The organism is Alteromonas sp. 1_MG-2023, assembly GCF_030547075.1.
In the GTDB taxonomy this organism is placed as follows: Bacteria; Pseudomonadota; Gammaproteobacteria; order Enterobacterales; family Alteromonadaceae; genus Alteromonas.
Window position 1 is genome coordinate 115,344 of record NZ_JAUOQH010000007.1, and the last position, 57,671, is coordinate 173,014.

At 43.0% G+C, this 57,671-nt stretch carries 41 protein-coding genes (2 of these 41 cut by a window edge); 18 read left to right on the forward strand and 23 right to left on the reverse strand.

Annotation, left to right across the window (positions count from 1 at the left end):
* The 10 genes from Q4561_RS09600 to Q4561_RS09645 all read right to left on the reverse strand — a co-directional run.
* On the reverse strand, window positions 1-444 hold the 5' portion of the coding sequence (locus Q4561_RS09600; protein WP_303459624.1) for an HAD family phosphatase. Its footprint begins 258 nt before the window's first position; only the first 444 of its 702 coding nucleotides appear in the window; the start codon lies at window positions 442-444; the stop codon falls past the left edge of the window.
* An 80-nt stretch (window positions 445-524) separates the two neighbouring features.
* Window positions 525-1,556 carry an ABC transporter ATP-binding protein gene (locus Q4561_RS09605; RefSeq protein WP_303459626.1) on the reverse strand — a complete coding sequence of 344 codons (1,032 nt, stop codon included), beginning with the start codon at window positions 1,554-1,556 and terminating at the stop codon, window positions 525-527.
* 11 nt (window positions 1,557-1,567) lie between these two features.
* Window positions 1,568-2,392, reverse strand: a complete 825-nt coding sequence (locus Q4561_RS09610) for a carbohydrate ABC transporter permease (RefSeq protein ID WP_303459629.1) — start codon at window positions 2,390-2,392, stop codon at window positions 1,568-1,570.
* A 3-nt stretch (window positions 2,393-2,395) separates the two neighbouring features.
* Entirely contained in the window at window positions 2,396-3,268 is an 873-nt protein-coding gene (locus Q4561_RS09615) for a carbohydrate ABC transporter permease (RefSeq protein ID WP_303459631.1), read from the reverse strand.
* Window positions 3,269-3,337: 69 nt separating this feature from the next.
* Window positions 3,338-4,645, reverse strand: coding sequence for a sugar ABC transporter substrate-binding protein (locus Q4561_RS09620; protein WP_303459633.1), 1,308 nt, complete (start codon window positions 4,643-4,645; stop codon window positions 3,338-3,340).
* Window positions 4,646-4,806: 161 nt separating this feature from the next.
* Entirely contained in the window at window positions 4,807-6,111 is a 1,305-nt protein-coding gene (locus Q4561_RS09625; RefSeq protein ID WP_303459795.1) for a hypothetical protein, read from the reverse strand.
* 689 nt (window positions 6,112-6,800) lie between these two features.
* Entirely contained in the window at window positions 6,801-8,924 is a 2,124-nt protein-coding gene (locus tag Q4561_RS09630) for a diguanylate cyclase (protein WP_303459634.1), read from the reverse strand.
* 224 nt (window positions 8,925-9,148) lie between these two features.
* Complete coding sequence (gene pedF, locus Q4561_RS09635) at window positions 9,149-9,649, reverse strand: cytochrome c-550 PedF (RefSeq protein WP_303459636.1); 501 nt, start codon at window positions 9,647-9,649, stop codon at window positions 9,149-9,151.
* Window positions 9,650-9,815: 166 nt separating this feature from the next.
* Window positions 9,816-11,603, reverse strand: a complete 1,788-nt coding sequence (locus Q4561_RS09640; protein ID WP_303459639.1) for a PQQ-dependent methanol/ethanol family dehydrogenase — start codon at window positions 11,601-11,603, stop codon at window positions 9,816-9,818.
* A gap of 213 nt (window positions 11,604-11,816) precedes the next feature.
* Window positions 11,817-12,716 carry an ABC transporter substrate-binding protein gene (locus Q4561_RS09645; RefSeq protein WP_303459641.1) on the reverse strand — a complete coding sequence of 300 codons (900 nt, stop codon included), beginning with the start codon at window positions 12,714-12,716 and terminating at the stop codon, window positions 11,817-11,819.
* A gap of 176 nt (window positions 12,717-12,892) precedes the next feature.
* Between Q4561_RS09645 and Q4561_RS09650 the strand changes: the two genes are divergently transcribed.
* The 15 genes from Q4561_RS09650 to Q4561_RS09720 all read left to right on the forward strand — a co-directional run bounded on the left by Q4561_RS09650 (window position 12,893) and on the right by Q4561_RS09720 (window position 29,647).
* Window positions 12,893-14,266, forward strand: coding sequence for a hypothetical protein (locus Q4561_RS09650; protein ID WP_303459642.1), 1,374 nt, complete (start codon window positions 12,893-12,895; stop codon window positions 14,264-14,266).
* 47 nt (window positions 14,267-14,313) lie between these two features.
* A complete protein-coding gene (locus tag Q4561_RS09655) occupies window positions 14,314-15,258 on the forward strand; it encodes a PQQ-dependent catabolism-associated beta-propeller protein (protein ID WP_303459797.1) in 945 nt (314 codons plus the stop codon).
* The gene (locus tag Q4561_RS09660; protein WP_303459645.1) at window positions 15,249-15,968 is read left to right on the forward strand and encodes an ATP-binding cassette domain-containing protein; all 720 of its coding nucleotides are present in this window, start codon (window positions 15,249-15,251) and stop codon (window positions 15,966-15,968) included. The genes Q4561_RS09655 and Q4561_RS09660 overlap by 10 nt, the downstream gene beginning before the upstream one ends.
* Before the next feature lie 60 nt (window positions 15,969-16,028).
* Window positions 16,029-16,838, forward strand: a complete 810-nt coding sequence (locus tag Q4561_RS09665) for an ABC transporter permease (RefSeq protein ID WP_303459800.1) — start codon at window positions 16,029-16,031, stop codon at window positions 16,836-16,838.
* A 26-nt stretch (window positions 16,839-16,864) separates the two neighbouring features.
* Window positions 16,865-18,607, forward strand: a complete 1,743-nt coding sequence (locus tag Q4561_RS09670; protein ID WP_303459648.1) for a leucyl aminopeptidase — start codon at window positions 16,865-16,867, stop codon at window positions 18,605-18,607.
* A gap of 94 nt (window positions 18,608-18,701) precedes the next feature.
* Window positions 18,702-18,773 carry a pyrroloquinoline quinone precursor peptide PqqA gene (pqqA, locus tag Q4561_RS09675; protein ID WP_073324441.1) on the forward strand — a complete coding sequence of 24 codons (72 nt, stop codon included), beginning with the start codon at window positions 18,702-18,704 and terminating at the stop codon, window positions 18,771-18,773.
* Between the two features lie 70 nt (window positions 18,774-18,843).
* Entirely contained in the window at window positions 18,844-19,764 is a 921-nt protein-coding gene (pqqB, locus tag Q4561_RS09680) for a pyrroloquinoline quinone biosynthesis protein PqqB (protein ID WP_303459650.1), read from the forward strand.
* Window position 19,765: 1 nt separating this feature from the next.
* Window positions 19,766-20,521: a pyrroloquinoline-quinone synthase PqqC gene (gene pqqC, locus Q4561_RS09685; protein ID WP_303459651.1), complete on the forward strand. Its 756-nt coding sequence runs from the start codon at window positions 19,766-19,768 to the stop codon at window positions 20,519-20,521.
* Complete coding sequence (gene pqqD, locus Q4561_RS09690) at window positions 20,521-20,796, forward strand: pyrroloquinoline quinone biosynthesis peptide chaperone PqqD (RefSeq protein WP_303459653.1); 276 nt, start codon at window positions 20,521-20,523, stop codon at window positions 20,794-20,796. The genes pqqC and pqqD overlap by 1 nt, the downstream gene beginning before the upstream one ends.
* Window positions 20,789-21,952, forward strand: coding sequence for a pyrroloquinoline quinone biosynthesis protein PqqE (gene pqqE, locus Q4561_RS09695; protein WP_303459655.1), 1,164 nt, complete (start codon window positions 20,789-20,791; stop codon window positions 21,950-21,952). The genes pqqD and pqqE overlap by 8 nt, the downstream gene beginning before the upstream one ends.
* A gap of 42 nt (window positions 21,953-21,994) precedes the next feature.
* Window positions 21,995-23,707, forward strand: coding sequence for an insulinase family protein (locus tag Q4561_RS09700; protein WP_303459657.1), 1,713 nt, complete (start codon window positions 21,995-21,997; stop codon window positions 23,705-23,707).
* 129 nt (window positions 23,708-23,836) lie between these two features.
* Entirely contained in the window at window positions 23,837-26,272 is a 2,436-nt protein-coding gene (locus tag Q4561_RS09705; protein ID WP_303459658.1) for a TonB-dependent receptor, read from the forward strand.
* Window positions 26,273-26,501: 229 nt separating this feature from the next.
* On the forward strand, window positions 26,502-27,731 hold the full coding sequence (locus Q4561_RS09710) for a porin (RefSeq protein WP_303459660.1): 1,230 nt from the start codon (window positions 26,502-26,504) through the stop codon (window positions 27,729-27,731).
* Between the two features lie 125 nt (window positions 27,732-27,856).
* The gene (locus tag Q4561_RS09715) at window positions 27,857-28,834 is read left to right on the forward strand and encodes an SHOCT domain-containing protein (RefSeq protein ID WP_303459662.1); all 978 of its coding nucleotides are present in this window, start codon (window positions 27,857-27,859) and stop codon (window positions 28,832-28,834) included.
* Window positions 28,835-28,987: 153 nt separating this feature from the next.
* Window positions 28,988-29,647, forward strand: coding sequence for a response regulator transcription factor (locus tag Q4561_RS09720; protein WP_303459664.1), 660 nt, complete (start codon window positions 28,988-28,990; stop codon window positions 29,645-29,647).
* Window positions 29,648-29,705: 58 nt separating this feature from the next.
* Here Q4561_RS09720 and Q4561_RS09725 read toward each other — a convergent pair whose 3' ends face one another.
* From Q4561_RS09725 to Q4561_RS09755, 7 genes are all read right to left on the reverse strand, one after another.
* A complete protein-coding gene (locus Q4561_RS09725; RefSeq protein WP_303459665.1) occupies window positions 29,706-32,264 on the reverse strand; it encodes a hybrid sensor histidine kinase/response regulator in 2,559 nt (852 codons plus the stop codon).
* Complete coding sequence (gene nosP / locus Q4561_RS09730; RefSeq protein ID WP_303459668.1) at window positions 32,251-33,426, reverse strand: nitric oxide-sensing protein NosP; 1,176 nt, start codon at window positions 33,424-33,426, stop codon at window positions 32,251-32,253. The genes Q4561_RS09725 and nosP overlap by 14 nt, the downstream gene beginning before the upstream one ends.
* Window positions 33,392-35,494: a 4Fe-4S binding protein gene (locus Q4561_RS09735; RefSeq protein ID WP_303459802.1), complete on the reverse strand. Its 2,103-nt coding sequence runs from the start codon at window positions 35,492-35,494 to the stop codon at window positions 33,392-33,394. Before Q4561_RS09735 ends, nosP begins: the two co-directional genes overlap by 35 nt.
* A 41-nt stretch (window positions 35,495-35,535) precedes the next feature.
* Window positions 35,536-37,053, reverse strand: coding sequence for an aldehyde dehydrogenase family protein (locus tag Q4561_RS09740; protein ID WP_303459671.1), 1,518 nt, complete (start codon window positions 37,051-37,053; stop codon window positions 35,536-35,538).
* A 144-nt stretch (window positions 37,054-37,197) separates the two neighbouring features.
* Window positions 37,198-37,827, reverse strand: a complete 630-nt coding sequence (locus Q4561_RS09745) for a response regulator transcription factor (RefSeq protein WP_303459674.1) — start codon at window positions 37,825-37,827, stop codon at window positions 37,198-37,200.
* Window positions 37,824-39,065, reverse strand: coding sequence for a sensor histidine kinase (locus Q4561_RS09750; protein ID WP_303459678.1), 1,242 nt, complete (start codon window positions 39,063-39,065; stop codon window positions 37,824-37,826). The genes Q4561_RS09745 and Q4561_RS09750 overlap by 4 nt, the downstream gene beginning before the upstream one ends.
* Window positions 39,066-39,307: 242 nt before the next feature.
* On the reverse strand, window positions 39,308-40,138 hold the full coding sequence (locus Q4561_RS09755) for an alpha/beta fold hydrolase (protein ID WP_303459681.1): 831 nt from the start codon (window positions 40,136-40,138) through the stop codon (window positions 39,308-39,310).
* 787 nt (window positions 40,139-40,925) lie between these two features.
* Here Q4561_RS09755 and Q4561_RS09760 point away from each other — a divergent pair.
* Together Q4561_RS09760 and Q4561_RS09765 are read left to right on the forward strand one after the other, a co-directional pair.
* On the forward strand, window positions 40,926-41,657 hold the full coding sequence (locus tag Q4561_RS09760) for a FadR/GntR family transcriptional regulator (RefSeq protein WP_303459683.1): 732 nt from the start codon (window positions 40,926-40,928) through the stop codon (window positions 41,655-41,657).
* A gap of 443 nt (window positions 41,658-42,100) precedes the next feature.
* Window positions 42,101-43,561 carry a polysaccharide lyase family 7 protein gene (locus Q4561_RS09765; RefSeq protein ID WP_303459804.1) on the forward strand — a complete coding sequence of 487 codons (1,461 nt, stop codon included), beginning with the start codon at window positions 42,101-42,103 and terminating at the stop codon, window positions 43,559-43,561.
* 264 nt (window positions 43,562-43,825) lie between these two features.
* Here Q4561_RS09765 and Q4561_RS09770 read toward each other — a convergent pair whose 3' ends face one another.
* The 6 genes from Q4561_RS09770 to Q4561_RS09795 form a co-directional block, all read right to left on the reverse strand.
* A complete protein-coding gene (locus Q4561_RS09770) occupies window positions 43,826-46,858 on the reverse strand; it encodes a TonB-dependent receptor (protein ID WP_303459684.1) in 3,033 nt (1,010 codons plus the stop codon).
* A 51-nt stretch (window positions 46,859-46,909) separates the two neighbouring features.
* Window positions 46,910-49,627 (reverse strand): chondroitinase-B domain-containing protein, encoded by a 2,718-nt coding sequence (locus Q4561_RS09775; RefSeq protein ID WP_303459686.1) that lies wholly within the window; start codon window positions 49,625-49,627, stop codon window positions 46,910-46,912.
* Between the two features lie 547 nt (window positions 49,628-50,174).
* Entirely contained in the window at window positions 50,175-51,194 is a 1,020-nt protein-coding gene (locus tag Q4561_RS09780; protein ID WP_303459687.1) for a polysaccharide lyase family 7 protein, read from the reverse strand.
* Between the two features lie 48 nt (window positions 51,195-51,242).
* Entirely contained in the window at window positions 51,243-52,538 is a 1,296-nt protein-coding gene (locus Q4561_RS09785) for an MFS transporter (RefSeq protein WP_303459688.1), read from the reverse strand.
* A 75-nt stretch (window positions 52,539-52,613) separates the two neighbouring features.
* Window positions 52,614-54,935 carry a chondroitinase-B domain-containing protein gene (locus tag Q4561_RS09790; protein ID WP_303459692.1) on the reverse strand — a complete coding sequence of 774 codons (2,322 nt, stop codon included), beginning with the start codon at window positions 54,933-54,935 and terminating at the stop codon, window positions 52,614-52,616.
* A gap of 410 nt (window positions 54,936-55,345) precedes the next feature.
* Window positions 55,346-56,104: an SDR family NAD(P)-dependent oxidoreductase gene (locus tag Q4561_RS09795; RefSeq protein WP_303459693.1), complete on the reverse strand. Its 759-nt coding sequence runs from the start codon at window positions 56,102-56,104 to the stop codon at window positions 55,346-55,348.
* A gap of 792 nt (window positions 56,105-56,896) precedes the next feature.
* On the opposite strand from Q4561_RS09795, the gene Q4561_RS09800 reads away from it, so the two are divergent.
* A protein-coding gene (locus Q4561_RS09800; protein WP_303459694.1) for an NAD(P)-dependent oxidoreductase crosses the window boundary here: on the forward strand, window positions 56,897-57,671 show its 5' portion. It continues 104 nt past the right edge of the window; only the first 775 of its 879 coding nucleotides appear in the window; its start codon is at window positions 56,897-56,899; the stop codon falls past the right edge of the window.

Consider the following 57,671-nt stretch of genomic DNA (forward strand, 5'->3'; position numbering starts at 1 on the left):
GTATAGCACTTCTTTGCTTGTGGTAATTCGCCCATCAAAAAACGGCAGTAGGCCTGTTGTCTCTAGCGCAAAAGCAACACGCTCTGGGCTGCTGCTAGTCGCTATGCAGTTTTTAACGTTCAGTTGCGCCAATATAGTATTTAACTGGGGAGTAATTTGTAACTCATCAGCAAACACTCTTAATAGCGCTGTTAAGTAATTATCTCGAAACTCAGCCGGTAGCATTATATTGAAATCAGCTAAAATCTGCTTTTGTGCAGACTCGTAACTTTGGCCTAAAAAATACGTATCGAAGTAGTTGCTTGTAACCTCTATACCTAAATCGGCCAGCATGGCGATGATTACCCGTTTACACAACACTTCGCTATCTATCAACACCCCATCACAGTCAAAAATTACGAGCTGAATGTCTGTATTTTCAAGGGAGTTTTTACTGCTACCCATTTGATATTCCTTGTATCTTTTGCCCTTATAACGTGCAGGTTATTCTTGAATGCAACAACCTGCACATCAATTAAAGACCGTTAGGCTACACGCTCTTCGCCCCAAGAAAGTGAGGGAATGGTTACGCCATCTTTATCAAAATGCATAATTTTGCTTTCTGCGGCAGTCAGGTTAATAGTGTCGCCATAGCTAACAGGACAATCACCATCTGCTTTAACCGTAAGTGTGCCAGCGCCTTCTACATGCACGTGCAAAAAGGTTTCAGAGCCTAGGTGCTCTACTACGCCCACTTTACCACTCCATAACCCTCGCTCTTGGGTAATTTTAAGGTGCTCTGGGCGCACCCCAATAGAGTGAGTGTCGTCGCCTGCTTTCGCTGGCACTTCAATGAAGTTCATTTTTGGCGAACCAATAAAGCCAGCTACAAAGCGGTTAACTGGCTTTTGGTAAAGCTCTAGCGGCGTGCCCACTTGTTCTATAATACCGCCATTAAATACCGCAATACGATCTGCCATGGTCATGGCTTCCACCTGATCGTGGGTTACGTAAATCATGGTGGTATCTAAACTTTTATGAAGTTCAGATATTTCTAGGCGCATGTTAACCCGAAGCGATGCATCTAGGTTAGATAATGGTTCGTCGAACAAAAATGCCGAAGGTTGGCGAACAATGGCACGGCCAATCGCCACACGCTGACGCTGCCCGCCAGATAACTGACCAGGCTTGCGGTCAAGATAATCGGTAAGGTTCAGCATTTTAGCCGCTTTTTCTATTTTTTCATCAATCACCGCAGGCGCAACTTTTGCGCGCTTAAGCGGAAACGCAATATTGCTGCGTACAGACATATGCGGGTATAACGCGTAAGACTGAAATACCATGGCCAAACCACGTTTAGCTGGCGGCATATTAGTGGCATCTTCACCGTCAATATCGATGTTGCCGCTAGTAGTATCTTCAAGCCCTGCAATCATACGAAGCAAGGTAGATTTACCGCAACCCGATGGCCCAACGAATACAATGAATTCACCGTCGCGGATATGTAAATCTAGCGGCTTAATAACATTTACATCGCCAAAGCTTTTAGTCACTTGTTTTAAAGTAATGCTTCCCATTTGAAATACTCCTACTTAACCGCGCCGAAACTTAATCCGCGCACTAATTGTTTTTGACTGAACCAACCAAGAATAAGGATTGGCACCACAGCCATCACAGAGGCGGCTGATAATTTCGCGTAAAATAAGCCTTCTGGGCTTGAATAACTGGCAATAAAGGCAGTTAACGGTGCTGCGTTCGCGGCAGTAAGAATGAGTGTCCAAAAGGCTTCATTCCACGCCAAAATAACGTTTAACAGCAAGGTCGATGCAATGCCGGGTAAGGCGATTGGTAGCAACACATGAAAGATTTCTTCTTTAATACCCGCGCCATCCATACGCGCCGCTTCAAGAATTTCATGAGGGATTTCCCTGAAATAGGTATAAAGCATCCACACCATGATAGGTAAGTTAATTAGTGTCATTACAATCACCAAACCTAAGCGGGTATCTAGCAAACCGAAATCGCGGAATAATAGATAAATAGGAATAAGCACCCCTACTGGTGGAAGCATTTTGGTTGATAGCATCCACATCAATAGGTTTTTAGTACGCTTGGTTTGCACAAATGCCATCGACCATGCAGCCGGAATAGCAATAAGTAGCCCAAGCAAACTTGCTCCTAATGAGATGATCACAGAGTTCATAAAGTGATCGAAATAAGGTGAGCGTGCTAACACATCTTTGTAGTTCTCTAGCGTCCACTCAAACATGAATAAACTTGGAGTGGCCGAGATAGCTTCCGATTCTGTTTTAAAGCTGGTGATCATGGTCCAAAGAATAGGAAAGAAAATCATCCCACTGATAGTCCACGCTAAAATGGTGTAAACGACTTTTGATTTATTGCTACTGTTCATTATCTAGCCCTCCAAATTCTTGCCAATAAGGCGCATTAAGAAGATGGCAACAATATTGGCAATTATCACAGCCACAATTCCACCTGCTGAACCGCCGCCCACATCAAACTGAAGTAGCGATTGGGTATAAATTAAGTACGTAATATTGGTAGAGGAATAACCTGGGCCACCACTCGTGGTAACCAGAATTTCAGCAAAAATAGACAGCAAGAAAATGGTTTCAATAAGTATTACTGCAGTCACTGCACGTGATAAATGCGGCAATACAATATAAATAAACTTACTGAACGGGCCCGCACCATCTAAGTCAGCTGCTTCTAATTGCTCTCTATCTAGCGATTGAATAGCCGTAAGTAAAATTAGCGCAGCAAAAGGTAGCCACTGCCACGACACAATAATGATGATGGACAGCAACGGAATTTCTGCAAAGAAATCGATTGGGGTTGCACCAAAGAACTCGGCAAGGTGAGCAAATAGCCCATTTACTGGGTTCATGAACATGTTTTTCCACACTAATGCGGAAACTGTCGGCATAACAAAAAATGGTGCCAATACCATTATGCGGACATAGTTTCTGCCCCATATAGCTTGGTCGAGCAATATGGCTAAACCAATACCGCCGCAGATGGTGATAAATAGCACACCGCCTACTAGCAATAAGGTATTAAAAAATGACTCTATAAACGCAGGGTCGGTGAGAAAAAACTCGTAGTTCAAAAAGCCTATAAATTCATTATCGCCAGGCATGAGCAAGTTATAATCTAAAAACGAGAAATATAACGTCATGCAAAGTGGAACAATCATCCAAGCTAACAGCAAGGTGACCGAAGGAAACAGCATCATTTTGGCTAACGTACGAGATTGGGTTGTCGCCATTGCTAAGCCCCTTACAAGTAAAAAATAGTGGGTAAGTGCGCCTTGCACCTACCCGTAGTTAAGGTTTTATTATTTTGGGTAACGTGCTTTACGCATGGCTCTTTCAACTAATCGCTGTGAGCTTTGAAGTGCTTGGTCTACCGTCATGCGGCCCGTTAGTGCTGCACTAAACTGCTGACCTACTGCCGTACCTATTCCTTGGAACTCAGGAATAGCCACAAACTGGACACCCACATAAGGCACAGGCTCTACCGTTGGATTTTTAGGATCTGCTGAGTTGATAGAATCAAGGGTAATTTGCGCAAATGGCGCCGCGTTCATGTACTCAGGGTTTTCGTAAAGTGAGGCACGGGTACCTGGAGGTACATTTGCCCAACCTTTCTTTTCAGCGACTAACGCAGAGTATTCTTTTGAGGTAGCCCAGCTAATGAACTTCATCGCCGCATCACTCTTTTTGCTGCTTGAAGGAATAGCCAATGTCCAAGCCCACAACCAGTTACCGCGCTTACCAAGGCCGTTATCTGGCGCTAGTGCGAAGCCTACTTTGTCGGCAACCTCAGAATCTTTCTCGTTAGTTACAAAACCGCCTGCAACCGTTGCATCAATCCAAATACCGCATTTACCGGTTTGGAACAGCGCTAGGTTTTCATTAAAGCCGTTTGCTGATGAACCTGGAGGGCCATACTTGTCCATTACATCAACATAGTATTCTAGGGTGTCTTTCCATGCTTTTGAGTCGAACTGAGGTTTCCAGTTTTCATCAAACCAGCGTGCGCCAAACGAGTTAGACATAGACGTTAGCAACGCAATGTTTTCACCCCATCCCGCTTTACCACGAAGGCAAATGCCGTAAACGCCTGCATCTTTGTCTGTCATTGCTTCGGCAGCTTCGCGGATAAACTTCCACGTAGGGGCTTTAGGCATTTCAAGGCCGGCTTTCGCCATTAAGTCAGTGCGGTACATTACCATCGAGCTTTCGCCGTAAAACGGAGCTGCATAGAGTTTGTTATCTACCGACAGACCGCTACGAATAGCAGGCAGCAAGTCTTCTACATCGTAATCAGCGCCAAGACCATCAAGTTCTTCTAGCCAACCTTGGTTTCCCCAAATTGGCACCTCATAGGTACCAATGGTCATCACATCGTACTGGCCGCCACCGGTGGCTACGTCGGTAGTAACACGTTGGCGAAGAATGTTTTCTTCTAGCGTTACCCACTTAAGGTCGATACCTGGGTTCTTCTTTTCAAAATCGCTACTAAGCTCTTTCATGGCAATCATGTCGCCATTGTTCACCGTGGCGATAGTAATCGTTTCAGCTTGCGCTGCCGTGGTTATTGCCAATGCGCTGGCAATCACTAAAGATAATTTTTTCAACATTGGGTAGTTCCCCTATAGGTTTTGAAGGGCATGACTTTCCCCTCCCCTCTTTTAGTGGGATTAAAAAGTTATGCGGTTTTCATTACTTAATGTTTAGGTTGGTTTGAAAGTGTTAATGGCTCAGAACAAGCCACTAACACTGTTGAACGTTATTTAATTTTTTAGAACTTCACTGATATTTCAGAGGTGATGCCGTCGAAACCTTGTCCAATTTGGCCACCAGAGTTGGCGCCCTCTTCTTGGTTAACGTATTCCACTTTCCACAAGGTTCTGTCGTTTATCCAGTAACCTGCAGATACTTGCAAGCGTGTTACGTCGTTATCCGATTGTTCAATTAAATCAGATGTATTTTCAGCCTCGGCATAGCGCGCTGCTACGTAAAGCTTCTCTGGAAGAATATATTGCTGGGCTTCTAACACCCAGTACTGCACCGATGAATCACCTTCAATCACTTGGTTTGAATCAAAGGTGGTACCTGTAGGGTCTAGCACACCATCGGTACCGAAGTACGTGATACCCGCTACTGCGTTACCATCGCTATCTGCAAAGGTATAATCGTCAGACGCTTTACCCAACATTACGATAACGCTGGTTTGATCAGACGGCTGGTAAGCTAAGTTCAATTGCATGATTGACTGGTTAAGGCCAGGTAACGCACCAACGTGAGTATCACGCTCGCTAGAGGCTGAAGCAGAGAAGTTATAGTTTTCACCATCACCGAAACGATAGTTGGTAGTGGTTACGCCATCAAGGCTTGCCACACCGTCGGCAAAGACTAACTGGTCACCTTGATTAGCTTTGAAAAGGTTTAAGCCAGCTTTGAAACCGCCTTTAAATTCAAGAGTACCTTGCAAGCGGTAGTTATAACCTCGGTCTTCTTGAAACGCTTCGCCGAAGCTAGACGTAGTCATGTGACCCGCCACGTTATATGAACGCAGAATGCCGCTATCGAAGGTTTCGGTATAGCTCAATTGAATACCATTTTCTGCGGTTGCATAGTCGGTAATACCGTTTCCGATTAACGCGTTACCTTGGTTGTCAGCACCATCTTGGAATCCTTTGAACTGGAAAGGAGATGCGCCAATGTTACCTACACGCAAGATAAGATTTGAATTCTCTTTTTCATAACCAGTAAGACCAAACATATCAAACTCGATGCCAGCGAAATCTTGGTGGAACGAGAAGTCTCTGTCGCCATTGTTACCAAAATCGTTTGGCTCTTCAGCAATATCAATGTCGGCTGTGATGTTGTCAGTAATTTTGAACTTGAACATCAAGTTTACGCGTAAACGGCCAAACCCGTCCGATTGCGTTTCATCTTCAGGGCGAAACGCGCCATCTTTTGCTTGAATAGCCTGATAGTTCTGCATGGCTAGAAAATTAACTTGAACACGACCATCTAAAAACTCGTTAGGTTCACTTGGCGGAACATACATAGGTTTTGCTTCGCTTAGCTCCTGAGCCATCACAAATGATGGCGCCGTAGCCGCCATAACTGCTGATGCCAGTATGCTTAACGCGGCAATTTTAGAATTAGGTCGAGAAGTCGCTTGATGAAGCTGGTTATTTTCTAACATGGTGAACCCTCAAGTTTCTATGTTTGGTTTTATAAAATAATTGGAATTTTCAACAGACTCGTGTCTGTAACTATTCTCTGTTCACTATGAGCATAACCCTCTAGGGCAAACCAATTCGGTCACATGCTCAACATGAGGGCATATGACCATTTTTATTTTTTAACGTCAACAACTTTTTTAACAATTAATTTTCATTTTTTCTTTAATTTATTACAAATTCTTTTATTTCATAAACTTAAATATCAGTTAAGTTTTCTTAAATCGACACTCAATGTAAACAGAATAGATTTAACTGGGGAGGAAATTAGGGTTACTGAAACCTAAAATTAACAATTACAAATCTAAAATTAAGAGCAAAAGTTAACATCAATAGCAATAAATCAGATCAATGCGCTGCAAAATTTTGGATACGGGCAATGGGTAAACTTGTTGATACTGAGTTGTGAACAATTGCCACGAGGGTTATTAAGGAGCCTTGTTAATGAGCGCTGATATAGGGATTATCCATACGAAGCATTAATCACGCACAACGCCGTTACATAAAGTCTGAGCTTATACATAGCGCTTTACGTCCCGCTTTACTTTCCAGATTCGCGCCGTATTGTCACTCTTTTTTGTTGGGTAAGTTGTTCAAGCAAGTCTTTGTTAAAATCACCTCTTAACGCGGTTTCATCATGCACAGACTCTAAACCTACCCAGGTGTTTTTACCTGCGCTTTTAGCCATATATAAACAGGCGTCAGCCATTTCCACTAATTTCTCCCAATGGCATGTTGCCACTTTAGCCGTTACACAGGGGTAACAAACATACCCAACAGAACAAGTTATCGATAATGACGACCCATCATGAATATCGAACTTCGATATATTTATGGCTTTCACTAAACGCCCGGCTAAATTTATTGCACTTTTACGATCAACGAATCGTGCCACAGCAACAAATTCTTCACCGCCCCAGCGAACAATATAATCAGATTGTCGAAATACCTCTTCTAAGCGTTTTGCAAACTCTACAAGCACTTCATCGCCAATTTGATGGCCGTACTTATCATTAATTATTTTAAAGTCATCAATATCTACAATGAAAATGAGTAGGTCTGAACCTATGGGTTTACGACTTTTCCCTTGCCGCCAATCAGAGAACTCTCTGTCACTTAAGGTTATATCTGTTTCAATAAATTTTTGCAGGTAGCGACGGTTTTTGAGGCCTGTAAGGCTGTCGGTTATGCTTTCTGACTCTACTAATTTAAGCGAGTGAATAAGTTGCTGATTTTTCTCACTTAGCTCTCGAGTTTGAATGCGCACTTGCTCTTCTAAGCGCTTATTAACTCTTCGCAATGTGTAACGTCGATAGATAAAAAACAGAAGTGAAAATACGATGAGAATAAAGCCGATGAACACGTTTTTTAATAGTAACTGCTCGTTAAGCTTAGCTTCTTCCAGCGCTTGCTCTTTTGTTTTCAGGTCTAATTCTAGTTTTTTGCGCACGGTTTCCGTTTGTGCCTGTGCTTTCGTTATTGCTTCAACCTTGTTTTCATCGTTAAGTTTTTCTTTCACTCGCATGAGTTCTTTAAGTGACGGGAAAGCACTTTCATACCGGCTCATCGCCTCGAACGAATTAACTTTCACTTCGAAAAAATCGGCTTCAAGTGGCAACCTTTCCGCCTGTTGTGCTTTCTCTATTCCCTGATTGGCATAGCTGATTGCAACATCATAATTTTCAGTCAGTAAGGCGTGTTTTGCAGCAACCACCAGGGCATTTAGTTCAAGTGCAGGGTACCGACCACCTGCGCCCTTCAAAACACTCTGAATAACGTCATTAGCAAGGTTATATTTGCCTGTCGCAATATAAATTTTAGCTAACGTTAGCTTATACATATCGGCATATTCAGCCAACTCTACTTCATTAAACAAGCGAATAGCTTCATTGGCATGTATAGCGGCCTTGTCGTATTCCGACAGGGCTAACAAAGACTCTGCAATTAACGCATTATTAAATGCTATGTTTTGTTTGATACCTAGTTTGGTGTCTATTTCTAATGAACTGTAGAAATATTCTAGCGCGCTTTGGTGATCGCCTAGCTTTGCGTTCAAACCGCCTAGGCTATACAACACCTGAGATGTCTCCGCATCACTTCCTGTAGAAGTCGCATTTTTTAATGCTGTTTGATATGCCGCAATAGCGCCTTCGTAGTCACCGGTAGCCCCTAATGCTAGACCAATGTAACTCCCTACAATGCTTAAATTTTTCTTATCATTTAAGGCATTAAAAATACGATCTGCACGATCGTAGTAATCCAAGGCTAATGGGTAGTCAGATAAATTGTAATAGGAGTAACCGAGCTGTGTGTAAACAAAGGCGATAGCAAAGTCGTTAGACGACCGGGAGTAGGTTAGTTCTGCTGACTTTAATAATTCAATGGCTTCTTGGTAACGATTTCGACTTATCTGATTTTCTGCTGAAATTGTCATTACATCAGCACTAAGCTCGGCGTCGGCTTTCTCTTCAGCAATATATTGCAGTTTACTCGTTAACTGTTCAGCCTCTTTGATATTGCCAGATTCTCTTTCAGAACGAATAGACGACTTTAACGTATCTATATCGTTGATGCTCTGGGCAATAACCTGAGTACTTACAACATAAGTACTTACATAAGCGCTTACAATCAACAAAAAATAAAATATGGATCGCAGGATAAGCATTGAAGTCCTGATACTTTGGGTTTCATCCGATGAACTACTAAAAGAATAGTCACAAATGCTTGGTACTGCACATATTTATTTTGAAATAAGCTAATATCACTTTATGCTGCTTATAAACGCTTTTAAGCAGGTAAACTTCGTGTTGGAGCCGTTTTAAAAATAAAAAAAGCCGAGCGATTTCTCGACTCGGCTGACAAAACGGGGTAACTTTTTTAATCGTATTTTTAGTCGACCTCAATTTCGCCTTCTTCAATGGCCACTATTCTACGATCCTCTACATAGGTTTTTATGGCCCATAGTGTCTCTTGATCTAAAATGGGTTCAGACTGCCCCTCTGGAATACCGCCTAATGCAGGCATACCTTTCGACGATCCAAAGCGAAGGCGTTCTACATACCATTCGTCGTCTTCCATACTTTCTGGGTCAAGCAGACGTAAATCGGGGTTTATACCACCAGATTGCGCGTGAAGGCCATGACAAACGGCGCAGTTATTTGAGTAGGCTGACTCGCCAAATTCATACACTTTCTTGTGGGTTTCCTCATCTAAATCACGATAAGGGTTTTGAAACACCCACCCATCTTCAGACTCATCACCATCGGTAATTTTCTGCATTTCAGAGCTATCTGCACCTTGGGGTGTTACATTGCCATGTGCAGCTATTTTGTGCGCCGTTAAGGCCAGAAAAAGCGTTGTAATTAATAGAGATACTTTTACTTTCATCATTCGTACATCCTCAAAAAGCTGATGAAAAAATTATACTGAATATGATGTTTGGGGTAACTCTACTTTGGTTTTGAAAGGCTCCTCCTTTGGGAGGATAAAGGTTATTTCAGATATAAAAAAAGCCGATACCTACTAAGGTATCGGCTTCTATCGAACTTAAAACTAGTTAGTTCTTAGCAACTTGCTCGTAGCGTTTAGGTAGCTTAAAGGTCCACACCGTGCCACCTTGGTTAAGGTGCTTAACTCGCTTAGCGACTTCACCACCCCACAAAGGTACTGCGCCACCCCAGCCGGATAAGACAGACACATATTGCTCGCCTTCCATCTCCCAAGTTACTGGCGACCCTACAATGCCTGAGCCAGTTTGGAACTTATAAACCATCTCGCCGGTTTTATCGTCAAAGGCCATTAAGTAACCTTCTGGGTTGCCTGTCCATACCAGACCGCCGCCTGTAGTCATTACCCCGCCCCATAGTGGCGCATAGTTGTTATAGCGCCATACTTCTTTACCGGTTTTAGGGTCAATTGCGCGAAGTACACCAATAAAGTCTTCATTGACAGATTTAATGGTAAAGCCAGCACCTAAGTAAGCAGCACCTTTTTTATAAGAGGTGGTTTCGTTCCAAATATCCATTTCCCATTCGTTGGAAGGCACATAAAACAAACCCGTATCTGGAGAATATGCCATTGGCATCCAGTTTTTACCGCCTAAGAAAGCAGGGCGAGCAACAACCTGTGCCCCTTTTTTACCATCGTCGGAAAGTGACGGATTACCAGGGCGAGTTTCGTCGATGTAAAGGGGACGACCATTCTCATCTAAGCCTTTGGCCCAAGTTAGCTTATCTACAAACGGGAAGCCTCGAATGAAATCACCATCTTCACGGTTCAACACATAAAAGAAGCCATTTCTATCGGCGGTTGCAGCGGCTTTCACCGTTTTACCTGCTTCTTCATAATCAAACGAAATGAGCTCGTTTACACCATCAAAATCCCAGCCATCGTGAGGCGTAGTTTGAAAATGCCACACAATTTTTCCTGTTTTAGGGTTAATTGCTAAACGCGATGAAGAGAAATAATTATCACCAGGGCGAAGGTGAGAGTTCCAAGGTGATGGGTTACCTGTACCAAAAAATAGCAGCCCGGTATCAGCATCATAGGTACCACCTAACCAGGTAGCAGCGCCGCCAGTTTTCCAAAGATCAGCAGGCCAGGTTTTACCCGCTCCGCCGCCAGAAATACCATTCTCGGTTTTTTTGCCGTCTTTCCACATATATCCCATGTGGCCTTCAACGGTAGGTCGAACCCAAATTTGTTTGCCGGTTTTAGCGTCAAAGGCGTATACCTTTCCTACCACACCAAATTCACCACCCGAGTTCCCCGTAATCACCATTCCATCAATAATAATAGGCGCAGCAGTGATAGAGTAACCAGCTTTATAGTCTTCTACTTTTTTCTTCCAAACTGTTTTGCCCGTGTCTTTATCAAGCGCAACTAGTTTGGCATCTAGCGTGCCGAATATAACTAAGTTGTCGTACAAAGCTACGCCACGATTAATAACATCACAACAAGGCATAATGCCATCCGGTAAGCGGGCTTCGTACTGCCATAACTCTTCGCCCGTCATAGCATCAATGGCCCATACACGAGAGTAAGAACCCGTGACATACATAACGCCATCTTTCACCATAGGTTGAGACTCTTGGCCCCGCTGCTTTTCACCGCCTAGTGAAAACGCCCAAACCGGGCGAATTTCTTCAATGGTGTCCTTGTTAATCGCAGACAATGGGCTGTATCGCTGTGCTCGCAATCCCATCCCATAGGATACAATATCATCGGTTGTAGCTTGGTCATTTTGTATGTCGTTATCGGTCACGTTAGCTTGGGCAGGTAAAACGGCACCGGCACAAACCAATAAAGCTAAGGCAATTCTTTTTAGTGGTAGTTGTTTATTCATAACGTTTCCTAATGCGTATTGGCCATGAATGTGTCTGATTTGCAGACTATTCGATGAATTTAGAATAGCGGTACACGATGGGCGTGCCTATGGAACGCCTGAGTGATTTGTCCCCTCCTTTAGTAGGAGGAATTAACAGGAAGAGTGCCTAGCAAGAGCGGGATTTGAGTTCAGCAGCAGTACTTAAAAACTAAACCGCATTATTTAACGACATTACTCAACTGCATAATAATCGGGCACTTCATAGGTGGCATGATACTGACTAAATATATCTGCCATCTTGCCGGTTTGAACCATATCGGTGATCACATCACCGACCTCGTAAGCTAGCGTTCGGTAGTCGTTTTTCGCGGCTATACCTAGGTCCCACTTCTGCTTTCCTATAAGAGGAAACGCGTTGCTAGCGAGTTTGAATTTTGTGTTATCAAGAAACTGAGACAAATAGCTAATTTGCGTTCGAAGGCCCATTACTGCATCAACTTCCCCTTTTTTCATGGCATCAATGGCGAGCTCATTGCTGGCATATTGCGTTGTCTTCTCTCTTAACCTCCCGCCGAAGGCCGACGTGAGGTAAAAATGAGGAATACTGTCAATTTCAGCGCCGATAGTATGGTATTGAAACATCGCCATGGTCTCTACCTCTGGCAATTGCTCAGTATTGTGAATTATCTGCCAGCTTTCTTGATGGTAGGGCGCAAACATATGAACTAACTCATTGGCCAACAAGCCTATGTCGTCTCGCTTTTGGGAAAATGAGCGGTCGTAGGGGGCACGCATCATCAAGTCGGCTTTAACTTTGTGAATGATGTGCCCTTTCCACAAAAAATTACGAAAATCATCTTCCGTCGTTTCCCCCGGTGTCATCCAAGTTAACACGAGTTCAACATTGAATTTAGCAGCAATTTCTTTGGCTATATCAACATCAATTCCTTTCGCTGAACCCGCTTCCATGTACGAGTAAGGTGGGTAGTCGTTATAAACCGCGATATTAATCTTTTTACTTTCGATAATGTCATCAAAAGACCGAGCCAAAACATTTGTGCTTAATACACTCAAGCTCAAAAAACTTAAAAGTATGAAAGGAATAAAATAAAAGGTTCGCAAACAAGTCACTACGAGAAACTCTCTTGAAGCTAAGTACGTTCAATACTAATGCGTGACTTGGGTTTCCCGAATGCTACTTTAGCGCCATAGCATTCCTCCTTTAGGAGGATGTTATTCGGGAATAATGCCATATACCCTTTTTGTATCGCGATTTATAAAAAGGCCTTCTTGTGAAAAGCAGTGTGATGAGAAGTGAAATAAACGGCAGTGCAAAAGCGCTCCCTAAAGCTTCGGTTAAGTGCTCAACTGGCTCAAAGCGCCAAACTTGGGCTGGACTGTGCGCTCTAACACTCAGCTTTGTTATCTACTTTTCTTCGCTGAATGCGCACGCATTTACCCAGCCCGACGCCACAACTGAAAAAACAAACGCTAACGCAAAAAGCATGCAAGATAACGAGACTCAGATTGTCTACATCGATGCACAACGGTCGACGCCAGCAGGCACCCCCTTATATTTAGCACGCCCTGAGGATGAGGGTATTTCAGGCGCTAATTTGGGTATCGAAGATGCCAATATCACGGGAAGGTTTTTAGGGTATTCCTTGTCGCTTACTTACCTGCCTGTATTTTCAACAAGCTCTTCAACAGCTTCAGCAACAATTTTTAATAATGCTTTGTTTAATGCCCCATCTACAGACGCCATAACACGCTCAGATGTAGTGCTGTTAGACAGCACTGATGCTAAATACCAAGTGCTGATTAATGCCATATTAAGCATTAACCCTAATGCATTGATTATAAATGTAGCCAGTGGCAATGATGCATTTCGACATCAACAGTGTGACGCTCACGTTTTACATACCTTCCCTAGCCATCAAATGAAAACCGATGCGCTTGGGCAATGGCTTCGAACTAAACGCGTAAATGCTGTGCTTACGTTACAAGGTACACATGACAGTGATCAAGCTTACTTAGCCGCATTCCTACGCACAGCGAAGAAATTTAAAATTGATATTGTTGAGTCTAAAACCTGGCAAGCTAGCTTCGATTTACGGCGCTCGGCATTTTCGGAAATTCCTCTTTTTACGCGCACAACGAAACCATATAAAGCCATCTTCGCAGCCGATACCCAAAGCCAATTTGCTTACAGCTTACCGTTTAATACCCATCATATTGTGCCAATTATGGGATCGGCAGGCTTAAAACCTTTAGGTTGGCATTTCACTCATGAGCAATGGGGCGCAAGACAGCTTCAAAATCGCTTTAAGGCCCAATATTCCCGCACCATGAACGAGGTCGATTATGCAGCCTATGCCGCCATTATCGCCGTTTCCACCGCCATACAGCAAAGTAAACAAAATGGCACTGGCAGCAGTGCTAACGATAGTTTAACCGGCACGCAATTATTCAACGCTTTGGTACAGGAGCAGCTTAGTATTGCAGCATATAAAGGTAGGCAATTAACTTTCAGAAAAGGCACACGCCAACTTCGACAACCCATTGCGCTAGCACATGAAGAAGCCCTCGTTATTCATGCCCCACTGCCCGGCTTTTTGCATCAATCTGACGAGTTAGACACCCTGGGTGAAACGAATAAAACCTGTAAGGACCCACTATGATTTCTCGCTTCACGAAAAAACGCTTTATGGCAAACAGCTTTTTGATAATGAGCTTTTGGGCAAGTAGTTATAGTGCCAGTGCCTTGCCTCAAGCGTATGTAACCAATGAAAAAGACAATACCCTATCAGTCATTGATATGAATACGTTTGAAGTGACCGATACATTAGACATTGGTGAGCGGCCAAGGGGCTTTATATTAAGTGCTGATCAATCTCGTGCTTATATCTGCGCATCAGACTCAGATCGCATTCAAATTATCGATTTGAATACTCATACTATTGTGGGCGACTTACCGTCAGGTGAAGATCCTGAAACCATTGCCCTTCATCCCAACGGCACTACCATTTACACCGCCAATGAAGACGATGCCCTGCTCACCGTTATTGATATTCCCACCAGCCAAGTAATTGCACAAATAGATGTAGGGGTTGAGCCGGAAGGGTTAGCGGTAAGCCATGACGGCCGTATGATGGTGGTTACCTCAGAAACAACCAACATGGTGCACTGGATAAACACCAACACCCACGAGAACATTGCCAATAGCTTAGTAGATGCTCGCCCACGTGACGCCCACTTCACCGCCGACGATAAGTATCTTTGGGTAAGTTCTGAAATTGGCGGCACAGTCACCATTTTTGATACTCAGACCAAACAAAAAGCACATACCTTGTCTTTTGCAGTTAAAGGCGTATACCGCGACAAAATACAACCCGTAGGGATATTGTTGATGCGAGACTCCCCCTACGCGTTTGTTGCCCTTGGCCCTGCAAACCGTGTTGCCGTGGTAAACACCAATACCTTTGAAATAGAAAAATACATCGTGGTAGGTAGACGCGTGTGGCAATTAGCCTTTAACCAAGACCAATCATTATTGCTCACCACAAACGGAGTAAGCGGCGACGTATCGGTTATTGATACTGAAACATTCGATGTTGAAAAGACGATTAAGGTGGGACGTTACCCATGGGGAATTGCCGTTAAATGGAAATAGATATCCAAGGGGTTAGCCACACTTACGGTAAAGTGACAGCCCTTGATGACATTTCACTTACCTTAAAACCCGGTTTTAATATTTTACTTGGTCCTAATGGCGCAGGTAAGAGCAGCCTGTTTGCGTTACTCACAGGGTTACAACGAATTGGCCATGGCAATATCTTATTTAATGGCAGCACAATAACGCAAAACCGCGCTTCAATTATGAAGAGCCTCGGCGTGGTATTTCAGCAAAGCACCTTAGATATCGACCTTACCGTAAAGCAGAACCTAGCCTATTTTGCATCCCTCCATGGGCTGGCTCCAGAGAAGTCAATTTCACGCATCAGTGACTTATTAAACGAACTTGATCTTAGCGACCGTCTGAATACTAAAATTCGCAATTTAAATGGTGGGCACCGCCGTCGTGTTGAGCTGGCAAGATGTCTTATTCACCAACCCAGCACCTTGTTACTCGATGAACCCACTGTGGGGTTAGATATTGCCTCTCGGCAGTTAATCCATTCGGTGGTTCATGACTTAGCAGTGAAACAAGGCGTGACTGTGTTGTGGGCTACTCATCTATTTGAAGAGGTATCGCCAACTGACCCCCTCGCCATATTGTTAAATGGGCGATTGGTAGAAAGAGATGTATGCTCGGCATTGCTTACTAAACATCAGGTCTCGGATATTCATCAGCTTTGGGATGTATTAACTCATGCAAACTAATATCAATACCCTGTATAAGTGCCAACAAGCTGCACAGGCTAAAGCACAGGATTTACCATGATGTATTGGCGCTGTTTTGTGGGTGTTTTAAATCGAGAAATGCTGAAGTTTTGGCAGCAACGGTCTAGGCTACTAAGTGCCTTAGTTCGCCCCTTGTTATGGCTATTTGTATTTGCGGCGGGGTTTCGTTCGGCACTAGGGCTTTCGATGATCCCGCCCTACGAGACTTACATTCTATATGAGGAATACATTGTGCCGGGCTTAGCGGCCATGATTATCCTTTTCAATAGTATGCAAAGTTCGTTATCTATGGTTTACGATAGAGAAATGGGCAGCATGAAAGTACTACTAATGAGCCCAGTCCCCCGCTCATTTTTGTTATGCAGTAAGTTAGTAGCCAATACACTGGTTTCAGCAATTCAGGTTTATTTATTCTTTTGCTTTGCGTTACTTGTTGACGTGCAATTGCCCTTAATGGGTTATGTCTACGCGCTACCTATCATTGCTTTACTGTCGATTTTTCTTGGCGCGCTAGGTTTATTACTGGCCAACTCGATTAAGCAATTAGAGAACTTTGCTGGGGTGATGAACTTCGTCATCTTTCCTATGTTTTTCCTTTCGAGCGCACTTTACCCTTTGTGGAAAATGCAAGAAGCAAGTGAGTGGTTATATCAAGTATGCGTCTTTAACCCGTTTACCAGTGGCATAGAGCTATTGCGCTTTGGGTTGTATGAAAAGCTTGCAGCAAAGGAACTCGTGATTGTGCTCTTGGTCACCCTAATTACCTTTACTTTCGCAGTAAGAAGCTTTAGGCCAAAACCCGCTGCCGCTGGCTTTGGAAACAAGAGTCTCGGAAAAAACAGCGCATAAAAAAGTCCTGACCAACAAGGCCGCCCATGAAAAACGTGATACCCATGACAAATGTGATGTTAGTACCCGAGAGCAACTTACACGAAGTAGACGCCGACTGCGTAATATGGCTTTGCTCGCCGGCAGATATAAACCCCGTAATTAAAAGCTTGCCCAATAGCACTCAAGTCTTTGTTAAACAGGTATTCGATGATGAAGAGTTTTTAGGCTCACAAGGCCAAAAGGTGTTACTTCACCGCCCTGTCGACATGTTGGTAAAGCGCTGGCTTATTTGGGGAGTGGGTAATTTAGCAGAAAGCCTTAATCTTAGTTTTGACCATCCCTCGGCTTCTCATGGCATTCGTAAGCTATTTGTTGATATGTTTAAGTACGCCCTTTCGTTAAAAGCGGCAACGATCACTTTGGTGCTACCTTGCCATGCTGTTTCCCGCAGTATGCAAAACGCCAGTACACAGAGTAAGCAAGAAACAACACTTATTAGCCAGTTATTGCGCGCATTTCATTTTTGTTGTTACCAATTTGAAGGGTATAAATCGGCTCCCAGCTTAGCGGTGACGAGAGCGCCAAGCCTAGCGGTAAAAAGAGCGCCAAGCTTGAGCATTCAAGTATCATCAACAGCCGAGATAAATAATCTAGCGTTTGATAAGGTGTTGAATGAGGTATTAGATACAGCATCAGGCGAACAATCATATGAAGAGGCAGAGCTAGCCTCGGACAATACCTCAAATGCATTGCTAGCTTGCGTAAACTATGAGGCAGCCCTAGCAAAAGGTATGTGCTTAGCGCGAGATTTATCTCACATGCCAGCGAATTTATGTACCCCTGTGTATTTAGCAGAACAAGCGACAATACTCGCGAATACGTATTCTAAAATTACCACAGAGATTATCGACCAAGATACATTAGAAGCACTGGGTATGAATGCGTATCTAGCGGTTAATCGCGCATCGGCATTCTCTGCCTCTATGCCGGTAATTCATTATTCAGGTAATGACTCTGCAAATGCCGATAGTGTTAACGACAACGGTGAAAGTAAAAATACCAAGCCTGTAGTGTTAATAGGTAAAGGAGTGACATTTGATTCAGGGGGCATCACCTTAAAACGCGGTGGTGACATGCATCACATGATTTACGACATGGCAGGTGCCGCTTGCGTACTGGGTGTAATAAAAGCAGCTGCCGAGCTAGGCTTGAATGTTAATATTATCGGCATATTGGCTACCGCTGAAAACAGTATTGGCGGCAATGCATACCGACCCGGCGATATTATTACTACCCATTCCAAACAAACTGTTGAAGTTATAAGCACTGACGCCGAAGGGCGCATGCTAATGTGTGATGCACTAAGTTACAGCGAACGGTTTTCGCCTCACTCTGTCATAGATATAGCCACCCTAACCGGTGCTGCCATCACCGCATTAGGGCACACGTGCAGCAGTGTAATGAGCAATTCTCGTTCGCTAGAACAAGCACTTATTGAAGCCGGAGAGCAAAGCCACGACCCAGCATGGCCCTTTCCGCTGTGGCCTGAATATCAAGACGCCATCACCTCTTCCCATGCTGATATGACTAATGCAGGGAAAAACTCACCAGGTATGATTACGGCGGGCTGCTTCTTATCTCGCTTTGCTCAAGGTTTTCCATGGGCTCATATGGACGTGGCAGGTACCGCGTTTAAACACGGTACTGCCAATTCTGCTACCGGCAGGCCAATCCCTTTGTTATTGGACTACTTGCAAGGCCTTGTCGTCACAGGAAAATCATCATGATTCATGGTAATTCTCCTCCTTTAGAAGGATATCTGTTAACAGGTAATCAACATATACTCATATTGAACTCATCCAAAAGACAGAGGAAATGACAATGTGGACTAAACCTCAATACACTGAAATGCGCCTAGGTTTTGAAGTAACGCTATATATCAGCAACCGCTAAACCTAAGCCATTGTGATAAGTAATCAAAAGGCTGCTATTGCAGCCTTTTTCAAATACCCAAGGAGTAGTTATGCAGGTATTGATTCTTGGCGCAGGCGCAGGTGGCGGTTTTCCTCAGTGGAATTGTCATTGCGAGAATTGCAAAGGCGCACGTCAGCACACCATTAAGACAACCCCTCGCACCCAATCAAGTATTGCAGTGAGTGTAGATGGTAAAAAATGGGTACTCATTAATGCCTCGCCCGATTTACGGGAACAAATTAATAGCCACCCACAACTTTGGCCTGAAGAGCACGTTGCCCGGGGCACACGTATTTCATCTATAGTGCTAACCGACAGCCAAATAGACCATACCACCGGCTTGCTTACCTTAAGAGAAGGCCTGCCACTCCCTGTTTATTGCACCGATGTGGTAAACGAAGACTTAACCACCAGCTTTCCTTTATTTACTGTGCTGAAACATTGGCACGGCGGCCTTCAGCAACGCTCAATTAGTACTGACTTTAACCATACATTTGTACCCGAAGGCGCAGACGGGCTTTTATTCCAACCTGTAGTGCTAGAGTCGAACGCGCCGCCCTATTCTACTTACCGCGATAACATTGTTCCGGGCAATAACATTGGCCTTAAAATTACCGATACCCAAACAGGACATGTGTTGTTTTACGCACCAGGATGCATGCAAGCCAATGACACAGTGAAACAGGTTATGGCCGACGCTGAGTGCGTGCTTTTCGATGGCACCTTATGGGTGAATGAAGAAATGATTGAACACGGCTTTAGCCAAAAACTCGGTACCCAAATGGGGCACATGCCAGTAAATGGTGAAAATGGTGCCATTGCGCTGCTTAACAGCTTCAACGTTAAGCGCAAGGTGCTGATTCATATTAACAACACTAATCCCGTGCTGAATGAAGATTCATCAGCCTTCCATGCCTTACAAGAGCAGAATATAGAGTTGGCCTACGATGGTATGCAAATAGAGGTGTAACATGTTGAAACCTGCATGGTCTAAAGAAGAATTCGAACAACAATTACGCGCTAAAGGCGCTTATTACCATATTCATCACCCCTTTCATAAACGTATGAATGCAGGGCATTGCAGTAAAGACGAAATTCAAGGCTGGGTGGCAAACAGGCTGTATTATCAAATGGCCATTCCGGTTAAAGACGCCGCCATATTAGCAAACTGTGAAGACCAAGAAGTAAGGCGCACGTGGATCCAACGGCTTATCGACCATGATGGCCGAGAAGGTGATACTAGTTTAGGCGGCATTGAAGCTTGGCTTCGCTTAGGAGAGGCCGTAGGGCTTAACCGCGATGAATTACTTGATGAATCTCACATATTGCCCGGTGTTAAATTTGCAGTAAATGCCTATGTGAATTTCGCACGCCGCGCATCGTGGCAAGAAGCCGCTTGTTCGTCTCTTACCGAAATGTTTGCCCCTGAAATACACCAAAGCCGACTTGATACCTGGCCTACCCATTACTCGTGGATAAACCAAGAAGGGTTTACCTATTTTCAAATGCGTTTAGGGCAAGCTAGGCGCGATGTAGAACACGGACTTCAAATAACCATCGACCACTTTGTTACCCGCGAGCAGCAAGAGCGTGCTTTGAATATTCTTCAATTTAAAATAGATATTCTGTGGAGCATTGCTGATGCCATCTGTTTTGCCTACGAATATGGCAGAAAACCTTTCGATGGCATAGCAGACCAACAAGTTTGCCATACAGGGAGATTCTAATGATAAGCACACCGAAAACCCCATTAATGAACCCATTGTTTCGCTTACAATACGAAAAAGTGCAAGATGGTTATGTGCTTCTCTTTCCTGAGGGCATGATTAAATTAAATCCATCGGCGTCGGAAATTTTAACCCTTGTTGATGGTGTGCGCACCACAGATGATATTGCCGTAGCGCTTAGAAAAGCATTCCCCGATGCCCCTGAAGATTTAGAAGATGACGTAACCACTTTTCTGCAACACGCAGAAGAAAAAAAGTGGGTGGTTTATGACTAACCAGGCATCGCAAGCTACCGAGGCTTCACAACCTACCAAAGCGACTACACCACCTTTATGGCTACTCGCTGAGTTAACTTACCAATGTCCGCTACATTGCCCCTATTGTTCTAATCCCGTAAACATGGAAGAAACCTTTAACGAACTCAGCACTTCTCAATGGAAAAAAGTGTTTAGGGAAGCTAGGGAAATGGGTGCGGTTCAGTTAGGTTTTTCTGGCGGTGAACCCTTGCTACGAAAAGATTTGGAAGAGTTGGTAGCATACGCACGCGAACTCGGGTTTTATACTAACCTGATCACCTCAGGCATAGGCATGACAGAAAAGCGCATCGCCAAATTAAAAGACGCGGGACTTGACCATATTCAGCTTAGCTTTCAGTCAGCGAATGCCGACGTTAATGACCTTATTGGCAATAAACGCCATTCGTTTAAACAAAAACTGAATATTGCCAAGTTAGTTAAAGCCTACAACTACCCTATGGTGCTTAACTTCTGTATTACCGCGCAAAACATTCGTGAAATTGAAGAAGTGATGACGCTTAGCACTGAACTTAAGGCCGACTTTGTAGAGCTTGCCACCGTGCAATATTATGGTTGGGCGTACGAAAACCGTGAGCACTTACTACCTACACAAAGCCAGCTAGTAGAAGCTGAGCAGGCCATCAACCGTTATAGAGACCAGCAAAGTGGTGGCCCTAAGTTTATGTTTGTTACCCCCGACTATTACGAGAACCGCCCCAAGGCGTGTATGAATGGATGGGGAACTACTTTTTTAACGGTAACGCCAGATGGCAGTGCGCTTCCTTGTCACAGCGCCAAAATTCTTCCTCTTACCTTTCCTAACGTGAAAGACTCCTCGGTGCAGAATATTTGGGAACACGATTTTAGCTTTAACCATTTTAGAGGCGATGACTGGATGCCTTCGCCGTGTAAAACCTGTGATGAAAAAGACAAGGATTTTGGCGGGTGCCGTTGCCAAGCCTTCTTACTGACTGGCGATATGCACAAAACTGACCCCGTGTGCGATAAGTCACCAGACCACCATTTAATGAAAACAATTACAGATAAAGCGGGGCAGCAAGCCAGTTCTACTCTGAAATTTCGCACAGTGAAAAACAATATTCCTGTGAAGATGATACAAGACCTTACCGTTTAAATGCTTAAACGCTTAAACGCTTAAACGCTTAAACGCTCAGTGATGATTAATATTCGGTATGTACCACACAATGCTCAAAGTCCTGAAGGCAGCGCTTCATCATTCACGGGGGTATTCGTTGTTAATACCCCAGCACATGATCATTCTGGCGTATCTCACCTGGCAGAACACATGTGCTTTCGTGGGTCGCCGTATTACCCTGCCGACCATGAGCTTTTTGCAGCAAATGCCCTGCTCCCCTTGTCGATAAACGCGACGACCTACGCAGGCTGCACATATTTTTATGTGCAATCTTATAATAAAGCGCTTTTCACTAGTGCTATCCAATTCATGTATAGCGGCCTTGTGAATACCCACTACTCCCAGTGCGCTTTTGAAGCAGAACGAAACGGTGTACTTGTTAATGAACTCACGATGCTTGAAGGCAATATCGATTATGCCAATAACATTGCAATACGGCGAAATGATACCAGCCCCATGGCCTATCAACATGCCGGCGGTTTTTCAGATTCGGTATTAGAGATTAGTTTTGACGACTTAATTGATTATAAGAAAACATGGTATGACAGTGATCACATCACCCTTTTAGTCAGTAGCGCAGATGCTGACGGTAATGAAATAATTTCGTTATGTAGCCAGGCTATCGCAGAGGTTGAGGCTAGAGGTTCTAATGCTAAGTCATGCGGTGCTATGCCTCGTAGTAAGGCTGCTGAAGCGTCCGAAAGCACTTTGACGCCAACAGAAAATTATGTGTCTACGTGGTGGGTGCCACAGGAATTTACTCACGACTTGCTTGAGGTCGAAAGCCTGATTCAAAAAAATGTTAAAAGTAGCTCGGTCAATTTAGGCCATTTTTTTATCGATGATGAAGTAAACCATGCAGACATGATTGCTCTTCGGTTTGTGCATAATACAAAGGCCAATGCTCAAGCTCGTAAAGATGCACGCAAAAATGTGGTGTCCCTATTAACGGACCTCAACATTGAAGCCAAACCTCGTTTATTTTCCGACGCTAAATTGCCCGAAGCAGTGCAACGACTTATTAGAGATTTTCAACAACAAACGCATTCTCGGCATAGTGAACCACACTCGCCGTTAAAATTATCACCGTTTGCCGACTATCTTTGTAGTGTGCATGTTTGCCAAGCAGGTATGCATGAAGTTGACGTTAAAAACAAGAACGCAGACACGCCGATAAGCGATAATTGGGTTCCTACAGTTGAGGTTGAAATTGACTATGGGGATGGGGATGGGGATGAAGACGAGGACGAGGGCAAGGTAAAAGCCAATAAAACCGCGCTACTCGCTACCAACTTTGCCTTGTTATTGTCATTAGATAACCTGCCTGTATTGCCTAGATTACTGCATAAGCTGGCCGCGCTTTCTGTACAAACTACACAGACTATACAATCCGCAAAATCGACACAAACTGCACAATCCGCAAAATCGATAAAATCGCTACTGTCGACACAAAGGATACAAAACCCGGAGAACAGGTTCCAATGTATTGGCAATCACTGGGTGTATCGGGTAGATACCCAATTCCATCACTATTTGATAGATATAGTGACTGACGCCTCGTTTTGGCAACCTCGTACAAACGGGGAGTGTTACGCACTAGGGGTAGCACAGTTTAATGGTGAGATTTTCATTTATGGAGCGCAAGATAGACAAGCATCGACCCGTGATCTGTGGTGTGAAAACACGTTCGCCCAAATTGACAGCAATGCTGGTGTAAGTCATTACCCTGCATAATAAAAAGCGGCCACTTAGGACTTTCATATACTACCAATTTACGACGCTTCCTCCCCCTTTAGGAGGATATTTTTCGGGACCCACCTCCACGATACTGATTGCATACTCGTTCATTGAAGAATCAGAATCATGATAATAAAAAACACAGCGCCTTTATCTTACGCCCTCATTGCTTCAAGCGTGTCTTTGGCACTTTGTAGTCAAGCCTATGCCAACACTAAAACAAACAGCCAACAGCCAAACAGTGATGTAGAAGTAATAGAAGTTCATGGCGCAACGTCATTGCAAACCGGCAGTGATGCAGCGCCAATTTTTGGTAGCGTACAGTCTTTATCTCAAGAGGAAATTGAGGCCAGTGTAAGTCGCTCTTTGCCAGAACTCTTGAAATCCCAACTTGCCAGCGTGAATTTAAATGATGCGCAAAACAATCCGTTTCAACCCGATTTACAATACCGAGGTTTCACCGCATCGCCGCTACTAGGCTTACCTCAAGGTATTTCGGTATACATGAATGGTAGCAGAATTAACGAGGCGTTTGGCGATACCGTAAATTGGGATCTCATGCCTCTTGATGCTATCGATACGGTGTCGCTGTATTCAGGCTCTAATCCCCTGTTCGGGCAAAATACATTGGGTGGCGCACTAGCACTAAATACGAAAACTGGCTTTTCCTTAGATGCCAACGAAGTAGATGCCACTGTAGGGCAATATGGTCAGTCAGCGCTGTCGATAGAATCAGGTGGAAATAATGGTAATTGGGGCTATTACATTAATGCCAATCATTATGAAGAAGATGGGTGGCGGGATTACTCACCTTCAGAGGTAAACCAAGTATTCAGCGCCGTATCTTATCAAGACAGTAAGCGACGAATCGATTTTAACTACTTATATGCCGACAGCGAACTACTGGGCAATGGTGCTTCACCCATTGAACTGCTAGAAATAGAAGGCCGCGAAGCGGTGTATACTCATCCCGATCAAACGAACAATGAGCTGCATCACTTTAGTCTATCTGGCGATATACAGTTAAGCGACAACCACCTACTCTCGTTCAACGCCTTTTACCGCGACAATGAAACTACCAGTATAAATGGTGATGACAGCGACTTTGGCGCATGCCAATTTACCGATGGCCGTATCACCTTGTGTGAATTGGAAGATGACGATGATTACGATGATGATGACGCTAACGATAACGACGATAATGACGAACTAGCCACGGTTGGCGATGATGTAGAAGCCGTTGCTTTCATTGGCTACGATGAAGATACTGCCCTATCAGATATTTCAGATGTATCACCCGACGAGATAGACGGCACCTACAATACGGGGTTATCAAGCTCAGAAGCTTTCGGAGTTTCATCTCAGCTTGCCAGCAATTATGAATTATTAGGCAAACCATCTGTGCTAGTAATTGGCGCTACTTATAACAAAGGTGATATCAATTATTCTGCCGATACGACCTTTGGGATATTAGAAAATGATACCGCAAGCGACTCCCGCACGGTTATTCCACTTCAAGGGCTCCAATCTGCTGAAGACAGAGTAAGGCTTGATGTAGACACCACTGCCTGGTCGCTGCTTTTTGTTAATACTACCCAACTTACAGATAAAGTATCGCTAAACATTGGTGGCCGCTTCAATCGTGACCATGTACTAATGGAAGACTTGAGCGAAGACGGTGATGACTCTCTTGATGGCGATCATAGATTTACCCAGTTCAACCCTGCCATAGGACTAGATATTGCGCTGAGTGATACGTCGCAGCTAAATCTTGCTTTTAGCCAGTCATCTAGAACACCAAGCCCTGCAGAATTAAGCTGTGCAGACGAAGATGATCCGTGCCGATTACCCAATGGTTTTGTGGCCGATCCTCCGTTAGATCAGGTAGTCACACAAACTATTGAAGCTAACTATGCCGCCACCTTTAATAACATCGACATGATGCTAAATGTTTATCGTAGTGAGAGTGAAGATGACATCATATTTCAGCAAGCAGGCTCGGTCGCATCGAGAGGCTACTTTATTAATATCGACGCTACCCGCAGACAGGGCGTTGAATTCAGCATCAGCTCATTTTGGAAAAAGCTTAATTATCGATTTAATTATAATTATCTGGACGCGACGTTCGAGTCTTCCTTTACTTCTTTCAGCCCTTTCAATCCGTTAGGGGCAAATAGACAAGTTGAGGCAGGCGACACCATTCCAGGACAACCAAAGCACAATATCAAATTTTACCTAGACTACGCGTTTAGCCAAGAAACCACATTGGGTGCAGAAGTTATTTCAGCCTCTAGCCAATACTTCCGTGGTGATGAAGCCAACGAAAATGACACCTTAGATAGCTATGTGGTGACTAACCTCTACTTGAACCATCAGTTTAATCACACCTTTAGTGCCCAATTACGAGTGAACAATGTATTTGATAAAGAGTATGAAACCTTCGGCACTTATGGCGAAGCTGATGAAGTATTAGAAGATATTTACCCTGATGTAGAAAGCCCCTTATTTGTAGGCCCAGCCCAACCTCGCATGGTGAGTCTAAATGTAAAAGCTAAATTTTAATTTGGCGATATTTTAAATTAAAATTATAAGTAAAAAATATAAATTAGGCGCTATGCGCCTAATTTTTCTTAGTCCTAAAGAACGAGGCGAACAAGCCTTACGTCCAATGGTTCAAAAGCTATATAAATCTATTATCAATTTTACTGACACCCGAAATTTACATTAGGGCATATGAGAAAAGAATAAATTCTCATTATTAAAAAAACACCACTCACACTGGGACAGTAAAATGAAAAATAAATTACTTGTTAAATCATATTTATCTATTGCCATTTTAAGTACGTTAAGTTTGAACAGTTATGCAGAAGAAGAAAAATACTCTTGGAATATCTCTGGCTGGATTAATGAAGGATTAACTTATTACGATGACGGCATTGACAGTGATGTTGCTCAGCTTTCAGATAACGGCACCACTCTTGGTAGTCGTATTACCCTTTCTGGTGATTACAAATTAGAAGAGCATGGTTTAGACGTGGGTTTCGAAGTCATTATTGAACCGCTTTCAGGTACACCTAACTATTCAGGCGGTGGCCACCAAACCCCCCTATTGTTCGCAAACCAAGATAATTTAGATACCTTCAACGGCGGCGATATTGGGCTTCTAGGCAGTAGCCTTCACATCGGTGGTGATTGGGGCAAGGTAACTATAGGCTTACAAAGCATGCCTACCGATAACATTGCCGTTCTTGCCGATCCGTCAGGCACTATTTGGTCTGGCATTTCACCATTATTTAGAGCCAACGGTTTCTTTATTCGCGGTATTGATGAAGGCACAACCAATGTGGCTTGGGGGCAATTTGCACAGTGCTTAGCCACTCCAGGACTGGGCATAGGCCTTGATTGTAACGGCATTTACCGTAACGGCGTGCGTTACGACTTACCTCAAATGGGTAATTTTAGTGTGGCGGTAGGCTATGCAAACGATGAAATATACGACATCGCCGTAAAATACTCTGCTGAGCATGGCGGGTTTAAAACAAACCTACATGGTGGTTACTCGGTGAATAAAGATGGCGGCACCAATGTAGGGGGCGACGGCTCATCAACCTTACAATTTCAAACCGGCGTAATGCACCTTGAATCCGGTATTTTCGGTGTGGCCACCTATCAAATGGAAGAGACTGATGATGCGATCATCGGTTCAGGAGACGACACCGACGCCTATTACTTTAAAGCCGGTATTCGCAAGCAATACAACGCCTATGGCGATTCCGCTTTTTACGCAGAATACGCCAGCTATAACGACCAATACGGTATGGCGCACTTAGATGGCGTAGTGGGCTCTGAACTGAATCAATGGGGACTTGCGGCGGAGCAATACTTCGGCTCTCGTTTTCTAATTTACGCTAAATATGAAAATTTAAGCCTTAGCGTAAGTGGCTCTGAAGCAGCACAATCACTTTATAATAGTGCAGAAGATCTCACGCTTATTCAGTTAGGTGGAACTATCTTCTTTTAAGGCGCTGTTTATATCTGCAAGTTCTTATAAATTTGTTGCTATGTACTAACTGATAAAAATGAGCTGATATTTAAGAAAAAGGGAGCGTGATGCTCCCCTATCTTTTAGTTATAAAGGAGTAATTCATGCTGAAGTATTTACGCAAATACAGATTAAAAATAGAAATACTCATCGTTTTTTTATTTTTCTCTGTCTCTTCTTTTTCATCGGATTTAATTTTATGGAGTGAAGATAAAAACACTGAAATAAAATTTAGCTCAGCTATAAACCCAACTACTGAGGATAAAAGTAATAACAACCATCCTGCCACATTAAATGAAAATTATATTTTAAATGTATTGTCCAATATACAAAGAATAAAAAACAAAACGAGCTCCGAACAACTATTTACCCATGAGCAACAAAAAACACTCGCAAAATACGTAGCCATTGGGCTGAATCAAGCAGGTCCAAATCAAGACATTTTATTTTCGCTAGATAAAAAAGAAAGATCCCTCGGTGGGTTCAGAAACGAGCGTTATTTTGTCACTGGCAGAGTTTTTTATGACAATGACTTGTTGAATATCATCATCGGTGAACACGACCGATTGGCGAACAACGCCTATGAAATGGCTTACGACCCAACCAATCAAGGGCTTGTTGAATACGATTTTAATTATGGCGCTAGAAATACGCCCAAATTTCCTTTTGACGACCAACTCACATTTACATCACAAGGTATTAAACTTAAATCGGACTCAAGAACTGATTGGATAACGGCAGATTTAGCTTCGGTTCACTTAGCGAGCGGTAACTTGGTTAATAGCAACTTAGTGAGTGGTAATTTAACTGGTGACTACCAAGCTTCACAACCCAATTTTCAAGCAAGTACGCAACCAAGTTTGCAACCCAATTTGCAGCAGACCTCACAAGCATCGCCTCACACTACGCAAAATCAGACCACTGGAAACAGCGGGCACCAAGATACTACTCATAACGCGGTCACATTTGGGGCCACCTCACTAATGCAACGATTCAAAACCCTTGAAGCCCTTAGAAAGGAATCACTGATTACAGAAGAGGAATATCAACAAAAACGCGAAGCACTTTTAAGAAGTCTATAGTCAAAAAATAATGGGCTTTAATATTAGACTTAAGTCGCATTTCACTTGCCCAACTTGTAACTAATTTGTTAAAATAAATTTAACGAGCGTAGCTATAGATTACGTATTTGGTAAGTACATTTGGGTACTTACTTAGCTGAGGGTAGTAATAGTATGCAACGAATTCTAATCATTGATGACCATCCTATTTTTCGTCACGCCATGGTGACTATATTGGGTAAGAAATTTCCCGATTCTCAAACCCTAGAAGCTAATTCATTGTCGGAAGCCCTCGAGCTACTCGAGAAAGATGCGGCTTTTGATCTTGTCATGCTTGACCTAAACATGCCTGAAACCTGTGGTCTTAATGGGCTACTTGAAATTAGAAATCAATACCCCAACCTTCCTGTGGTGATCATTTCAGCTGAAACCGAGAAGCAAAACATCCTACAAACCATTTCCTATGGTGCGGTAGGTTTTATTTCAAAAAGCAGCAAAATAGAAGAAATAGCCACATCGGTTGAGTCTATTTTTGAAGGCAATGTATGCCTGCCCTCTGAAATTTTGCGCACATCATCGACGAGAAACCGAGTAAAAAGAGAAGATGCAATTTCTCTAGATCAGATTCGTTCATTAACGCGAAAAGAATTAACAGTTTTGAAATATTTAACCCAAGGCTTAGCCAACAAAGTCATTGCTTATGAGCTAAATATTTCAGAAACCACAGTAAAGTCCCACGTGTCTTCTATTTTGAAAAAACTAGGGGCCAGCAACCGGGTCAAAGTGGTAGCTAGTGCCGCCAATATCGACTTTAACCAATACGTATTTAACTAAATATTTCAAAATTTTTGTCATTTGCATACGAACATTTGAGACGAATTTGTTTAAAGCACTAAGAGAAAGCTATTTTAAGAGCCTGCTTTAATCGTATTGAGTTAATTGGCTTGTGCAACAACTGTATATTGGTGCCCTCTAACTCATGTTCTAGCACTTTAGAATGGTTAGCTGTACACAGCATTATCGGCATATTAGGCAAGGTTTGCTTAATATGCTTCGCAATTTCCAACCCATTTTCTCCGTCATCTAGATGATAATCGACAATCAGTAAATCGCACTCGTCAAAGCAGTTGTCCATTACCGCCATACACTGTGCAAACCCAGAGAAGGTGATCACTTCCACGCCCCAATTTTCGAATATTGTTTGCATGGCAATACGCATATTAGTGTCGTTATCAATATGCCAAATTTGCTTATCTAATAGGTTTTCAGGCAATACATCTTGCAATAGAGTATCGAAAGTAGGCTGATGTTCAATTTCTTGTATTGATGCAAGGGGCACTGATAAAGTAAAACAAGAGCCCTGCCCTTGCTGTGATGAAACACTCACTTTATGCTCTAAGAGTCGACTCATCTTATCAACAATATAAAGCCCTAACCCCAAGCTATAGGAATAATTAAAGCTATTTTCTAATCGACTAAACTCTTTAAATATCACTTTTTGATCGTCGTTGCTTATCCCCACACCTTGGTCAAAAACACTGATGCGAAAGTCGCTACCCACTGTCCTAGCCGTAAAGAGTACTTTCCCGTTCGCGCCGTATTTCATAGCGTTACTCAGTAAATTACGAAGAATTCGCGACAGTAAACTTAAATCGGTATGCACAATAGCGTCTTGAAATTTATAACGGAAGTTCACTTCATAGTCATGGCTTATATGACTGAATTCCTCAGCTAATTGAGTTAACAAGGGCATTGCATTTTCACGCTGCTTATCAGGTTGCACCACGCCCGCGTCTAGTTTCGATGTTTCAATCAGGGTACGTATTAAGCTGTTTAAGTCGGATAGTGAGTTTTCTAAAGCGCTCACTATTGGTTCAGCAGATGCTTGTACTTGGTCCCTTAAAGATTCATTAAACAAAATAGCCGCGCTTAAGGGCTGCATTAAATCATGGCTAATGGCCGCTAAAAATTTGCTCTTTGAATCCATGGCTTCTTGCAATGCAATATTGGCATGATTGAGCTCTCGAGTACGCTTTTCTACATTTGACTCAAGCTGGTCTTTCGCAGCTTGCAGTTGTTGTTTACTTCTTACCTGGTGCGACACATCAGTGGCGAGAACAAAATGCCCTTCTATTTCGTTCTTATCGTTGAAATGAGGTAAATAGACTTTTTGTAAGAATCCGGTTTCTCCTTGTGCGTTAGTTTCTTCACTTTGAAAACTAACCACTTCTCCCTTATTCACCCGGTCAACATAATGAATAAGGCGAGGATAAACATGCTTAAGATGGCTTTGCTCCATCGCTACACCATACAAGGGCTCTTCCCCTAGCCCGTACCAGTCTCGATAGCCTTTGTTAGTGTACAAAAAGTTTTTATCGGTACCTATATACGCAATAAGTGCAGGCACATTATCGGTAATCATCCTTATCCAACTTTCATTCTGCTTTAAGGTTTCAGCATATTGATGTTGGGATGTCACATTGGTGAAAGTACACAGGGTGTTTCCGTCAGATAACAAGGTAATACGTCTATCAACCACCAAATTTTCATTAATAATTTGGGTAGTATCGCCACCTTTCTTAAGGTTTAGACCACTCCAATCGGCATGCATTTGCAAAGAATAGATGTTCTTACAATCGAACATAGTCTGCTTCGATAAATTTGATTGGGTTAAAAACGTATTGTTCCAAAAGGCGACACCGCCCTCTTGGTTAATAAGCAAAATACCCACATCTACGTTGTCGATAAGGCTCTGCAACAGTTTATTTTTCTCTTTAATAACCTGCTCGTACCGATTCGACTCGTTTAACTTCACCTCAGTTATGTCGTTAAACAAGATAACTTTACCGCCTTCTTGAGTACGGCGAATAGTCAGTTGATACCACCGGCTATTAGACAGCTGATAGATAACTCGTCCTTCAGAATCAGGGGGAAGTACTCGGCGAATAACCCCTAAATGCTTAGCGAGTTGGGTAATATCATAATAATGGTCGCCAATTTTAGGCGTAACTGAATGGTTGTCCCATACGGTGACAAAATGCCGATTAAAATAGACTACCGCCCCTTTGCTGTCGAGCAATACCATCGCTTGGTTAATACTCTCGATAGCGTCATTTAGGCGCTGTTTGAGTTGGTTGGTTTCTTGATGTGCTCGCGCTATTTCAGTATTCGATTTTTCTAGCTTTTGCAGCACCACTTGCAGCGCTTCGGTTTTTTCATTTACCTTTTCTGATAACTGTACTGCATGCTCAAAAGCACGGTAGCTATGGTGATTAAACCCACCTTCTTCGATACGATACATGAGCGCAGCGTTAATTTTTTCAAGCTTTTCATTTTCATCGATTTGGCGTGTGAGTTCGCGACGTAGCTTCTCTAGTTCAGTTTCCTCGTGTTCCTTGTTCTCTTCATTACTTTGAGAGTCAATGATTAGGTGCTGCTCAGGTTTTAGCAAAGTACACCCCCGTGAAGGTCTGGTTTAAATGCACCGAATGAATATGTTCACCATAAGCGTTGAATCCACCTACATGATATTTTTGCTGCAATCGCTGAATTTCAGATTCTTTTTTGTTTTGTTCAATTTCTAAACGCCGCAAAAAGCAATCACAGGTATACACAAATTCGGCCTCTCCTAACTCCTGAGTTAGCGTTTCTAACTTGTTCTCTAGAACATCGATACAATCACCAAGTTGCACAAAGGTAAGAATAATGCCGATATCAACCGCACAGTAAAATGTAATGGCATTTGTGGCCAAATCGACTTTTTGTATCGAGCGGATAAAGTACCTATCCCCTACCAATACCGCCAATGGAAATACTGAAAACACATCAGGGGTTAAATCAGAAGCCTTTAGCCCAAGCAAACTCGCATAATATTGCGCAGCCGGTTCGCCGTTAATCTCGTAGACCGTACGAGATTCAGGATCGGCTTTGGTTACTACCAGCTTAGACACTGGCGAGTCGATATGATCGACAGAAAAAACAGAGAAAGGTTTACCGGTTCCCACCAACATTAACACCGCGGCGTTTTGATGAAATTTGCCTTGGTAAAAAACATAGGTCGCTTCCAGTTTCAAATCGTCTCCGGCACTTCCTCCTAAATGGGGAATATTACCAAACGCGGTAGCAAAGGTTTCAAGGAAGTGCTCCTCATGTCGGGTTAGCCCGTCTAATAGGGAAATGACAAAATGTTGATTGGTATCGTATCGCTTATCTCTTGCCTGCAAGGTATGGCGCAACCCACTTGCGATATCGTGGGCCTCATCAAAATTAATTTCATCTAAGCTTGAAACTAACGCGGTAGCTATAGAAAATTCACTCTTTAAGAAGGCGACAACAACTAGGCTCTCGGTACAATACCCGTTTTTATTAAACTCTCCCGCGCTAGTGCAACCTACCGTGGGCACATGGGCAAACAGCGACGTCATATTCTGCGCAACTTCATCTAAATCAAAGGATGTTGAAGTATGAAAAAGTACCAGTTCTATTTCATCTAAAGTCGTTTTAGATAGTATTTCACTGGCGACATCGTGACACGCATCTGTCGCTGCATATATAGCAGACGCTGACTGACTGGCAGGTTTACTCAGCGCTGACAGGATAGAAGTTTTTGACACGTGTTGGCACCTTATTTTTCTTATATTTATCAATTTTGCATAGGTTAGGATTATCTAACGTTACTACACATTCAAAGCACTGAACGCACTCTGCGTAATCAATACTGCCGTCTTTCTCGATGGCATCTACACCGCACTTCTTCTGCTTACACAGCTGGCAAGGACTACCACATTCTTTGCGACGCTCTAAAATCTTCACTAAAGGAAAGCGCCCTAAAATCGCCAAACCAGCCCCTAACGGGCAAAGGTAGCGACAATATACCTTGTGAATTTTTAAGCTTAATCCTAAGAGTAAAAGCGCATAAAGTACAAACGGCCAGTACCGCACGAAATGGAGCGTAATCGAAGTTTTAAATGGCTCTATTTCAGCTAACTTCTCTGCGACGGTTAGCGAATAAAACGATATAGCCACCAGGCCAATAAGCACAACATATTTAATTTTCTGGGCATGTTTGTGATGTTGTGGCTTTATTCGAATCTGCCTTATTTTTAACTTTTGTGCAACAACTGCCATGATTTCCTGAAGCGCACCAAAGGGGCATAGCCAGCCGCAATAAAGCCCTCGCCCTACAATAAATAGCGACACAAACACGAAGCACCACAACACAAAAATAACAGGGTCGAGCAAGTAGACTTCAACAGAAAAGCCGTCAACAAGGTCAAGAAGCAAGGTATAAATATTTACTACCGACAACTGCCCTTGCGCGTAGAAGCCAATAAAGAACAATACAAACAGCAGTGATGCCCCTCTAACCACATGTACTAGGCGCGTATACTTCATTAGCTTTCGTTGGAAACCAAAGAACAACGACAGCGCTAGTAGATAAACCAGGGTGACACCTAATTCCAGCCACCTGCTTTGCCATAATTGCTGCCAAAGGGGAATATCCACACTTTGTTGCGCTTCAGGGTTTTCCATAAATAATTTACTAGGTAACACGAAGGTGTGAGTAAAGAGGTGTTCATCTTGCTCCATAAATCGCGGGCTATAGGGCAAGCTAATGGAGATATCCATTTCTTGGTCGAGGGACAACCCACCTTGTGATTTTATTCGTAAAACTTTTAGTACTTTGAACTCTGGCATCGTTTGAGCAAAACTAGGGTCGTAAAAGCTGTAAAAATCTAAATCTCGGGCGTCTATAGTGAATGCCGATTGGGAAAGACGAAAAAACTCAGGTGCGGTTTGAGGGATGAATTCATCGCTCACAAAACTAAAGCCTTGGGTATTCATTACAAATAAGGCTACTTCACCAGGCTTCAAGCTTTCTTGTAACCTAGCGTATTCATCGTTGGTTAGTAAGTTTTTACCCACAATGGGTAAACTAAGAAAGCCAAAATAGTGTTCAGAAAATAAGTTATCTTCAGGGTCGGTAAAAGAATTCGCAGCGTCGATAATTTCAGAAGGAAGGCTGTTAATTTCATTACGATAGATAGTTTGCTTTTGTATGTATCCCTGCTCCAGCAACTGGGTGAAGGTGAGAGTTTCAAAGAAATCAGGGTTTATTATTTGCGTGCTTGGTACCACAAAGCCATCTAGCTTAGCCCGCGCTACCGCCAATGCAGACGTTACAATAGTATCGTTTATCACCAGTACCGATACCGTCGCTTTGGTTACCCCATCAAAATAGGTCGCATTTTTGCCAACATGGCTTTTTCCACCGACAACAAAGCGCTCTTTTACGTTGTGACTTTTATACTGAGCGATAAAGTCTCTTAGCGACTGCTCTCCTAAACCATGCAAAAAGATAGGCTCGCTGTGCTTTTTAATGGCCAAGTCAGCAAAGTTACCTTGGGGGTCAAGACCAATTAGCACATTCACAGGCTTTCCAGAGAAGCCTATAAAATCGACAAAGTCGTTCGATTCAAAAATGTATCCCAGCAACTGCTGTAATTGATAAACCGGCGTGACATTGATGTCGGTATGGGCAGTACCAATACGTGTAGCGGTAGGGAATATACGATGTACTTCTTCGGGAATATCGGTGGCATCTGATTGTCCGAATACCGGCGTTACAGCGGCTACTGATAGGCAGAACAATATACAGAGTAATAGAGGCGCTTTTAACATAACGAAATAAGGCAGCACCTAGGTGCTGCCCTCCCACTTAATTAAAAGAAACCAAGTGGATTAATGTCGTAGCTAACCAACAAGTTTTTAGTCTGCTGATAGTGATCCATCATCATTTTGTGAGTTTCACGGCCTATGCCTGACTTTTTATAACCACCAAATGCAGCATGGGCTGGATAAAGGTGATAACAGTTAGTCCACACTCGGCCTGCTTCAATAGCTCTGCCTACTCTAAAGCAAATATTCGCGTCTCTGCTCCAAAGGCCCGCGCCTAGACCAAAGCTGGTGTTGTTTGCTATTTCAATCGCTTCTTCTTCGGTTTTAAAAGTTTGCACCGCGATAACAGGGCCAAAAATTTCTTCTTGGAACACACGCATTTGATTGTGCCCTTTTAAAATTGTGGGCTGAATGTAATAACCATTATCTAATCCTGGCAACTGTTCTTTTTCACCGCCAGTAACCACTTCAGCGCCTTCTGATTTACCTATATCAATATACTTAAGGATTTTATCAAACTGTTCGCCAGAGGCTTGCGCGCCTACCATGGTCTCGGTATCGAGCGGGTTACCACGCTTAATCTTTTGGATTTTTTCAATCACTTTATCCATGAAAGCATCGTATATATCTTCGTGAATAATCGCCCGTGAAGGACAAGTACATACTTCACCTTGATTGAAGTAACCTAGCACTAAACCTTCAGCACATTTATCAATAAACTCGGGCTCGTGATCCATAATATCTGGGAAGAAAAGGTTCGGAGATTTACCACCTAACTCAACCGTAGAAGGAATAAGATTTTCGGCAGCACAGCGAAGAATGTGTTCCCCCACTGGCGTTGAACCGGTAAAGGCAATTTTGGCAATTCGCGTACTTGTGGCAAGTGCTTGTCCTGCCTCTGCACCAAAGCCGTTAACGATATTAAGTACACCTGGTGGTAATAGGTCTTGAATAAGCTCTGCAAACACCAAAATAGACACAGGCGTTTGTTCTGCGGGTTTCAACACTACTACGTTACCCGTAACGATAGCCGGCGCTAATTTCCACGCTGCCATAAGCAGTGGGAAGTTCCATGGAATGATTTGGCCTACTACGCCGTATGGTTCGTGAAAATGATAAGCCACTGTATTCTTATCAATTTCGCCAACAGTACCTTCTTGGCTGCGTATACAACCAGCATAGTAACGGAAGTGATCGGCAGCTAAAGGTACATCGGCGTTAAGTGTTTCACGTACGGCTTTACCGTTATCCCATGTTTCCGCTACCGCTAACATTTCGAGGTTCGCTTCAATACGGTCGGCTATTTTTAATAACACCTTTGAGCGTTCAGCTACCGACGTATCAGCCCACCCTTTTTTAGCCGCGTGAGCAGCGTCGATAGCAAGCTCAATATCTTCTGCGGTAGAGCGAGGAATTTGGGCAATGTCGCTGCCATCAACAGGAGACGTAGTAGTAAAATACTCGCCTTTAACTGGGGCTACCCACTCGCCACCAATAAAATTACCATAGCTTTTTTTAAAGCTAACGACTGAACCTTCACTTCCTGGATTTGCGTAAATCATAAAAGACACCTTTTTTGAATGCTTAGCGTGCTAAAGCGACGCCACTTATTGCTTACTGTGTCTTTAAATAATCGTACTTTTGTTGCCCACCGACTATAATGCGATAGGCCGATTTGGCTCCTACTTTAGGAGGGGAAAGGAAGTTTAGGCCTTACCAATATAGCCGTGTTTTGTGGCTAACTCGGTAAAATCGGATGGCGTGGTGTTTAACTTTCGCTTTATCACCGTAAGCGCGTTTGAAACGGTTTTCGCTGACAACGCTAATTCATTGGCAATATCAAAACGTGATTTACCCATGGCGGTTGCCATGAAGATTTCGAACTCGCGTTTAGTGAGTTTTGCAGCGATATCGACATCGGCATTTAATAACTGGTTAGCCAAATTTACGGCCAGCGAACGTTCTATGTATTTTTGCCCCTTCGCCACCACTTTTATCGCTGAAATAAGGGTATCAGGAGGGCTGCTTTTACTAATGTAACCCATGGCACCGGTTTGCATGGCGCGCTGCAGTATGGCGCAATCTTCAAACATACTAAAAAAGATAATTTTCAAACTAGGCTGCTTTGCTAAAAAATCGCCAGCGAGTAACAAACCACTCTCTTTCGCAAGGTTAATATCCAAGATAAGCGTATCAATAGTATGTGCCTGCAATACTTGATGAGTTTGCATTCCATCGGCTGCTTCAAAGACGGTATGGTCAGGCAACATGGCATTTAACAGTGCTTTGTAACCCTCCCTTACCACGGCATGATCATCTACTAGTAAGATATTCATGCCACGTTCGCCTGGCACAGGCTTCCCGCTTCGTGTAAACGTAAAGAGAGCTGAACATTGACCCCTTCGTTTATCTGCGATTTAACACTACAACTAGCCCCTATGCACCTTGCTCTACTGTGCATAGAGGACATACCAATACTCTCAACTACGTGAGCATCGAACCCCTGCCCGTTGTCGCGAATACTTATATTGAGCTCATACTCGTTGCCATGTATATGCACCCACACTTTCGAGGCCTCAGCGTGCTTTACCACGTTATTAACGGCCTCTTGCACAAAGCGGTAAATATGAATATCACGTTCATGCTCTTCACTATATTTATTTAAATTGATAGACACTTGCCATTGGGTGTTAGGTAGCGCTAGCTCCTGTTCAAACACCAATCTCTCAAGAGATTGCTGTAACGATACTCTGTCTAATACCAAGGGGTGAAGGTGTGCGGTTAGATGACGAATTGCATCGCTAATTTGTTGGCTCATGACCTGTACTTTATTCGCAGAAAGATTCAAGACACTAGGCTCTTTTGAATTTACCAGTATGTACGCATGCGCCTTTATGGTTGTGAGCAACTGCCCGACATTGTCGTGCAGTTCTTGTGCAAGGTAACTTCTTTCTTGCTCTTGCAGTAAGGCGAGCTTTTTATCAGTGTTAACCAATTGCCTTTCTTTAATTTGCAACGATTGTTGTAAGCGTTGAAACTGCCCAATAACCCGTTTCACTTCTTTAATATCGCTGTCTTCAAATTTGTCAGTGGATTTACCATCTACCAACTGTTGTAGAGCATCACCTAACTGATTCAACGGTTTTAAACGTTGCTTCACAGCCACTTTAAGGGTGAACAGCAACAAACTTAAAGTCGTAAAAAACAAACCGGCCACTAACCAAAATAGGTTCATATTTTGGACTAACTCAGCGGTATCGTACGCTCTCACCACTAGATACTGATTTTCGTGAATAGGAAGATAAATAGGTTGGTTGTCAGAATGAAAGTTAGCAGGAGCTGATAATCGCCCCGTGAATCGTGAAACCGATAGATGCGGGCTCTGTTCAGCAACGGCTTTAATGTCGCTGGCGGACATGTTCGCCTTAAGCATTTCTTGCACTTGGTTAAGCGCACTTGATGTTTCATCATTAATATTTTGGCGAATTTGGAAGTAGACAGAACATGAAAATACTAAAAAACAGACGATAAAAACTGCCACGATGGCACTGGATATTTTTTTAAATCCTGACATGGCAATACCATAAGTACTTAATAGACATACCTATGCTAAACACTCATTAGCCATAAACCCATCCTGCAAGAGAGTTGTTTTGTTCCTTCGAAAGTAGGAGACGCCTGGGGCATGAAGGGGGACGTGGACGGGGAAATAAACGGAGAAATCAACGGAAAAATGAAGGCAGCTATTGGCGTTATTGAATTAGCACTGATGATTGCCAACGCCAATAAGCCGCCTAACTTAATCCACTACAAACGCTACTTAGATAGAAAGTCCGTAAGCAGCTTAGACACAACCTTTGGTTGCTCATCGGTAACCCAATGGGCAGCGCCCTCTATCCAAGTAACCGACGAATTTGGAATTGCTTCTTCCAACATAGGTGCATACTTTGGCTTTTGGAATTCGTCTTTGTCACCCCATAGTATTAAGGTGTCGTGGGAAAGCGTTTTTAGGTTTCCGGCGATGGCTTGGGTGTATTCTTTGTTTAGCCTGCGCATATTACGGAAAAAAGCTGCCTTTCCCTTTTCATTGCTCCAAGGAGTAATGTATATATCTATCATTTCATCCACTGGTACGTTGTCGCCATACACGCCATTTGGGATAAAATCGTTAAGAATGCCGCTGAACTTTTCTACGCTTGTGCTCTCTTCAAAACCCGGCTCTAGCATTGGCTCGAATTCAGGAATAGGCCAAGAGTCGAAGCACACGCTATCAATTAACACGAGTTGATTAACCTTTTCGGGCGCGTTAACTGCCATTAATTGTGCAATACCACCGCCGATATCATGAGCGACCACACTGGCTTTTGCGATACCCAGCGCGTCCATAAGTTTGAGGATAATACGGGCTTGAGCATTAATAGAGACATCCACATTAGATGGCATGTCTGATTCACCGTAATTAAGTAAATCAGGTGCTATCACTCTATGACTTTTACTAAGGGACGGAATAATATTTCGCCAGAGAAATTTGTTCGTGGGAATGCCATGCAGTAAAAACACTGCCTCCCCTTCACCAGAATCCTGATAAGCAATACGATGACCTTCAATGTTGGTGAATTGCGTTTCAACTACCGTACTTGTACTCATGTAAGTAACCCTCCTAGTTTGCATAATGCGCCTCTATGGCTAAGACATCTGCGGGTGCTTCGTCTTTACAACTTATGCGCGAATAACAGTATTCGTACCAGTGCCGTCCTGTTAAAGATCATCTTAAAGACCCCGTTAAAGGCCTTGTTAAAATGCATGCTAGCGATAGAAAAATTTGGATTACTGTGGGTTTATGCAAAAGAACTTACTACTACGTATTGGTACCCATTTGAGGTGATTGGGTTGGTATGAAAGCCACTGTGGAGTACTTTTCACCACAAAGACAATGGGTCTAGATGGGTGGGTAACGTACATAAAAATACCACCATATAACTGAGCGACACACCCCATCATTTTGTCAACCAATTAACATATAAAAAACCTTTGAAAAGACGATAATTGTTGACCAATTGCCATTTTGTGCTATATAGAATATAGCTTTTCCATAAAACGCTCCTTATTAGCTTTGCGAACAGTACTATTGCCGATAGAATAACGGGTTGCTCCGTTTGATAAAATTATTAGAATTAGCTAATGAGCGACTTTTCTGCAGTTAGAAAAGTAGAAGGCGTGCGTGTTTCGTCGTACTTAAGTCAGGTTGTAACTTCATGTAGAATTTATGTGAAACTGGCCAATAAGAGTAAATGGACGTATAGATATACATCGAACTCACACTTGTCGCTCCTTCGTTCAACATTGTTATACGTTGATTTAGTTAACAATATTTAAATTTTCTAAATCCGGTTTATGAGAAATTACCTGTATTGTTGTGAAAAAGGTGTAGTGAATGAAAAATCGTCGCATGTTCTGGCATATCGTTGAAAAAATAGAAGCGCAAATCGACGCTGGCCGTTACCCGCCTGGAAGCCGCCTGCCTCCAGAAAGAGAACTTGCTGAAAATTTTGATGTCAGCAGACCTACTATAAGAGAAGCTATCATTGCACTTGAAGTGCGCGGTCGTGTTGAAGTTAAAGTAAGCTCAGGCGTTTACGTTCTCGACAATCAGCCGCAACAAAGTGAAGTGCAGCGTATTAGTGCCTTTGAACTTACTCAAGCTCGCGCCTTAGTTGAAGGTGAAGCGGCAGCACTGGCAGCCTTATCTATAACCGATGAAGAGCTTAATAGCCTTAACGATACATTAGTGGCAATGGAAAACGATGACGAGCCCGAAAAGGCTGATAGAGAATTCCATTCTATTATCGCTAAAGCCACGCGAAATAACGCCTTGGTGTTATCAATTCAGCATTATTGGAAGTTGAGAGAGTCTCAGCCTCAAATTATTTCGTCTTATAAAAGTGTCTGCAGTAGCAGTAGCCATGATCGTTTAGAAGAGCACAGACGCATATTTACTGCCTTACAAGCACGAGATTCTCAAACTGCAAGGGCGGCAATGCACGGGCATTTCAACCGTTTAATTAACGCACTTTTTGAAGCTTCAGAAGCAAAAGCTTTGGAAGAAATTAAAAAGAAATCTAGTGAAACCCGCGACAGATATTCTATAACCCACTTGGTTGGTTAAAAACGAGAGTGGGTTGCATTACTACCCCTGTTTAGCCGCACTAGACTTTTATACCGAAGCCGTTCATGGTGTTATGAGCGGCTTTTTAATGCTTATAACTCTTTGTAAAACTCCTTTCTATACCTCTTTTTGAGTTCCTTGTAGTGCTTATTTCAGCGCTTATGTACTTTTCGTTGTGAAGCAATCGTTGTGAAGTAATCGTTGTGAAGCAATCCAATGACATTTACCTGAAGCCTACACCGCAATATTTTCTATTTCCTCCTCTGCCCCATGTAAAAGCCTCATTCGTTGCTTTACTCACTCTTTACCATTAACCACTCCATTACCAAAACGTAAGATAACTTCATTATTTTGGTATGACATAACTCTTGGCTCAAGTTACTAACAGCATTATAATTAAAACTTAATTATTACATTTAATTTACATCAAGGAGTGCGCTGTGATGTTGAGGCAAGTACTTACCAATCGTTCTTACCCCCCTTTTTTAGCAAGTTCAATCGTCGCTTCATTTCTACTGGCTGGATGTGGTGGCGGTGCAAGCTCAGGCGGTACAACGCCAGTTATCACTCCTACACCACCTGTTACAGAAACGCCAGCCGTTGAGGTTTGCGTAAATGAAATGCATACCATTGTAGGCGCCAGTGATGACGGTACTTCGCTACCTCAATACTTGCCTGCTAACGCCATAGACGGCAATACAGCGTTATCCTCAAGGTGGTCTAGTGATGGGCTAGATAAAGCCCTTACTCTCGATTTAGGTACACCTGAAACGGTAGGCGCGTTAGCAATTAAATGGTATGAAGGTGCAGAGCGGGTTGCAAGCTTTTCAATTGAAACCTCAGTCGATGAAACCACATGGTCACCAGTACTTACCCAAGCCGAGTCAAAGGGGAACCAAAGTGGTTTCGAGTTAGTAAACCTCGACTCGTCGGAAGCTCGCTATGTCAGAATTGTTGGGTTAGGGAATAGTGAAAACACTAATAATGGTATTGTTGAAGTGCAGGTGCACAGCTGTGCAGACGCCACCGGCATATATACTGATATATTGCCCAACGAGGTAGGTATTGAGCTCGTTGATTGGTATTTAAGTGTTCCAACCGACGAGGACAATAGTGGCACATCCGACTCTATTTCGGAAACTGAGCTTGCTAGCGGTTACAGTAACTCAGAGTTCTTTTATGCCTCTCACGATAACGGCATTGTTATGCGCTCACCAAGCTATGGTTTCAAAACATCGACTAATACGAATTACGTACGAGTCGAGTTACGTGAAATGCTACGAAGAGGCGACCGTGCTATTAGCACCCAAGGAGTGAACAAAAATAATTGGGTATTTGGCAGTGCATCCGCAGAAGGCCAAGCAGATGCGGGCGGCGTAGACGGTGATTTGCATGTAACCCTTGCCGTAAATAACGTAACGACCACAGGTGAAAACTATCAAATTGGTCGCTTGGTTATAGGTCAAATACACGCCAATGATGATGAGCCCATCCGGTTATATTATCGAAAGCTACCGGGTAACGAGCTTGGTTCAGTTTACTTCGCCCATGAAAGCCGCGTTGAGGACGACGAAGGTGACAATATTGAAACCTATGTTGAACTCATTGGCTCAAGAAGTAACTCGGCCAGTAACCCCACCGATGGCATTGCACTCGATGAGAAGTTTAGTTACCACATCAATGTGAATGTAAATTTACTGACTGTGACCATTAGCCGTGAAGGCAAAGCTGATGTTACTGCGCATTATGATATGAGTGAAAGCAAATACGATGAAGATGGGCAATATCACTATTTTAAAGTGGGTGTGTACCACTTAAATAATTCAAGCGCCGCTGACGAATTTGCGCAAGCTACATTTTACGAGATTAAAAATAGCCATACAGGTTATGCACAAAGCGAGTGAGCCTATATAGCAGCTCACGCCCTGAGCTGCTCATGGTTAATTGCCCATGCTTCACTGGTTCAGGTTTAACTGCTTGAGGTTTTAGTTGCTTGAGGTTTTAGCTGCTTCAATTTCACTGCTTTTAATTCACTGATTTTACTTAACTAGTTTTATTTAACTGCTTAGAACAAAAAAAGCTGCCTGTAACAACAGGCAGCTTTTTTTCTTGTTGGGTAAAGCCGTATTTACTGCCCTACCCGATTCTTATTTCTACTTACTCAGCTTCTAGTATTTCAAGCTAACGCCAGCGAATAAGCGAGGACCGTAATCATTCACTTCACCTAGGTTACCTTGTACATAGTAATCCTGCGATTTAGGTGCGCTGAATAGGTTAATGGCTTCAAGTTTTACGCGTACGTGGTCGTTAATTTTATAAGACATACGTGCTTCCCAAACACCTACTTCATCCACATAACGTAAACGGGTACCGTTACTGGTGTAAGGCTGGAAGTATTCACTACGATACTTGTAGATAATAGCCGTATCTAAATCGCCAATTTGGTAGTAAACCTGAGTACTGAATACGTGCTCAGAGAAACCTGGTACTGATGCTGGGTCAACAATACCTGCAGTTAGCTGCGTGGTACTACCATCTACGTCTGTGATATAAGTATCACCATACAAACTATCTTCAAATTCGAAGTCTGTGTCTGCGTAGTTATACCCTATTTTAACACCGATACCATTATCCCAACGGTAAGCGATTGACGCTTCTAGACCAAAAATGTCGCTTTCTTCATCGGTCGTAACAGAGTTGGTTACTGGAAGAGCAAATTCTTGACCATCAATAACAAAGTTTTCTAATACCGTACGTTGTTGGAACCCACCTTGGAATTGCTTGTAGTACAAGCCAAACGCAAAGATTGAATCTTCGTTAGGATACCACTCAAATGCTACGTCATAGTTCCACGACATAAGCGGCTGTGTATCTGGGTTACCAGAACCGTTAACACCTACCAATAAATCAGACAGTGACGTTGGCGCTAAATCATCATCGGTTTGGAACGTACGGCTGTAACCCAAATCAGATGGATCGGCACGTGACATACCACGGTAGATACCACCACGGATTAGAATATCGTCGCTGTAATCAATAACTAAGTTGAAGCTTGGAAGTACTTCAGTATAGTCACCACCACCTTCGATTCTTTCAAGTGAGTCACCGCTCACTAAGCTAATAACGCCTAGCTCATCAGTAACAACGTCGAATGAGTTTCTAAAGCCCACTGATGTTACTTCAGTATCAACAATACGCACACCAAAGTTACCGCGAATATACTTGTTAAACATTTCTGTATCGTAGCTGGCCATCACGTAAGCAGAGTTTGTTTTCTCTGTTACATCGATAGTACCACTGTTTTCATATTCTACGTCTGGGTAGCCAAACTCACCGTTTTGAGACGCAACCACAGCTTGTGAGAAACACACGTTATCGTAAGTAGCCCATGAAGAACCGCCACCAATTACATTGCCGTCACTATCAACATTTGTAATAAGGTCGCCATCAGATACAGCATCTAAGAAGTCAGATTCAGGGAAGTCTTTCTGACAGCTTTGTAGTAATTCTAGTGCATCGGCATTAGCAGTATCTAACGTAAATTCGTTACGTGAACCATTACCTTGGCTACCACCATATTGAATGAAGCTAAGCTCTGATGTTCTTAAACCTGCTTGAACACTGGTGAACACATCACCGCTCAATGCATATTCAAAATCTAAACGAGCAGACTTAATTTCGTTATCGCGTGTATTTTCTCTATCGATACGAGTACGAAGGCTATCTGTGTAGTTAGAAATATCAGTAACATCAAAATCGGTCACAGTGAAATGAGGGATATATTCGCCCATATCCCAGCTAAAAGATTGTCTGTCAGCAGTTCTCGCACGGTTAGAGATTTGTAACTCTTCACGTGACGTTTTTGAGTAAGCCAAATCTAATTTAACGGTTAGTGCATCAGTCGCATAGTGCTCGATGTTCAGACCGTAACCACGGTAGTTCTCTTCACGAGAGAATTGCTCACCTGATGATTCGATACGATCTTGCCCTTCCCAATGTAGAATACCACCTACATCGTTAGTCACTAACGTAGGACCAGTAAGTCCTGGAATGGCACGTTTTTGTAAGAAGATTAAATCGTGACGAGATTCTTGTTGCGTTCTATCCGACACCTGCGCATCGAAATTAATATCCCAAGCCTCAGAAGGTTGGAATTGAAGCGCTAAGAATAGGGCATCACGTTCATCAGACGTTTCGTTTTGACGATAACTACGGCTGCTTCCAGTCCATGCGTACGGAGTACCATCGCTAACCGCTTTGCCTGTTTCAGGATCAATGGCCGTATCGTAGCCTTGGTTACTGCTGCCGCTAACTTGGTCTTCACAGTCACCTGCACTACTACGGTAGAAACCTTCGTTAGTGTTAGTTGGGTCATTCAAACACGCCCACAGTGAAGAGCCAGTAGGGCTTGAACTTCTGTATTCTGCTTCTGGTTGGCTGATATCTTGGCGTTGCAAACCAAAAGAAATACCTAACGCTTGACCGTTATCAAATTCAAACTGGTCTACATAACTAACGGTACCGCGAAAACCTAAATCACCTTGAAGTGAGTTGTCTACGTTACCTTCGTCAGGGTTGTAGTTAGCTTTAACTTCACCTTGAATACGTTGCTTGCCGTAATCTAGCGGCTGTACTGTTTCCAATGAAATAACACCGGCAACACCACCTTCAATCATAGAAGCGTCTTGAGTTTTATAAATAGCCACTTTCTTCACAAGCTCTGATGGGAACTGAGAGAAGTTTACCGAGCGGTCACCACTACCGTTAGTCGCTTCACGACCATTGATGTGCGTTGCACTTAAGAATGGGCCAAGACCACGAATAGTGATTTCAGTGGCACCACCGTTTTCACGGTGAGAAGCAGCGCCGGTAATTGACTCTAGTGCTTCACCAATTGAAAGTGCTGGTAATTCACCAATGTCTTCTGATGATAAACCATCAACAACGGTGGTAGATTCGCGCTTAATGGCAATTTGATCTTGAATGGTTTTACGGGTACCAACTACGTCGATAACTTCGACATCAGCTTGGTCTTCTTCAGTCAAGTTTGCTTCTTGAGCGTGCAGTGAGAATGCGCTGGTAGTGGCTACACTGGCAATAATTGCTGTGCGCACCCACTTAGCTACTGGGCGAAGCGTGAATTCAGCATTCTCCACTTGTTCACCGCTCAAGTTTTTATTTTGTTGTGTGTTCAACGACATTACGAGATCTCCGTTGTGTCTTTTAATGTGTATAGGGCTGTGTGTGTTGTGTTATTCATCGTCTGCCATCCAAGTAGAGCCTACGCCCACATCAGATGCTTGAATGTAGTAAAGTCCTTTTGCACCCGCTACTGCCTGTGCGCCGCTCGAGTCAGTCTCTATAAGCGTACTTTCAGCAACGACAAACTCAGGAACTTCTTTGCCGTTTCCAGCTGGGTCTTGGTCAATAGCACCATCAGTATCAAATTCGCCATTTCCATCGATATTTCTGATATCTACCCAATCATCAGAGGTATCACCAGACATATAGCTGTCGCTGAAACCAAAGTTGTTGGTTAGGGTTGATGCAGTATGGTTAATTAGGTTGCAGTCATATTCGAAGGAATGGTCACTGAAACCACCGTCGGCATTAAGGTATAAACCTTCCGTCGACGGGTCATTGTTCAAGCCATTTGCAATTAAGTTAGCGTCAAAGTCGATAACGAAAAACTGGTTGCTAAGGCCGTATAATGTTGTGGTTTCTGCTAAATCATCACAGTCATCAACACCTGCTTTTGAACCAATTTCAGTACTAAATACGATAGGTTGTAGCGAGTTAAGTACCGTGTTGTTTGTAACGGTAAGCGATAGATCGCCAGAACCGTCTAGCACCGCTTGGTTACCAGAATTCGGTACACCGCCATCAGCTTGAGAGAATGGGTTTACCGTAAATACGATGCCGCCAGCTTCTTTGTTACCTGAGCGAATACCAGCAATGTAGTTGTTAGTAATGGTATGGCCTAAAGGCGTTACTAGCACACCGCTTGGTCTTTCATCAGAGCTTTCAATATCGGTTGTACGGATAATGATGTTATCGCTAACCGTATTAAACCCGCCGTCTTCTAGTGAAATACCACCACTCGCATTTACGATGGTGTTGCCTTTAATGGTGGCACCCGAGGTTTGAACCCGCATCAAGCGGCGACCAGTAGTCACATTATCAATTAAGTTGTACTGAACAGTGAAGTTAGCCATGTCGGCTGAATCGTCACCTGTAGTGCTACCTAAGTTAAGTAGAAGAAGACTTGAGTTATCAAAGTTTTCGTTCGGGCTTGCGCTAAACAAGTTGTATTGAATAACGTGATCGGAACCCGAAGAAGCTAGCTTGATGATAGAACCTTCTGCGGCCACTGATCGACCAGAGAAGGTGTTACGTTCGATAAGTGCGCCGCTACCTTTCACTACCATCCAATGGAACGAGTCATCTGGGTAGTTCAATGTAGCTTGCTCATTACCCATGGTGTTTTGTGAGAAAACGAAGTTGTCGCCTTCCGAGTAAACCATGGCTTCTTCGCCGCTATCGCACGTAGAACCAGAAAGGGTATCAATATCGGTAAAGGTTAAGCCGGTTACCGCTGCGCCATCCGCAGTGCTAGCAACATGAATACAGAAGTCACCGGTAAAGGTAGGAGTTTCACCTTCAACCGCTCGAAGTTCAATACCGCTGGTTAATTCAAGGGCAGCCATACCTGTATAGGTATTCGTATTTAAGCCAAGCACATCGCCATCAGCCAAGCCAACTAGCGCAGATTCGAGCGCCGCAGCATCACCTACCACTTGGGTATAAACCACAGAATCTAACGCATCCGTTACTGTGTCAGTAAACGAATCGTTATCGGTATAAGCTGCACTCACTGAAATAATCGCGCCTGCATAAGCAGTTGGCGTGAAAGTTTTAGCGTTTGAGTCGGCAATTTCAACGCCATCAGCGGACCAAGTGTATACAACGTTCGCTTCATCAACGCCGTTATTATCAGTAATTTCAGCTGTTAATGTAGCACTCGCTAGGTAAGGCGCAGTGCCCATAATTTCGATACTACCGGCTTGGTCAACTGCAACACTGGTAACTGGAATTGTGGGAGCAGACGTAATGTTTTCTTCAAAACCGTTGTCATCAACATAAGTAACTTGCACGGTAATTACTGTGCCAACCAATGACGCATCTACCACATAGGTACCGTTTGTCGCGCCATCAACAGCGGTATCGTCTGCATACCACTGGTAAGAAATATCACCGGTTGCGCCGTCTTCATCTGCAATTTCAGCAGTTAGGGTATTACCTACCGTTGGTGTACCGGTAATGACTACTGCGCCTTCAGAATTAACTCGAGCCACGACATCAGTAGCTGCTGAGGTGACTGATTCACTAAAACCGCGGTCGTCTTCGAATGTGGCGTTGGCAGTAATTACTGTACCGAACTGTGCGTCGGTAAGTTCTAACTCTGAGGTTACTTCATCTTCAATTTGCGTATCGTCCGCGAACCATGCGTACACGATAACCGCATTTTCAATTCCGTTTTCATCAGCAACGGTGGCAGTTAACGTAGAGCCTACAAGTGCGTCGCCACTAAGGGTAATTGTCGCATCTGATGCGATGGCCATAACATCGTCGGTAGGGTCACTGATATGAGATTCGTTAATGCCGCCCTCATCCGTGTAAAGCCCCTGAACCGTAATTGGTGAACCAATCTGTTCATCGGTAAGTGTGAATGATGAAGAGTTAGCGCCTTCGATAGCAACACCGTCAGCGTACCAGTAATAGGTCACGGCGCTCGCTATACCATCAGGATCGCTTACGGTCGCACTTAGTGTTTCACCGCTTATCGCCGTCCCTGCAAGCACAATAGAGCCTAATGTATTGGGATTGTTGTCTGAACTAACATCTGTACTAACGTTGCAGCCTGTAATAGCTGCAGCAATGGCACACAGTGCGAATGTTTTAAACTTCATAATGGCTCTATTCTCCGAGTGATTGGTTTTGGTTACTAAGTTGCGAACCACACCATATTATTACCAAATTAAAGAGTTATAGGTTACCAATTGAAATTACATTAAGACAACATTGTTAACCTGTTGGCACATATAACCACAATAAAATAACTTTTACCACCACTATCAGGTCATTGCAGTAACATTTAATTCACAAATGCCTGTAAACCCACGATTGAGAAAGGATGAGAACCCTAACCAATGGTGAACAGCTTGTTATTACCAATTTATTTTTATGATGAATGTTCGGAATAAGAGTGGCAGATAAACTAGCTCTAGGGTCGAATGAACCTGTAAAACATAGGAGGAACTGACAATAACTGAGTACATAATTTAACTAGAAGGGCTACCAATAGTGGCATTGGAAGTTAGAACACGTTGAGAGGCTATGATTTTACTGAGCGGCATAACTCTCCGGCATAGCTCTGCGGCTTTACTAATTGGCTTTACTGGACGGCTTCATTGAGCAGGTTAACGACGTATATTGTTGCGCGCGGATTTGTCAGATTCATTCAGATTCGATACCTTGGTGTTGATTTTCTAAATGATAAAACGTGGCTTGTACATAATCTTTGTCCGCCCCACTGTTATTTTGATTGTAAACACCAGCTTTAAAGTACATATACTGGTTATTCTTGTTGTAACCACTTTGGCTCATATCAAGGCTTGCAGATAGGTTGGGCTTACCTTCACGAAGTAAGGTGACAAATAGAATGTCGTTTTGTACGGTAATCTTGTAACTAAATTTTTCGTTAAGGGCTATGCCATCTTCAGGATTGTCTAATGTGTGAGAACGGCTTCCCACCATGTTTACCCATACATCATCACCATCGTTGATTTCATGGGCAAAGTAGATTGAACCTTTGTCGTTGCCAGGAAGCTTGCGATAATACAGCCTAATGGGTTCATCATCGGTAGCATGAATTTGACCAATGATCACACGCCCTACTTTCTTCTCGTCTCCGGTGGTAGAAACGCGGTTTACTGCCAAAGTTGCTTCCAAACTGCCTTCAATAGCACCGGCTTTGCGCTTAACCGAACCATGCGCCGAACTAAATACCCAATTGTTTTTGGTAACCCCTTTGGTTTTTAAGCGCGTGTTCCCCCTGCGCAACATTTCTCTTAATTCAGTTCGGGCATACTTGGTATTTTTTGATGTTTTTGCTCCTGCATTAGGGCAGGCAAACACCATTCCGCCGTCTGCGGCGGTATAAAACAGAGGCTTCAATGAAAAGCTATCACTTAACGCTTTTTCATAAATGATGTCGGCTTTTAAATCTTTGTTTAAATCGGTAGGAAGGCTAAGCGTCCAGCTCAATAAATCAAAGTTTTCACTTGGAGATTTTGAAGGGTCAAGTGAACTAAAATCACCAAGCAACTCCCCTTCAGGTAGTGCTTGGTGTGACTCTGGAAGTGTATGGGTAGCAGCTATACTTTCAGCCAATGAAGTGTTTACTACCACAGTATTAACCAGTGTTAATGCAGTAAAGACGACACTGCGTAATAACGCTTTTGTTAGTGCTGCCATAAACGCTACCTACCCAATCTACTCGACTAACGTGAAGCTAAGCGATTATCATCGCTTAGCTTCAACCGGCTCAATTTTAGGACACAACAGCCAAATACTCAGCATGGCAATGATGGCAAGTGCCGCACCAATAACAAAGACCACTGTGTAACTACCGTCAGCAGTTAACGAAGGTACTGCGTATATCAAAAGCCCTGCCGCTAGCTTGGCCGCCATTCCTGCAAAACCAGCCAATGTACCTACCGACTTTCCGCCGAATAAATCACTCGGCAAGGTTTGTACGTTACCAATTGCAGTTTGAAAGCCGAATAAAATAGTGGCCATAATAAGTACTGCGGCAACTTCACTATTTGGATTAGACAGCATAAGCAACGCAGGTAACATAATTAGGCAACCCAGCGTAATAACTAGTTTACGCGCTTTGTTTACTGACCAACCTGCTCCCAGTCTATTTTGCGCAAGAAGCCCGCCAAACCATGCACCTAACATGGCACCTACATAAGGTACCCATCCATAAATAGCTAAGCCCTTTACATCCATGGCATAAACTTCAACCAAGTAAGTAGGGATCCAGACAATAAATAGCCACCAAATAGGGTCGATTGCCGCAGTGGCAATAATGACGCCCCAGCTTTGTTTGTGAGATAGTAATTGCCCTGTAGTAGGTGTGTATTCAGCAACTGCACTGCCATCGGCATTAGTTGTTTCGTTTCTTTGACCGGTAAGGATGTATTCTCTTTCTTCGTCAGTGATCCAAGGGTGAGAACCTGGTGGCGATTTAACCACGATGATCCAAGGAATAAGCCAAAGTAAACCGGTACAACCCACTATTACAAATATCGCTTTCCAACTAAAAAATAAGGCAAGATAAGCAATTAAAGGAATTGAAATAATGCCACCAATGGCAGCACCAGAGTTAAATATACCCTGCGCTAATGCACGTTCTTTAGTGGGAAACCACTCCGCGTTAGCTTTAGCAGCCCCAGGCCAGTTACCTGCTTCTGAAACACCTAAGATAGCGCGGAATATGCTGAAGGTAAGAATACCTTGGGCAAAAGCATGAAGTACGGTAGCAATCGACCAAATACCAATAGATAGCACGAAACCTATGCGGGTACCTACCCAGTCAAACACCTTACCAAACAAGGCTTGACCGAAGGCATAGGAAAATAGAAATACAATACTAATAATCCCATACACCTCTTTCAATTCAGCATCGGTTTTATTAGGGTAAATTTCTTTCCCCATGAAAGGCCACAACACGCTAAGTGATTGTCTATCTATGTAGTTAATCACTGTTGCCAGTGCAACCAGGGCAATTACCCACCATCTCAAATTCTTCATACTACTACCTTACCTACTATTACTTGGTCGTCTTTTTTATAGAGCGTACGGTCGTGAGCGCTATCCCGTAGGATCTCACTTCGACTTGTTACCTTTTACAATTGCCGTTGATGCCCCTTTGGTAAAGGTTTCAGTCACTTTAGGAAGTGGCGTATTATCAAAGGTATTATTAAGAACTTGAGTTTGTGGCTCACCTACCGTGTGATCGATAGTCACTAATTTGCTATCTACAAATGTATTGCCGCTAATTAGGCTCTGCTGAACACCCAATAGAAAAATGGAAGATTGAGACTTGTTACGCTTGCCCTTTCCAACATTAGATACTTCACTGTCAGTTAACGTGAAGTGAGGACCAAAAGTACTTTCGTCAGTGCCACCGCGATAAATTTTTGCAATGGCGCCTTCAACATTAGAAAAAGTAGAGTTTTTGATAGTGACGTATTCGGCATTGTATATGCCTAAGTCATCTTGCTCTTTGTCTAAACGTAGTACGTCACCGGTAATATTTTTGAAAACGCTATCAGTGATTTCAATGTTGTCCGCTAAGCTTCTATAGCCTGCATCAAAAACATGAGAAGAATGGTTAACGTTTAGGTCGGTAATATGAGTGTTGTTAATCACTAACTTGTGGTTAAACAAAGTAGGTAATTTTGTATTACGAATAAGGACATTACCTGCACTATCTGGAGATTTTTTACCTGATATATTCAGCCCATCAAGTTTCAAGCTTCCGCCATCTTCAACTTCAATCATGAGCGAACGCATTGGGTATAAGGTAACAGAGCGGGGTGACTCTGCTTTCAGTGTTACTACACTTTTTACCTGTAGCTGCTTGTTCAGCGAATAACTTCCCGCTTTAAGCAGTATAGTGCTTCCGCTTTCTGCTTGAGCTACTGCACTGTAAAGCTCATCTGCAGAACTTACGTTAACCGTTTTACCAGAGTCAAAATCTATAGGTAGACCAGCTTTCTCATACCAGTTTACACCGGTATCTTCTTTTAGCGTTGGGCTTAAAGATGCTGGTGCACCAACGTTTAATTGCTGTGCCAGTTTACTTTGCAATAACCCATTCTCGCCACGCACTAGTTCAACTTCTTTAGCATCGAAACCTTGCGCGAGCGCGTCTTGTGGAAGCTGGCTGGTAAGGTTATTTTTAAACGTAATTCCTGACACATCATCGAAAATCTTAAACGGATTTTCGCCGCTATCATTTACCACTAAGTTGTTCGCAAAGCTACTATTGATAGGCGTTGCCGAGCGTTCTGCGTCACTACCTGCTGCTAGGTTGATATTGTCCAAGTTCACCAAGGTATTGTTATCAATTTTGGCATTTTTAACTTGATGGTAGCGGTTAATAGATGAATTCGGCACACCATTCATAACGGTAAAACCACCGCCAAATCTTATGCCTGTTAACCCTTCCATGTAGTTATTGCGAACCGTTTGGTCGGCATTGATAATACGGATACCACCAGTGTGGTGCTTACCATTACCAAAGAAAACGTTCCCTTCTACTAGGTTTCCATTGCCATGACGAAGGGTTAGCGTACCTCTGCTTTCAAAAAATACGTTATTTAAAAACTGGTTGTTACCCGATTTATTCGAAATGATTTCTACTTCGCCGTTACATCTGTCGAAGTAGTTGTTCTCTACAATAGTGAATGAATCACTTAAGGAGTACTTACTGGTACCAATACGAAGGGTTTCACCACCGTTAGAACCTAAAATTGGCCGAGGGCCAAAGTAGTTGTGATCGATACGGTGATGATTTTGTTGGCTATCTTCCGTATTCAAGCGTACCGCCATTGTCACGCCCGCGTTACTTTTCCCTTCTAGATGACTGTGGTCGAAGCGGTTGTGCTTACCATACATCACAACCCATTTATCAGAGTTGAATTTATCTGGATTACTGAACCCATCAATAACCACTTGAGTAACCCGGGAATGGTAAGCAAGGTTATCGTCGTTCTCTTTAAACGATACCACTTCACCGGTAGGGCTATATCCGTCTTTAAAAACCAAGCCTTCAACGACTAAGTATTCACCCGCAAGTCGAAGGTTAGACATTCCAGACAATACTACGCCGCCATTAGTTTGCGCCTTTAACGTAATAGGCTTATCTGGTGTACCAACACCTTTCAGTAAAATTTCAAAGTCTTCCCAAATCCCATCTGCAAGTACAATGGTATCACCAGCCTTTAACGACTCGACTTGCTTGAAGAATTGCTCTTTGTTGGCAACGACTATGCCATCTGATTGTGATGATGCCAGGGAAGCACTCATTGCATCAGAGGCACTTTCATTCGCACCTGCTTGGTAAGAAGATGAATTACATCCTGCAACAAACAATAAACTACAGGTGACTATGACAGGAACAGAAAACACATTAGCATTCATGCAAACAACCTAAGTTATCTGAAAGGCGAAAGTCGCCTTTAATGATTAAAGAAGGGACTCTTCAAACACCTTGAACTCACATGATATTGATCGGCAGAGAAGGATAAAAAAGTGCTGATAACAATCACGATAGAACTCAAAAATGTTACTACTGGAGCCGAAAGATATTGAGCATCAATGTAACCAACCACACAACACAATGTCAACCAGTTGTTAACTTTCTATATTACCAATTAATATACCCATTGATATTACCAAACAAATTTATAGATCTAAAATACTGATTATTATGAATTATTTAAATTTAGTTTTGGTGATACCACAAAAAATAAAAGCCTCTAATAAGAGGCTTTTATTTAATATTCAGTAATAATTTGTCAACATTTACCGCAAAATGCGCATCCTCTTCACTAAGAGAAAAGTAGGCCACCATTAATGTCTACATTATTACCTGTCATGTAAGAAGCGTCATCACTTGCTAAGAAAGCCACTAATTTCGCCACTTCTTCAGATGAACCTTCTCTTTTGATACAGGTTGCACCCGCAACGTTAGTTCGCACATTGTCAGGTGTGAAGGTGTCGTGAAATCCAGTTGAAATCATACCTGGGCAAACTGAATTTACGCGAATATCAGGCCCAAGCTCTTTTGCTAAACCTCGAGTAAAGGTAGAGACCGCCCCTTTAGATGTTGCATATGGAATTGCACCGCCACCACCACCGTCACGGGCCGCCTGAGAAGAAAAGGTAACAATAGAACTGCCTGCTTTCATGTGAGGAATAACCCCCTGAACCATTAGAAACAAAGACGTTAGGTTTACATCTAGTACCTTGTGCCAGTGGGCTAAGTCCATTTCAATAATCTTTTTGCGCTCAATTAGGCCGCCAGATACATGTACTAAGCAATCTATAGCGCCATAAGTTGAAATGGTCGTTTCAACTGTATTTTGTACACCTGCTTTTTGCGTTAGGTCTGCATGAATAGCAATAGCATTGCCGCCTGCCGACTCTATTTTTTCCACCGTCTCTTTCGCTCTGTCTGCACTAGCTTGATACGTAATAACGACATTAGCGCCCCGTGCCGCAAGTTCTACCGCACACGCAGCACCAATATCTCTGCCACCACCAGCTACAATTGCAACCTTACCTGTCATCGACATCGTCATTGTCATATCTCCTAGAGTTCATGCTTTAAGTTCATGTCTGTAAATATGGATATTCATACACGTGGATCGTTGAAAGTAACCCAGTCAAATTTGATGACTCGAAACTATGGCGAAAACTGCTAGAATGAATGAATATCTGAATTCGGTTAAACCTTCAACCAGTTCAAAGACTAACCAAGCCAATGATATCCGTCAAGCTAATGCTTAAGCATTAGTTACCAATTAAAATTACCAAATAGATCAAGTTATTTACGGTTAACATACATTTCTAAAACACCCAGCACTTATTTTAAAAGCACTTTAAATTCATTACCTTACAAATATAAGCATTATGAATTAAAACCAATTTAGCGTTTTTATCGCATAAAAAACACGAATTAAAACAGTAAAAAAACAAACCAAAATTGACGCGAATTTCATTTATTGGTTGACAATATGGCATGATACTAATAATGTTTTTGATATGCTGATTGGTTCAAGAAAGAAAAAGAACGGTCATCATACTAGTCGATATGAGACACGAGTTAAGTTTGGCATGGGTTAATGGTGAATATTTAATTGGTCCGTGATGTTAAGACAGAAGCGAATTTTTGCCCCTGTATCTCGGGTGCTTGTGTTACGACTCACTATGTTATTAATAATATCTTTATTAGTAAGTACCAATTATTTAGCGAGACGTTAATCTCAGCTCAAATTACTTATTTAATTAATTAGAAGCAAGATAGCGCACTCGGCTATGAGGTGATATTTACATCACTCTCAACAGAGCCTGCGCCATGATATTTTTAGGAGTTATACATGTCAAAACCTGTCATCGGTTTCATCGGTCTAGGCCTTATGGGCGGCAATATGGTCGAAAATTTACAGAAAAAAGGCTACGAGCTTAATGTAATGGACCTTAATAAAGACGCAGTTGCAGCATGCGTTGCTAGAGGTGCTACTGCAGCATCTTCTGCAAAAGAACTTGCTGAAGCGTCTGACATTGTCATGCTTTGCTTAACTACTTCTGCCATTGTTGAAAAAGTCATGTATGCAGAAGACGGCATTCTTGCTGGTATGAAAGAAGGCTCTGTATTAGTAGACTTCGGTACTTCTATTCCTGCATCTACTCGTAAGATTGGGGCTGACCTAGCAGAGAAAGGCGTTGGCATGATTGACGCACCTCTTGGTCGTACTCCTGCTCACGCAAAAGATGGTTTACTGAATATTATGGCTGCTGGTGATGCCGACACGTTCAATAAAGTTAAGCCGGTATTAGAAGACCAAGGCGAGAACGTATTCCATCTTGGCGCACTTGGCGCAGGTCACACCACTAAGTTAATCAATAACTTTATGGGTATGACTACTGTATGTGCAATGTCACAAGCATTTGCTGTTGCTGATTTAGCAGGCGTAGATCGTCAACAACTTTTCGACATTATGTCGACAGGTCCGTCTAACTCACCATTCATGCAGTTCTGTAAAAACTACGCTGTTGATGATGTAAGTGATCTTGGTTTCTCAATCGCTAATGCGAATAAAGACCTTGGTTATTTCCTACAAATGGTAGAAGACTTAGGCACCCAATCTAAAA

Excerpts from the sequence above, each read along its gene's own strand:
- Q4561_RS09605 (WP_303459626.1), bottom strand. The coding sequence starts at position 1,556 with ATGGGAAGCATTACTTTAAAACAAGTGACTAAAAGCTTTGGCGATGTA.
- Q4561_RS09610 (WP_303459629.1), bottom strand. The coding sequence starts at position 2,392 with ATGAACAGTAGCAATAAATCAAAAGTCGTTTACACCATTTTAGCGTGG.
- Q4561_RS09615 (WP_303459631.1), bottom strand. The coding sequence starts at position 3,268 with ATGGCGACAACCCAATCTCGTACGTTAGCCAAAATGATGCTGTTTCCT.
- Q4561_RS09620 (WP_303459633.1), bottom strand. The coding sequence starts at position 4,645 with ATGTTGAAAAAATTATCTTTAGTGATTGCCAGCGCATTGGCAATAACC.
- Q4561_RS09625 (WP_303459795.1), bottom strand. The coding sequence starts at position 6,111 with ATGGCTCAGGAGCTAAGCGAAGCAAAACCTATGTATGTTCCGCCAAGT.
- Q4561_RS09630 (WP_303459634.1), bottom strand. The coding sequence starts at position 8,924 with ATGCTTATCCTGCGATCCATATTTTATTTTTTGTTGATTGTAAGCGCT.
- pedF (WP_303459636.1), bottom strand. The coding sequence starts at position 9,649 with ATGATGAAAGTAAAAGTATCTCTATTAATTACAACGCTTTTTCTGGCC.
- Q4561_RS09640 (WP_303459639.1), bottom strand. The coding sequence starts at position 11,603 with ATGAATAAACAACTACCACTAAAAAGAATTGCCTTAGCTTTATTGGTT.
- Q4561_RS09650 (WP_303459642.1), top strand. The coding sequence starts at position 12,893 with ATGAGAAGTGAAATAAACGGCAGTGCAAAAGCGCTCCCTAAAGCTTCG.
- Q4561_RS09655 (WP_303459797.1), top strand. The coding sequence starts at position 14,314 with ATGAGCTTTTGGGCAAGTAGTTATAGTGCCAGTGCCTTGCCTCAAGCG.
- Q4561_RS09660 (WP_303459645.1), top strand. The coding sequence starts at position 15,249 with ATGGAAATAGATATCCAAGGGGTTAGCCACACTTACGGTAAAGTGACA.
- Q4561_RS09665 (WP_303459800.1), top strand. The coding sequence starts at position 16,029 with ATGTATTGGCGCTGTTTTGTGGGTGTTTTAAATCGAGAAATGCTGAAG.
- Q4561_RS09670 (WP_303459648.1), top strand. The coding sequence starts at position 16,865 with ATGAAAAACGTGATACCCATGACAAATGTGATGTTAGTACCCGAGAGC.
- pqqB (WP_303459650.1), top strand. The coding sequence starts at position 18,844 with ATGCAGGTATTGATTCTTGGCGCAGGCGCAGGTGGCGGTTTTCCTCAG.
- pqqC (WP_303459651.1), top strand. The coding sequence starts at position 19,766 with ATGTTGAAACCTGCATGGTCTAAAGAAGAATTCGAACAACAATTACGC.
- pqqD (WP_303459653.1), top strand. The coding sequence starts at position 20,521 with ATGATAAGCACACCGAAAACCCCATTAATGAACCCATTGTTTCGCTTA.
- pqqE (WP_303459655.1), top strand. The coding sequence starts at position 20,789 with ATGACTAACCAGGCATCGCAAGCTACCGAGGCTTCACAACCTACCAAA.
- Q4561_RS09700 (WP_303459657.1), top strand. The coding sequence starts at position 21,995 with ATGATTAATATTCGGTATGTACCACACAATGCTCAAAGTCCTGAAGGC.
- Q4561_RS09705 (WP_303459658.1), top strand. The coding sequence starts at position 23,837 with ATGATAATAAAAAACACAGCGCCTTTATCTTACGCCCTCATTGCTTCA.
- Q4561_RS09710 (WP_303459660.1), top strand. The coding sequence starts at position 26,502 with ATGAAAAATAAATTACTTGTTAAATCATATTTATCTATTGCCATTTTA.
- Q4561_RS09715 (WP_303459662.1), top strand. The coding sequence starts at position 27,857 with ATGCTGAAGTATTTACGCAAATACAGATTAAAAATAGAAATACTCATC.
- Q4561_RS09720 (WP_303459664.1), top strand. The coding sequence starts at position 28,988 with ATGCAACGAATTCTAATCATTGATGACCATCCTATTTTTCGTCACGCC.
- Q4561_RS09735 (WP_303459802.1), bottom strand. The coding sequence starts at position 35,494 with ATGTTAAAAGCGCCTCTATTACTCTGTATATTGTTCTGCCTATCAGTA.
- Q4561_RS09740 (WP_303459671.1), bottom strand. The coding sequence starts at position 37,053 with ATGATTTACGCAAATCCAGGAAGTGAAGGTTCAGTCGTTAGCTTTAAA.
- Q4561_RS09745 (WP_303459674.1), bottom strand. The coding sequence starts at position 37,827 with ATGAATATCTTACTAGTAGATGATCATGCCGTGGTAAGGGAGGGTTAC.
- Q4561_RS09750 (WP_303459678.1), bottom strand. The coding sequence starts at position 39,065 with ATGTCAGGATTTAAAAAAATATCCAGTGCCATCGTGGCAGTTTTTATC.
- Q4561_RS09755 (WP_303459681.1), bottom strand. The coding sequence starts at position 40,138 with ATGAGTACAAGTACGGTAGTTGAAACGCAATTCACCAACATTGAAGGT.
- Q4561_RS09760 (WP_303459683.1), top strand. The coding sequence starts at position 40,926 with ATGAAAAATCGTCGCATGTTCTGGCATATCGTTGAAAAAATAGAAGCG.
- Q4561_RS09765 (WP_303459804.1), top strand. The coding sequence starts at position 42,101 with ATGTTGAGGCAAGTACTTACCAATCGTTCTTACCCCCCTTTTTTAGCA.
- Q4561_RS09770 (WP_303459684.1), bottom strand. The coding sequence starts at position 46,858 with ATGTCGTTGAACACACAACAAAATAAAAACTTGAGCGGTGAACAAGTG.
- Q4561_RS09775 (WP_303459686.1), bottom strand. The coding sequence starts at position 49,627 with ATGAAGTTTAAAACATTCGCACTGTGTGCCATTGCTGCAGCTATTACA.
- Q4561_RS09780 (WP_303459687.1), bottom strand. The coding sequence starts at position 51,194 with ATGGCAGCACTAACAAAAGCGTTATTACGCAGTGTCGTCTTTACTGCA.
- Q4561_RS09785 (WP_303459688.1), bottom strand. The coding sequence starts at position 52,538 with ATGAAGAATTTGAGATGGTGGGTAATTGCCCTGGTTGCACTGGCAACA.
- Q4561_RS09790 (WP_303459692.1), bottom strand. The coding sequence starts at position 54,935 with ATGAATGCTAATGTGTTTTCTGTTCCTGTCATAGTCACCTGTAGTTTA.
- Q4561_RS09795 (WP_303459693.1), bottom strand. The coding sequence starts at position 56,104 with ATGACAATGACGATGTCGATGACAGGTAAGGTTGCAATTGTAGCTGGT.